Below are 56433 nucleotides of genomic sequence, written 5' to 3' on the forward strand. Positions count from 1 at the left end.
CACCATGGCCTCGACCATCCGATCCACCTCGGCGCCGCCGGTTTCGCTTCTCCGGGTCATCGCATCGTCGTGCTCGACGAGCAGAACAACGAACTGGGCGTCGGTCAGCCGGGCATTCTGGCCATTGACCGCACCCAGTCGCCGATGTGCTGGTTCGCCGGTTACGCAGGTGCGCCGACCAAAGCCTTCGTCGGCCACTATTACCTGAGCGGCGATACCGTAGAGTGGAACCCGGACGGCAGCATCAGCTTCGTCGGCCGCAGCGATGACGTGATCACCACTTCCGGCTACCGGGTCGGTCCGTTCGACGTGGAAAGTGCACTGATCGAACACCCGGCGGTGGTCGAAGCCGCCGTGGTCGGCAAGCCTGATCCGGAGCGCACCGAGCTGGTCAAGGCGTTCGTCGTGCTCAACCCGCAATACCGCGCCGAACCGGCGCTGGCCGAAGAGCTGCGCCAGCATGTGCGCAAGCGGCTGGCCGCGCATTCGTACCCCCGTGAAATCGAATTTGTCAGCGAATTGCCCAAGACCCCGAGCGGCAAATTGCAGCGCTTTATCTTGCGCAACCAGGAAATCGCCAAGGCTCAAGAGGCCGCGGCGCACAACGTTTCAGCTTGAATCCAAGGAAACAGTCATGCAGATCGAGAACAAGGTTTTTATCGTCACCGGCGGCGCGTCCGGCCTGGGTGCGGCCACCGCTGAATTGCTGGTGAAAGCCGGCGGCAAAGTGATGCTGGTGGACATGAACGCCGAGGCCGTCGCCGCCCAGGCCCAGCGCCTCGGCGCGCAGAGCGTGGTGGCGGACATCAGCAACGAGGCTGCCGCCGAAGCGGCGGTGCAGGCGACGGTCAAGGCCTTCGGCAGCGTCAATGGCCTGGTCAACTGCGCCGGCATCGTGCGCGGCGAGAAGATCCTCGGCAAGAACGGCCCCCATGCGCTGGCGAGTTTCAGCCAGGTGATCAACGTCAACCTGATCGGCAGCTTCAACATGCTGCGTCTGGCAGCGGCGGCAATTGCCGAAGCCGAAGCCAATGCCGACGGCGAGCGCGGCGTCATCATCAACACCGCTTCGGTGGCGGCGTTCGATGGCCAGATCGGCCAGGCGGCGTATTCGGCCTCCAAAGGCGCGATTGCCAGCCTGACCTTGCCCGCCGCCCGTGAACTGGCGCGTTTCGGCATCCGCGTGATGACCATCGCCCCAGGCATTTTCGAAACGCCGATGATGGCCGGCATGACCCCGGAAGTGCGCGACTCCCTGGCGGCCGGCGTGCCGTTCCCGCCGCGCCTGGGCAAACCAGCCGAGTACGCCGCGCTGGTCGGGTATATCATTGAAAACAGCATGCTCAACGGCGAGGTGATCCGTCTCGACGGTGCCTTGCGTATGGCCGCCAAGTAAGGAGGATTTCCCATGACCATTGCCAACGATCCGATTGTCATCGTCAGCGCCGTCCGCACCCCGATGGGCGGCTTCCAGGGTGAATTGAAAAGCCTGACCGCACCGCAACTCGGTGCCGCTGCGATCAAGGCTGCGGTTGAACGCGCCGGTGTCGCCGCCGACAAGGTCGACGAAGTGCTGTTCGGTTGCGTACTGCCCGCCGGCCTCGGCCAGGCGCCTGCGCGCCAGGCTGCATTGGGTGCCGGGCTGGACAAGTCGACCCGTTGCACCACCGTCAACAAGATGTGCGGTTCCGGGATGGAAACCACCATCCTCGCCCACGACATGCTGCTCGCCGGCAGCGCTGACGTGGTGATCTCCGGCGGCATGGAAAGCATGTCCAACGCGCCGTACCTGCTGGACCGCGCCCGCAGCGGTTACCGCATGGGCCACGGCCGGGTGCTGGATTCGATGTTCCTCGACGGCCTCGAAGATGCCTACGACAAGGGTCGCCTGATGGGCACCTTTGCCGAGGATTGCGCCGAAACCAACGGTTTCAGCCGCGAGGATCAGGATGCCTTTGCCATCGCCTCGACCACCCGCGCCCAGCAGGCGATCAAGGACGGCAGTTTCAAGGACGAGATCGTCCCGCTGACCGTGACGGTCGGCAAGGAACAGGTGCTGATCAGCAATGACGAACAACCGCCGAAAGCCAAACTGGACAAGATCGCTTCGCTGAAACCCGCGTTCCGCGAGGGCGGCACGGTGACCGCCGCCAACTCCAGCTCGATTTCCGACGGCGCGGCGGCGCTGGTGCTGATGCGTCGCTCCCAGGCGCAGCAACAGGGGCTGAAACCGCTGGCGGTGATCCACGGTCACGCGGCGTTTGCCGACACCCCGGGCCTGTTCCCGGTGGCGCCGATCGGTGCGATCAAGAAGCTGCTGAAAAAGACCGACTGGTCGCTGGATTCGGTCGATCTGTTCGAAGTCAACGAAGCCTTCGCCGTGGTCGGCATGGCCGCCATGAAACACCTGGAAATCCCCCACGATAAGCTCAACGTGCATGGCGGCGCCTGTGCGCTGGGCCACCCGATCGGCGCGTCCGGTGCGCGGATTCTGGTGACCTTGCTCGCGACCCTGCGCCAGAAGAACCTCAAACGCGGCGTGGCGGCGATCTGCATCGGTGGCGGCGAAGCAACGGCGATGGCCGTGGAATGCCTCTATTGATGTTGACTTCCTCTGTGGGAGCGGGCTTGTCCGCTCCCACAGGGTTTTGTGCTGTACCCCGGATTTAAGGACTCACCATGATTCCCAACGAAGACCAACAACAGATCCGCGACATGGCCCGGCAGTTCGCCGAGGAACGGTTGAAGCCGTTCGCCGCCGAGTGGGATCGCGAACATCGCTTCCCCAAGGAAGCCATTGGTGAAATGGCCGGGCTGGGCTTCTTCGGCATGCTGGTGCCGGAACAATGGGGCGGCTGCGACACCGGCTACCTGGCCTACGCCATGGCCCTGGAAGAAATCGCCGCTGGCGACGGTGCCTGCTCGACCATCATGAGCGTGCATAACTCGGTGGGTTGCGTGCCGATCCTCAAGTTCGGCAATGACGATCAGCGCGAGCGCTTCCTCAAGCCGCTGGCCAGCGGCGCGATGCTCGGCGCGTTCGCCCTGACCGAACCGCAGGCCGGTTCCGATGCCAGCAGCCTGAAAACCCGCGCGCGGCTGGAAGGCGATCACTACATCCTCAACGGCAGCAAACAGTTCATCACTTCCGGGCAGAACGCCGGGATCGTGATCGTGTTTGCGGTGACCGACCCGAGCGCCGGCAAGCGCGGGATCAGTGCGTTCATCGTGCCGACCGATTCGCCGGGCTACACAGTCGCGCGGGTCGAGGACAAGCTCGGCCAGCATGCGTCCGACACCTGCCAGATTCTGTTCGAAGACGTGAAGGTGCCGGTCGCCAACCGTCTGGGCGAGGAGGGCGAGGGCTACAAGATCGCGCTCGCCAACCTTGAAGGCGGGCGCGTCGGCATTGCGTCGCAATCGGTGGGCATGGCCCGCGCCGCGTTCGAAGCGGCGCGTGATTACGCCCGTGAACGGGACACCTTCGGCAAGCCGATCATCGAGCACCAGGCCGTGGCCTTCCGCCTGGCGGACATGGCCACGCAGATCGCCGTGGCGCGGCAAATGGTGCATTATGCCGCCGCCCTGCGTGACAACGGTCAGCCAGCGTTGGTCGAAGCGTCGATGGCCAAACTGTTCGCCTCGGAAATGGCCGAGAAGGTCTGTTCCATGGCGTTGCAGACCCTGGGCGGTTACGGTTATCTCAACGACTTCCCGCTGGAGCGCATCTACCGCGACGTGCGGGTCTGCCAGATCTACGAAGGCACCAGCGACATTCAGCGCATGGTCATTTCGCGCAATCTTTAACCAAGGATTCTGCTCATGAATTACGAAACGATTTTGTTGGAAACCCACGGTCGCGTTGGCCTGATCACTCTCAACCGTCCGCAGGCGCTGAACGCCCTGAATGCGCAACTGGTCAGCGAAGTGAACCAGGCCCTCGACGGGTTCGAGGCCGACGCGAACATCGGTTGCATCGTCATCACCGGTTCGAAAAAAGCCTTCGCCGCCGGTGCCGACATCAAGGAAATGGCCGAGCTGACCTACCCGCAGATTTACCTCGACGATCTGTTCAGCGACAGCGACCGCGTTGCCAACCGCCGCAAGCCGATCATCGCGGCGGTCAATGGTTTCGCCCTGGGTGGCGGTTGTGAACTGGCATTGATGTGCGACTTCATCCTGGCCGGTGACAACGCGAAATTCGGCCAGCCGGAAATCAACCTCGGCGTGCTGCCGGGCATGGGCGGCACCCAGCGCCTGACCCGCGCCGTGGGCAAAGCCAAGGCCATGGAAATGTGCCTGAGCGGGCGCCTGATCGGTGCCGAAGAAGCCGAGCGTTGCGGCATCGTGGCGCGGATCGTGCCGAGTGATGAATTGCTTGATGAAGCGCTGAAGGTCGCGGCGGTGATCGCCAGCAAGTCGCTGCCGATTGCGATGATGGTCAAGGAAAGCGTCAACCGTGCTTTTGAAGTCAACCTGACTGAAGGCGTGCGTTTTGAACGCCGGGTGTTCCATGCGGCGTTTGCCACGCAGGATCAGAAGGAAGGGATGGCGGCGTTCATTGCCAAGCGGCCTGCCGAGTTCCAAGGCAAATAACGCGGCAAAATCAAGAGCCCCCTCACCTTGAGGGAGAGGGGGCTGACTGAGTTGCTTTCGAGAGTTGCACCGACCTGAACTACCGAGTCGAACTCAGGTTATGAAAAACATGTAGTCCGCGATCCATAATCGACTCGGTCTTTCAGGTCGACGTATTTCGTGCGATCACCTCGGTCGGCTCCCTCTCCTGGGGGAGAGGGCTGGGGGGAAGGCGTTACGGGTTACAATTGATAGTTCTTCAACTCCCGCGCAATCACCATCCGCTGAATCTCGCTCGACCCTTCATAAATCTGGGTAATCCGCGCATCGCGGTAGTACTTCTCGACCGGATAATCCTCCAGATACCCATACCCGCCGTGAATCTGGATTGCCGAAGAACACACCTTCTCGGCCATTTCCGAAGCAAACAGCTTGGCTTGCGAAGCCTCCGACAGACAGGGTTTGCCCGCCGTGCGCAGGCGTGCCGCGTGCAGGATCATCAAGCGTGCGGCGTTGAGTTGCATGTGCATGTCCGCCAGCAGGTTGGCGATGCTCTGGTGTTCGATGATCGGTTTGTCGAACTGCACCCGCTCCCTGGCGTAAGTCAGCGCCGCTTCGAATGCCGCGCGGGCGATGCCCAGGGCCTGGGCGGCGATGCCGATGCGTCCGCCTTCGAGGTTGGACAGGGCAATGGCCAGGCCCTTGCCGCGTTCACCCAGCAGATTGGCTTCGGGGATGCTGCAATTGTTCAGGGTCACGGCGCAGGTGTCGGAGGCGCGGATGCCCATCTTGTGTTCGGTGCGATCGACAATGAAGCCCGGGGTGTCGGTCGGCACCAGAAACGCGGAAATACCGCGCTTGCCAAGGTCGGGATCTGTGACGGCAAACACGATTGCCAGTTTGGCGCGCTTGCCGTTGCTGACGAACTGCTTGGCGCCGTTGATTACCCACTGGCCGTCACGCAATTCGGCGCGGGTGCGCAGGTTGTGCGCTTCGGAGCCGGCCTGGGGTTCGGTCAGGCAGAAGCAGCCGATCACCTGACCGCTGGCCAGATCCGCCAGCCAGGTCTGTTTCTGTTCTTCGCTGCCGTAGTTGAGCACCGGGCCGCAACCCACCGAGTTGTGAATGCTCATGAAGGCACCGGTGGCGCCGTCGCCGGCGGAAATCTCTTCCACCGCCAGGGCGTAGGCCACGTAGTCGAGATAGGTGCCACCCCATTCCTCGGGCACGACCATGCCCAGCAGGCCCAGCTCTCCCATCTTCGCCACCAGACCGTCATCGATCCAGCCGGCCTTTTCCCAGGCCTGGGCGTGGGGGGCGATTTCGCCACGGGCGAAGTCCCGGGCCATGTCGCGGATCATTACTTGTTCTTCAGTCAATTCGAGATCGTGCATGGCTCAGCTCCCGCTCTCAGCGAAACCGTGAAAGAAACTCGCGACATGCTCGGCGTCCAGCGCAGCGAGGGTCGGCGGGTTCCAGTGGGGTGATTTGTCTTTATCGATCAGCAAGGCGCGCACGCCTTCGATCAGGTCGCCGTGTTCGAACCACTGGCGATCCAGATGCAGTTCGAGGGCGAAGCAGTGTTCCAGGCTCAGGTGCCGGCCGCGCCGCAGCATTTCCAGGGTCACGCCCATCGCCAGCGGCGAACGGGTTTGCAGCAGATCGGCGGTGGCAGTCGCCCATTCATGGCTGTCGGCGACGGTCACCGCGCGCAGTTGCTCGACCATGCTCGGCACATCCGGCAAAGCGAAGAAGTGGTCGATGGCCGGACGCAAGGTCGCGAGCGGTGCGTCCGCGAGGGTTTGTACGCCAAGGCCGGCGAGCAGGTTTTGCAGATCCTTGAGCGGCGTGTCGTGCCACACCAGATGATCGAGTTGTTCATCGAGCTGGCCGAGTTTGCTGCTGTCGACAAACCAGTCGGCCAGCCCGCAATACAAGGCATCTGCCGCGCGAATCTGCACGCCGCTGACGCCCAGGTAAATGCCCAGCTCGCCGGGAATCCGGGACAGGAAGTAACTGCCGCCGACATCCGGGAAGTACCCGATCGCCACTTCCGGCATCGCCAGACGGCTTTTCTCGGTGACCACCCGCAGATCAGCGCCTTGCACCAGGCCCATGCCGCCGCCGAGGACAAAACCGTCCATCAGCGCCAGCACCGGTTTGCGGTAGTGGTGAATGGTCAGGTCGAGGGCGTATTCCTCGACGAAGAAATCTTCGTGCAGCGTGTCGCCGCTCTTGAAGCTGTCGTAGAGCGAACGGATGTCGCCACCGGCACAAAAGGCCTTTTCGCCGGCACCGCGCAAGACCACCGCGTGTACCTGGGCATCGCTTGCCCAGGCATCCAGATGCCGTTGCAGTTGGCGAACCATGTCCAGAGTGAGGGCATTGAGACCGGCGGGGCGGTTGAGGGTCAGGTGACCGATGTGATTGCGAACCTCGGCCAGCACGTCGTGTGGCGTGGCATCCATGGACGAAGTCCGCGGGGATGAAGCCTGAGCAGTCATCTCTAACTCCCTGCTTTTATTGTCTTTATTCGAGAAGCTCGCGCGCGAGCGTTGCTGGATCGTACCAGTGCAAATTTGTCGGGTACAACCGGGATATATGCAGGGGCAGCGTGCATTTTTGCAAGGTCATGGATCGACGCGGCCTGTGCAAATCCCGTTCGCAGGTGCTCACGACAGAATCGGCTGTGCGAACCACCTTATCAGCACAATAGGGGGGCGGGCATCCGCCCATACGACACCTGCCCCCAGGCGTGGGTTGGCATTCTGGCTGCCGGGTTTGAAGCCAGCCAGGTCAAGGGTTTCAGGCCCGAGGTCGGTAATTGCCCGACGCATTCTGTGCAAAACAATAAGAACGCTGCTGCGGTGAGAGCCGCATCAATCTCTGTTCCTGCCCATAAAAAGCGGCGCGCTGTGCAGCCGCGATAATTCCAAACAAATCGGGACTCAAGAAGATGAAAACAAGATGGCTGAGCGTGTCCGTACTGGCGCTGCTGTGCTCCACCGGTGCTGTCGCCAAGGAGTGGAAAGAGCTGCGATTCGGCGTCAACCCCAGTTACCCGCCGTTTGAGTCCACCACCGCCGATGGCGGGGTACAGGGATTCGGCGTGGATCTGGGCAATGCGATCTGTGCCGAGCTGAAACTGACCTGCGTGTGGGTCAGCAACGATTTCGACGGCCTGATCCCGGCGCTCAAGGCCGGCAAGTTCGACGCCATCGAATCCTCAATGACCGTCACCGACGCCCGCAAGAAGCAGATCGATTTCACCGATCGCCTGTACGCCGGCCCGACCGCCATCGTCACCCGCAAGGACTCCGGCCTGGCGCCGACCGCCGAATCGTTGCAGGGCAAGACCATCGGCTACATGCAGGGCACCATTCAGGAAACCTACGCCAAGGCCAAACTCGCTCCTGGCGGTGTGAAGCTGCGCGCCTACCAGAATCAGGATCAGGTCTATGCCGATCTGGTTTACGGACGTCTGGATGCTTCGATCCAGGACAAACTGCAAGCACAGATGAGCTTCCTGACTTCGCCACAAGGGGCGCCATTCCAGAACAGTGAAGGCATCAGCGACCCGCTGGTGCCCTCGGACATCGCCATTGGTGTTCGCAAGGGCAACGACGAACTCAAAGACATGCTCAATGCCGCCATCAAGGCTCTTCACGAGAAGGGCATCTACGCACAGATCCAGCGCAAGCATTTCGGCGATCTGGATCTCTACAACAACTGATTCACGCGCCCGGAGCCGCGTTCCGTGACGGAGCGTGGCGCCTGATCCCGGGCGCCTGACAGACAGGTGACTGGCGTGAACTCTTTCCTGACTCTGATTGGGCTCGATCTGTCGAGCCTGCAAGGCTACGGTCCATTGCTGCTGCACGGCACCTGGATCACCCTCAAACTCTCGGCCCTCTCGCTGCTGGTGAGCATGGCGCTGGGCCTGCTCGGCGCGGCGGCCAAGCTATCACCGCTCAGGTTGTTGAACCTGCCGGCGACGTTTTACACCACGCTGATTCGCGGCGTACCGGATCTGGTCCTGATGCTGCTGATCTTCTACAGCCTGCAAGGCTGGCTGAGCAGCCTGACCGAGTGGATGGGCTGGCCCTACATGGAAATCGACCCGTTCGTGGCCGGCATCGTCACCCTCGGTTTTATCTACGGCGCGTATTTCACCGAAACCTTTCGCGGCGCGATTCTCAGTGTGCCGCGCGGCCAGCAGGAGGCCGCTGCCTGTTTTGGCCTGAACCGCTGGCAGCGTTTTCGTTTCGTGGTGTTCCCGCAAATGATGCGCTTCGCGCTGCCCAGCCTGGGCAACAACTGGCTGGTGTTGCTCAAGGCGACGGCGCTGGTGTCGATCATCGGGTTGTCGGACTTGGTCAAGGTGGCCCAGGAGGCGGGCAAAAGCACGTTCAACATGCTCGATTTCCTGCTCCTGGCGGCCGCTTTGTACCTGCTGATCACCAGCGCGTCGAACTACGTGTTGCGCTGGCTTGAGCGTCGTTACAACCAGGGCGTGCGGGGGATGGCGCGATGATCGAGTTGATTTCTGAATACTGGAAAGCCTTTCTGTTCAGCGACGGTTACAACCTGACCGGTCTGGCCATGACCTTGTGGCTGCTGGTGGCGAGCATCGGCATGGGCTTCGTGCTGTCCCTGCCGTTGGCGATCCTGCGCGTCTCGCGCTGGAGTCTGCTGCGCTGGCCGGTGCAATTGTTCACCTATGTGTTTCGCGGTACGCCGCTGTATATCCAGTTGCTGATTTGCTACAGCGGTCTCTACGGCATTGCCGTGGTGCGCTCGCAACCGCTGCTTGAGGCGTTTTTTCGTGATGCGATGAATTGCACCTTGCTCGCGTTCACCCTCAACACCTGCGCTTACACCGTGGAAATTTTCGCAGGTGCGATCCGCAGCATTCCCTATGGCGAAATCGAGGCAGCCCATGCCTATGGCTTGAGTGGCTGGCGGTTGTACCTGCGGCTGATCCTGCCGTCGGCGCTGCGTCGGGCGCTGCCGTACTACAGCAATGAAGTGATTCTGATGCTGCACGCCACCTCGGTGGCCTTCACCGCGACCATTCCTGACATCCTCAAGATCGCCAGGGATGCCAACGCCGCGACCTTCCTGACGTTCCAGGCGTTCGGCATTGCCGGCCTGTTGTACCTCGTCCTGTCGTTTGCTCTGGTCGGTGCCTTTCGGTTGGCGGAGAAGCGCTGGTTGAGCTTCCAAGGCCCTGCGCACTAATTTCAATTTCATCCAGAGCGTTGCCGCCGATGACGACGCTTGGGGAGACGCATGCATGTACAAATTGACGGTTGAACATCTATTCAAGCGCTTTGGTGACAACGAGGTGCTCAAAGGCGTCTCGTTGAACGCGCAGGCCGGCGACGTGGTAAGCATGATCGGCGCCAGTGGTTCTGGAAAAAGCACCATGCTGCGCTGCATCAATTTTCTGGAGCGGGCGGACGAGGGTGCCATTATGCTCGACGGCGAACGCATCATCACCCGCCCGGGCGCCGGTGGTATGCGGGTGGCGAATCCGGCACAGCTGCAGCGCTTGCGCACGCGCCTGGCGATGGTGTTCCAGCATTTCAATCTGTGGAGCCATCTGACTGTGCTGGAAAACATCGTGCTGGCGCCTTGCCGGGTTCTGGGCGTGAGTCGCAAGGTCGCCGAAGAGAGTGCCCGGGCGTATCTGGACAAGGTCGGTCTGCCGCAACGGGTGGCGGCTCAGTATCCGGCGTTTCTTTCCGGCGGCCAGCAACAGCGGGTGGCCATCGCCAGGGCGCTGGCGGTGGAGCCGGAGATCCTGCTGTTCGACGAGCCGACCTCGGCGCTCGATCCCGAACTGGTGGGCGAAGTGCTCAAGGTCATTCAGGCCTTGGCTGAAGAGGGCCGGACCATGTTGATGGTGACCCACGAAATGGGGTTCGCCCGGCAGGTGTCGAGCCAGGTGTTGTTCTTGCACCAGGGACGTGTGGAGGAGCAGGGTGATGCGACCATCCTCGACCGACCGGCGTCGGAACGGTTGCAGCAATTTCTATCGGGTCGTTTGAAGTGAAGGAAGACTTACATGGCGGATATCCGCGATCTGTCGATCGTGCTTGATCGTATCGATCAGGCCATCATCGAGGTTCTGCGCCACGAAGGGCGAATCACCTATCAAAAGCTCTCCGAGCGCGTGCATCTCACCCCCAGACCGTGTCTGGAACGGGTGCGCAAACTCGAACAGCTCGGGGTGATCCGGGGCTATGGCGCGATTCTCGATGAAAAAAAGCTGACGCCGGGGCTGTCCTTGCTGGTGCTGGTCGCGTTGTCGAACCAGAGCGGTCGCGCCGCGCAAAAAGCCTTCGAGGCCAAGGTCCGCGCCTGTCCGCAGGTGCTGGAATGTCGCTTGATCAGCGGTGCCTTCGATTACAGCCTGCGCATGCGCTGTCGGGACATGGAGCACTATCGGGTGCTGACCGAAGTCTGGTTCGACGACCCGGATCTGCACATCGACAAACTGGTCAGCCATCCAGAACTGGCGATGGTCAAGACCACGATGGAGTAACTCGCCAACCCATGAAAAATCGCAGCCAGGTGCTGCGATTTTTTATGCCCGTCACTTCGCCGATTCGGCTGGCCGGACAGCAAATTTCAGCCGTTTCCCACACGGCGCACGCGCTTCTCAGCCGGGTTTTTCCCGTCCCGGAACAGACAATGAGTGCCTCTCAACCCTTATTGAATCTGTGCCCATGCAAACCACCAATACCGTTTTGATGATTCGCCCGACACGCTTTTCGTTCAATCAGGACACAGCGGCGAATAACAGCTTCCAGCGTCCGGCGTGCGTTAGTGAAGACGTCCAGCTCAAGGCTTTGCAAGAGTTCGACGGTTACGTCGCGGACTTGCGCCGGCATGGCGTCGAAGTGCTGGTTCACAACGACCGTGAAGCGCCGCACACCCCTGATTCGATTTTCCCCAACAACTGGTGGAGCAGCCATCCCGACGGCACGCTGGTGTTGTACCCGATGCAGGGCCACAACCGACGGCTGGAGCGCGACAAAGGCGTGCTCGACTGGCTGCGCGAGCAATACCGGGTCGAAGAGACGCTGGACCTGTCAGGTTTCGAGCACCACGAGGTCTTTCTCGAAGGCACTGGCAGCATGGTGCTGGATCGCGAACAACGGATTTGCTACGCCGGATTTTCCACCCGCACCCATGCCCAGGCTCTGGATCAACTGGTCAATCACTTTGGCTATGAACTGTGTGCCTTCAATGCGGTGGATCGCCAGGGCGTGGCGATTTATCACACCAACGTGATGATGAGTGTGGGCACCCGGCTGGCGATCGCCTGCCTGGACAGCGTACCCCATATCCAGGAGCGCGAGAGCCTGCGTCTGCGTCTGGAAGACAGCGGCAAACAGCTCATCGCCCTTGACTGGGCGCAGCTCGAATCCTTCGCCGGGAACATGCTGGAAGTCCACGGCGCGGCGGGTGAACCGCTGCTGGTGATGTCGCGCACTGCGTGGCAATCGCTCGATGCCGGACAACGGCGCCTGATTGAAACCCACGCCACACCGCTACCGGTAAACATCGACACTATCGAGCGCATCGGCGGCGGCAGCGCCCGCTGCATGTTGGCCGAGGTGTTTTTGCCCAAGCGTCAGCCAATCCAGGAGTCCGCACGATGATCGTTCGTCCCGCCACACTCGCAGACCTCCCGGCCTTGCTGGCCCTGGCCCACAGCGCCGGCACCGGTTTGACCACGTTGCCGGCCGATGCCGCGCGTTTGCGCCAGCGCCTTGAATGGGCGGTGAAAACCTTTGCCGGCGACGCGCAGCGCGCCGATGCCGACTACCTGTTTGTGCTGGAAAACGCTCAGGGCGAGGCCATTGGTATCTGCGCGCTGGCTGGCGCGGTCGGCATGCGTGAACCCTGGTACAACTATCGACTCGGGCTGTTTGTGGCGGCCTCGAAAAATCTCGGTATCAATCAGCAACTGCCGACGCTGTTTCTGGGCAACGACATGACCGGACATTCCGAACTCTGCTCGTTGTTCCTCCACGCCGATCATCGCAGCGGCCTCAATGGCCGCCTGCTGTCCAAGGCGCGCTTTCTGTTTCTGGCGGAGTTCCGTGAGCAGTTCGGCGACAAGGTCATTGCGGAAATGCGCGGCTATTCGGACGAGGACGGCGTATCGCCGTTTTGGGAAGGTCTGGGCCGGCACTTTTTCAAAATGGATTTTGCCGATGCCGATTACCTCACCGGGCTGGGCAACAAGACGTTCATTGCCGAATTGATGCCCAAGTTTCCTTTGCCGACCTGCCTGTTGCCCGAGACGGCGAGAGCGGTTATCGGGCGTGTTCATCCGAACACTGAGCCGGCACTGGGCATGCTCAAGGCTGAAGGGTTCGAGCACCGCGATTACATTGATATCTTCGACGGTGGCCCGTTGATCGAATGCGCCACCGGCGAGATCCGCGCCGTGCGTGACAGTCAGGTGTTGCAACTGAGCATCGGCACGCCGGGGGATTCGGCGGAAACCTGGCTGATCCATAACCGCCAGTTTGCCGACTGCCGGATTACCGCAGCCCCTGCACGCGTGGCCGCCGGCACCTTGATCGTCGAGGCACACACTGCCTGTGCGCTGGGGCTGAGTGTCGGCGCATCGGTGCGCGCGGTCAGCCTGGCGGTTCCCGTGTCACAGCGGGTGGCGGCTTGACCCGTGGTCAGACCCGGCCGCTGAGCACTTCCCCAATGCTGCGTCGCTTGGCGTGCCGCTCACTGGCCTGAATCAACTGCTCCAGATCTTCCGGCGTGACGTCGTAGAACGCTTCCATATCCGCCAGGGCCAGTTTCAGATCCTGGGCGGTGATGGATTGGCTGTCGGTCGGCGGATGATCGGCGGGAATCGATGGCACTGGCTCGACCGGGCCTTTCGGGTAGCGAATGCGGGTCAGGTTGTTGTAGGCCAGTGCGCAGACCACCAGGCTCACCGCACTGAGCATTACCGGGCCCAGCGCTGCCCAGTCCATGCCGATGGTTACCGGATCGGCCAGGACCATGGTCAGCGCCACGGCGCCGGCCGGAGGATGCAGGCAACGCAGCCAGCACATCAAAATCAGCGCCATGCCCGCCGCGAGGCAGGCGCTGCCGAGGGTGCGGCCGAGCACGTGAGCCACCAGCAAGCCCATCACGCTGGCGCACAGGTAGCCGCCGACAATCGACCACGGCTGGGCGAGAGCCCCGGACGAAACGGCGAACAGCAGCACCGCCGACGCGCCGAGCGGCCCCATTACGTGATAGGCGGCCTGGATGCCGAACACCTGACTGCATGCCCAGACGCTGACCAGGGTGCCCAACGCCATGCCAATGGCGGCGCGGCTCCATTCAGTGGGGCGGGTGTTGATGGCGGCGGGGAACCAGCGAGCGAGCATGAAAAACCGATCCTCTTGAAGGCATTCCGGAAAACTCCGGGCAAAAAAAAGGACTTGTCCGGCTACCCGGAAAGCCCTCGAAGCGTTCCAACTATTGGGGGAGGAACGCGCACAGTGTGCCGATGAAACTGGATGCTGACAAATTCATATAAATGCACTTTCAATGCATTATTTTTGATCCATTGCCACGCGACGCCCGCTCATGAAGCAAAGGAACCCGCCCATCGCCGTGAGCGTGCCCAAGGCGTAGAACATGGTCGGCGCCGGGGTGTGCATCAGCAGGAAGCCGCAGATCACCGGACTCAGTGCGCCACCCAGGGCCGCCAGGTTCTGCGCGCCGTAGTAGCTGCCGCGCAGTTCTTCCGGGGCCAGAGTGTCGACGAACAGAAACTCCGAGGGGTAAATGATCATTTCGCCGAGGGTGAAGATGAACATCGCGACGCACCAGCTCAGCAGGCTGTCGGCCAGGCTGAACCCGATCAGGCCGAGGATGAACAGGCTGGTGCCGGCGGCAATCCAGTAGCGCAATTTCTCGCGGCTGAGGAAGCGACCGATCTGGTATTGCAGCAGGATCACCGTGATGGCGTTGCAGGCGAGCAGGGCGGCCATGGTTTGCAGGGCGCGTTTCGAATCTTCGACCACCAGCAGGTATTGCGACAGGTACAGGGTGAAGCGGCCATGTACCACGGTGCTGAGCAGGCAGCCGCAGGTGAACATGATCAGTGTGCGGTCGTTTTTCAACGTGACCAGGGTTTTCAGAAAACTCTGCGGCTGACCGACGGGGGTGACCGGGTTGGTGTCCTTCGGTATCCCGCTCATCAAAAAAATGCTGCCGAAGGCAATGGCTGCGGCAATCAGAAACGGCGCGATCGGGTAGACCCCGGCAATCACCACGCCGAGCATGGGGCCGGTGGCGTAGCCGATGTTGGTCAAGGTGTAGCGCAGGGAAAACGCCTTGGCCCGTTGGCTCATGGGCAGGTTTTCGCTGAGGATCGCCTTCGAACCGATCAGGAACAACGCCGATGCGGTTTCAGTGATGACCAGGGTCGCGGTGGTCAGGTAGAGGTTTTGCGCAAACGTCAGCAGTACGAAACCGACGGCGCTGGAGAGCATCGCCAGGATCAGCAGACGGCGCTTCTCCAGGCGGTCGATGATGTAGCCGCCGTACAACGCCAGCAGCGTGGCGATGAACACCGCGATGCCCAGCAACAGGCCGACGTCCTGCTGGTTGAGGCCGAGTTTGTTGCTCAGGAACAGGGTGAGCAAGGGACTGGTGATCGCACGGCTGACGACGATGGTCAGCGAGACGATCATCAGACGGCGGATGACGAGCGAGTAAGTGGCCACGGTGGTGCGAATGTCCTTATTTCAATGCATGTTCACTAAAAGTCTGTAGCGGTGTTTCAAGCACCGCGACCGATTCCAGCTGTTCCAGTCGCCACAGATTTTCCAGCAGCGTCTCGGCGCGCTCTCGCGAAATCGCCCGCAGCGCCAGGCTGAAAAACTTTTCCTCCAGCGCCGCATCGCTCAGCGGATTGCCGGGAGCGCCCAGGGGCACCTCGACACACAGGCGCGCCTCGCGCCCATCCACGGTTCGCACGCGGACCCACGGCTCGCCATCCTCGGACAGTTGCCCGTCCACTTCAAGGTGAATGCGCGCCAGCCATTCGGCGATACGCGGGTCTTGCCGCTGCCCTTGGTCGTAGGCCTCCAGCCGGCAATGCCCATGTACAAGGCGGGCGGCGAGGGCGTAGGGCAGGCTCATTTGCGCTGCCGCCAGACTGCCGATGTCACGGCCGCCACACATGTCCTGGAGAAATCCGCACAGGCTCACCTGAACGTCTTCAACCTGATCGGCCTCGACCTGCAACTGCTCCAGCAGCAAGCCGAGTGCATCGATTGCCGAATGCGTGCCGCGACAGGCGGCATAGGGCTTGATCGAGCATCGCGCAAGTTTCCACACATGCCCCAGATCGGCGTCCAGCGCTTCAGGGTGCGCGCTGTCGGGGGCCAGGGTCTTGAGAAACCCTCCCCACACATCTTCGAACAGCATCGACGGCCCGCTGACGCCTTCGCGGGCGAAACTGGCGGCGAGCAAGCCACCCTCGGCGGCCCGACCGCTGTGCAGTTTTTTGCTCAGCGAGCCGTCATGGATAAAGGCCCAGACACCACCGCTGAAACTGCCGGCGATGCCCAGTGCCGAGACAGTTTGCGGCACGCTCAGCCCGAGTATCCGCGCGCAGCCCGCAGCGGCGCCGAACACACCGCAGGTGGCGGTGGAGTGCCAGCCGGCGCCGTTGTGCGCCGAGTAGCTGCCGCAGGCTTCCAGCACCCGCCGACCGATTTCGTAGCCGATCACCACGGCGGTGATGAACTCGCGACCGCTGACCGGCCTGTCGACCATCGACAGCGCGGCCATCACCGCCGGCAACACCACCGCGCCGGAATGATCGCAGCCGCCGGTGTCGTCGAGCTCCAGCGCATGCGCGGCGATGCCGTTGAGCATGGCGGCATGGCCGGGATTGGCGCGCAGTCCCGTGCCCCAGATCAGCGCGGATCCCGAGCCGACAGCCAACACCTGACGCGCCTGCACCGCCACCGAACTCTCGGCCCCGGCCAGCGCCGCGCCGAACGTATCGAGAATGTGCCGCTTGGCTTGATTCACCAGCGCCGGAGGCAAATCCTCAAAACCTGTCTCGACGCAAAACCGCGCCAACCGCTGCATGCGTTCTGTCATACCAGATAGTCTCGGTAATGGCGTTCATACACCGACGCCGGATGATCCGCCGTCACCGGTTGTGCGGTTTGCGTCCACCACTGCGCCACTTCGGCGCCGGTGGCGATCCACACGTCGTCATGCTGTTGAATGCCTTGCAGCAACTCGCGCAGCACACCGATGCGTCCGGGTGTGGCGATGATTTCCGGGTGCAGGCGCAGCACGTAACACAGACCGAAGCGGTGGAACCCGGCGAAGTCCATCTGCAAGTTGCCCAGGGTGTGGCTGTAGGAAGCGATCCGCGATTGCGCCGGGGGCACCGCCGGACTGAGGTTGAAGGCGAAGTAGGGCTCGTCTTCCAGTTCGTAGTGCAGCGGCACCTCGATCACTTTGGCAGCGGTCGGATGGATGAAGGGCAGGTCATCGCCGCGCCACGAGGACGACCACTGAATGCCGTGGTCCTGCAAGGCTTCGATAAACCCCGGCGCGCCATTGCCGGCGGGAATGCGAAAGCCGCCGGGGCGCTTGCCGGTAAGCGCTTGCAATGCGGTGCAACCCTTTTCGACCTCGGCACTCTGCGCCGCCAGATCGAGCAGGTCGTAATCCTGGTGGCGGTAACCGGCGCAGGCAATCTCATGGCCGCCGGCCTGGATCGCGGCGATGTGCTGCGGGTTTTCTTCGGCGACGATGCCGGGGACGAACCAACTGCTGGTCACCCCGAGCTCCTTGAACAGAGCGAGCAAACGCTCGACCCCGCGCTGCGTGCCGTAGCGCCACACCGACAGGGTCTTGTCGCGCCCGGCAACTTCCGGGGCCTGGGTGAGGATGCCGTGGATGTCGTTGTAATCGACGGTCAGCACCACCGCGCAGCGCTTGCCATCCGGCCAGACCTGATTTGGCGAGTGTTTGGAGTCAACCATGGTGATGCTCCTTCAGCCACCAGCGGGCGACGTCGCGGCAGGTGGCGAACCACACGCCATCGCGCTGGCGCATGTGTTCGAAGAGTTGTTCCAGCAACAGGATGCGCCCCGGCTTGCCGGTGATTTTCGGGTGGAACAGGGTGGTCAGGCACAGGCCTTCGTCCATCGCGCCGTCGTATTCGCGCTTCCAGTTGTCGAGGGTCAGCGCGTAGCTGGCGGTGCGGTCGAGACCGGAAGGGAAGTTTGGCGCGCGGGTGTAGGCGAGGGAGGCATAGTCGTCCATCTCCCAGCGCCCGGGGATTTCCACCAGCGGTGTGCTGTGGCCGGGGACGCTGACCAGGTACGGGCGGTCGTCGCCGCGCATGCTGCTGGAATAGATGACGCCGGCGTCGGCGAGCATTGCCGGGGTTTCCGCGCGCCAGTCACCGGACGGCGTGCGAAAGCCCTCGGCGCGGATGTGCAGGTGTTGCCAGAACACCGCTCTGGATTTGTGCATCACGGCCTGCTGCTGTTCCAGCGTCAGGGCGTAGAAGGATTCGTGTTTGTAGCCGTGATAGGCCACTTCATGGCCGCGCTCGACGATGGCCTGGCATTGTTTCGGCCAGTTTTCGACGACCCAGGCCGGGACGAAGAATGTGGTCGGAATGCTGAAGGCGTCGAGCAGGTCGAGCAGGCGGGGCAAGGCGCGATAGGGGCCATAGCCGCCGAAACCGAAATACTCCGGTTTGCGCCAGATCGAGCCGTTGAGCATGGCGTCGCCGGTCGGGCCGTCGAGGTCGAAGGCCAGGGCGAGGCAGGCTTTGTGCCGGTCGGGCCAGCTGGGTTGGGGGGAGGACATGGGTGCGGCGCTCCGGTGGTGGGTCGGTGGGATCTTCTGCGCGGCGGGATCGAACCCTCACCCCAACCCTCTCCCGGAGGGAAAGGGAGCAGATCCTGGTGTTCTTCCGACCTGCGTCTGCCTGAAAAACCGAGCCGAACACAGACCTTGAACAGCATGAAGATCAGCTCCCTTTCCCCCCGCTTCCTGGGGGGAGAGGGTTGGGGGAAGCGATCTCGAGCCTTACTTCCCGGCGTTGATCGTCACTTCCTTGATCGCCCCCAGTTCCAGATCCCACTTCTTCAGGATCGCGCCGTAGCTGCCGTCATCGACCATGCTCTGCAACGCCACTTTCAGCGCCTCACTCAGCTCAGGCTTTTTATTGCTCACGCCCAGACCGCTGAACTGCACGGAAATCGGTTGGCCGACGGTCTTGTACATGTCCTTTTCCTGAGTCTTCAGGTAGGACAGGGTTTCGCTGCCCTGCATCGCCGCGTCGATCCGGCCCTGACGCAGTTGCGCGCGGGCGTCTGCCGAGCCTTCGGTGCCGATCACGCTGATCGCCGGTTTGCCCGCCGCTTCACAGTGGGCCTTGCTCCACTCGGCGATTTCCGCCGGGAAAGTGGTGCGGCGGCTGGTGCCGACTTTCTTGCCACAGAGGTCGGTGATTTCGTTGGTCGCCGCGTTTTTCTGCAAGGTGTAGAACTGCGGGCCGCTGGTGAAGTAGTCGACGAAGGTCACGCTCTTCTGGCGTTCGGCGGTGTCGGTCATGCCTGACAGCACGGCGTCCACACGGTCGGTCACCAGCGCGTTGATCATTTGCTCGAAGCCGGTTTCCTGCCACTTGATCTTCACCCCCAGACGCTCGGCCAGGGCGTTGCCCAGGTCGTAGTCCAGGCCGGTGAGGGTGTTGGTGGCCGGGTCCTTGAAGTCCATCGGCGGGTAGTTGGGCATGATCGCGACGACGATCTCGCCCTTGTCCTTGATGCTGGCCGGCAATTCGGCGGCCACGGTGAAGCCGCAAGACAGGAGGGAAGCGAGTGCTGCTGGAATAACGAAGTTCTTCATGGTCGTTCTCTTATGAGTGTTGTGGCGCCAGCCGGCGCTTAGGTTCGAACGGCAGAAATGAAGCTTTGGGTGCGTGGGTTTTGTGGGCTTATTAGTATCTCTTCGGGGCTTCCAGCCTCCACGATCTGGCCGCCGTCCATGAACACCATGCGGTTGGAAACCTCCCGGGCGAAGCCCAGTTCATGGGTGACGACGATCATGGTCATGCCGGTCTGCGCCAGATCGCGCATCACCGACAGCACCTCACCGACCAGTTCCGGGTCGAGTGCCGAAGTGGGTTCATCGAACAGCATCAGTTTGGGTCGCATCGCCAGCGCACGGGCGATCGCCACACGTTGCTGCTGACCGCCCGATAACTCGATCGGGTAGCTGTTGCACTTGTCGGCCAGGCCGACCCGGGCCAGCAGTTCCATGGCTTCTTCGTGCGCCTCCTTGGGCGAGCGCTTGAGCACCTGGCACGGGCCTTCGATGATGTTTTGCAGCACGGTCATGTGCGGAAACAGGTTGAAGCGCTGGAACACCATGCCGGTGGCCAGGCGCTGACGGGCGATCTGCGATTCCGTCAGCTCGTGCAGTTTGTTGCCGACGACGCGATAGCCCACCAGTTCGCCATCGACCCACAAACCGCCCTTGTCGATCTTCTCCAGTTGATTGACGCAGCGCAGCAGGGTGCTCTTGCCCGAGCCCGACGGGCCGATGATGCACAGCACTTCGCCTTGCTCGACTTCGATGTTGACGTCCTTGAGCGCGTGGTACTGGTCGTAATATTTGTTCAGGGCCACAGCCTTGACGATGCTTCTCATGTGCGATTCTCCTGCGCGGCTTACGAGCGCTTGCCGGCGCCGCGAGCGAAACGACGCTCCAGACGGCTTTGACCAAAGGACAGGACGGTGACGGTGGCCAGATACCAGATGCCGGCGACGATCAGCAGCTCCATCACCCGGGCGTTGGCGTAGTAGATGTTCTGGGCGTTGTAGAGCAGTTCCGAGTACTGGATCACGCTCGCCAGCGAGGTCATTTTCACCATGCCGATGAATTCGTTGCCGACCGGCGGAATGATGATCCGCATGGCCTGGGGCAGGATGATCCGGCGCAGCGCTTGCAGGCGTGGCATGCCGATCGACTTGGCGGCTTCGTACTGGCCGGTGTCCACCGACAAGAGGCCGGCGCGCACCACTTCGGCGGTATAGGCGCCTTGGTTGATGCTCAAGCCGAGCAGTGCAGCCACGAAGGGCGTCATCAGGCTGACGGTGTCGAGTTCGAACAGACCGGGAATGCCGATGGTGGGGAAAATCAGTGCCAGGTTGAACCACAGCAGCAGCTGCAGAATCAGCGGCGTACCACGGAACAGCCAGGTGTAGGTCAGCGCCACGTAGCGCAGGATCGGGTTGGCCGACATGCGCATGATCGCCGTGATCACCCCGAACACGATGCCCAGCGCCATGGCCAGCACGGCCATGATGATGGTGTTGAACAGGCCCCACATGATCGCTTGCGAGGTGAGGAACTGGCCGATGTACGACCATTCGATCTTGCCTTCGGCGAAGGCCCGTACCAGACCAAGGATCGCGATGACGATCACTGTGGCGAAGAAAATCCGCCCGTAATAACGCCGGGGGACGTGCTGGTACTGGGTGATGTCGAACTGGTTTTCGGCCAGTTTGCGCTCCGCCTGGAGTCGTTCTGCCTGAGTCTGGCTCATGGTGTTTCTCCGTACACTGTTCTTACAAATCAACCACTGCCTGGGGGAGCGGGCAGGCCCGGTTCCCACAGGTGTTGTGGTGTGCCTTACAGGCGGAAGCCCTGATAGTTCTCGGTCCACTGTTGCTGCGCCGCGAGGGCGGTTTTCAGGCGGCCGATCTGCTCGCGAACCTGTTGCGGCGCAGTGCCGCCCCAGCCATTGCGGGCGGCGATGGCGGCTTCCAGGGTCAGGCTGTCGCGCACATCGTCGGTCAGGCGCGGGTCGATCTCGGCCAGCAGTGCCGGCGAGGCTTCCCACAATTCGATCCCGTGTCTTTCGCAGGCCTGGACCAGCGCGCCGGTGATTTCGTGAGCCTCCTTGAACGGCACGCCGCGCACCGCCAGCCAGTCGGCCACTTCGGTGGCAAGGGTGAAACCCAGCGGGGCCTGACGCCGCAGTTCGTCGACGTTGACGGTCATGGTCGCGACCATCCCGGCCATGGCCGGCAGCACCAGCAGCAGGGTGTCGACGCTGTCGAGCACGCCGTGCTTGTCCTCACTGAGGTCGCGGTTGTACGACAGCGGCAGCGACTTGAGGGTGGAGAGCAGGCCGGTCAGGTTGCCGATCAGGCGTCCGGCCTTGCCCCGCGCGAGTTCGGCGATGTCGGGGTTTTTCTTCTGCGGCATGATCGAACTGCCGGTGGCGTAGGCGTCATCCAGATCGACCCAGCGGAACTGGCGCGACGACCACAGGCAGAACTCTTCGGCCAGGCGCGAGATGTTGATCCCGAGCATGCTGGCGATGAACAGGAATTCGGCGACGTGATCGCGGCTGGCAACGGCGTCGATGGAGTTTTCGCAGACCCCGGCGTAGCCCATTTCCTTTGCCGACGCTTGGGGCTGACGGGCGATCGCGGAACCGGCCATGGCGGCGGCACCCAGCGGCGACAGCGACGTGCGGGCGTCCCAGTCCACCAGACGTTGCACGTCACGCAGCATCGATTGCGCGTGGGCCAGCAAGTGGTGGGCGAACACGATCGGTTGCGCCTGCTGCAAGTGAGTGAAGCCGGGGCAGATGCTTTCGACGTGCCGTTCGGCCTGGCCGACCAGCGCTTGTTGCAGGGCCAGCACTTCCACCGCCAGGGTGCGGACGTGGTCACGCAGGAACAGGCGCAGGTCGTTGGCCGTCTGGTCATTGCGCGAACGGCCGGCACGCAGCTTGCCACCCAGCGCGCCGAGGCGTTCGGTCAGCAGGCGTTCGATGAAGGTGTGGACGTCTTCGTCGTCCAGCGTCGGGGCGATGCGCCCGGCACTGAAGTCGGCACCGATGCCATCCAGGGCTTCGAGCATGGTGCGGGTTTCCTGCTCGTTCAGAAGACCGGCGCGCTGCAGCTCTCCGGCGTGGGCCTTGGAGCCGGCCAGATCGTACGGCGTCAGGCGGAAATAACGCTCCGGGCAACGGGACAGGGCCGCCAGGGCTGCGGAAGGGCCGCTTTTGAAACGGGCGCCCCAGAGACGGTCGGTGGTTTGAGACATTTGTTGTTTTCCTCGTCGGTAACGCGAACTGAAATCGGATGCATGACCCCGGAATTTGCGTTGGAAAAACCAGTGGGCGAATTCAGGTCAAAGCAGTTTTCAAGAGGGCAGTTGCAATGTGGCGAGAGCTGATCGAAGTGTCAGCTTTTGATGTTTCGAGATCAGTGTTATGGCACTGATGTGCTGGATTTTTTGGCGGTTGCCAAGCCTTGTTTTCTGTGTTCATTATTATTGGTCGGCGATGTTTTTGTTGTTGGACACAGATTGTTGAACATTGCGCCAGAGGTAAATCAGCATTATGGAAACCCCACTTTCCAATTCCGGAAACCCGCCGATCAAGACGGCTCATCGAGCACCGCTGGCCCTGAGCGGACTGGACTTCAAACTGCTCAAGGTGTTCAAGGCCGTGGTCGAGGCTGGCGGCTTCAGCGCCGCGCAAAACGAGCTGAACGTGGGCCTTGCGGCCATCAGCAAGCAGATTTCCGACCTGGAAATCCGCATCGGCATGCGCCTGTGCACCCGGGGCCGGGAAGGGTTTCACCTGACCGAGGAAGGGCGCCTGGTGTACCAGGCGTCGATTGATCTGTTTGCGTCGGTCGACAACTTTCGTGATCGGCTTAGTTCGGCGCAGAACGAACTTATCGGCGATCTCGGGGTGGGCGTGATTGACAATACGATCAGCGATCCTAATTCGCCGTTAGTTGCTGCGCTTAAACGGATGAATGAAGAATCTCCGAAAGTAAGATTTCAACTTCAGGCCGCACAGCTGGATGAGATTGAAAGAGGCGTGGTAGAGGGACGGTTAGTTGCCGGGATAGTTCCGGTTTATCAACGTCGCGAAGAGTTCGATTATTACCCGCTGTATGAAGAACGCTCGCACGTCTACTGTGCGGTCGGCCATCCGTTGTTCGACATGCCCGAGACACAAATGGACGGCGACGTGCTGCAGCAATACGAGTGCATCAACCACCGCTACGCGATCCATCGCGACAAGCTGAACTACACGCGCTATGACAGTTTTTCCGCGTCGGCGACCCAGGTCGAAGCGGTGGCGTTGCTGATCAAGACCGGGCGTTTCGTGGGCTTTTTGCCGCAGCATTACGCGGCCACGCTGGTGGTGGCGGGCCAGTTTCGCGCGGTGCTGCCGGAGCGGATCAACATCGTCACGCCGTTCAACCTGATCCTGCGTCACAACACCGTGCGTAGTCCGCTGGTGAAAGCCTTCGCTCAGGCGATGGGTGTCGATTTAAAGGCATCAGCCTGAAGCGTCAGGCGCATGGCGCAGCGGCGTTCGGCGGGCAATCCATGGACGCTTTCGTTATTCAACACGCCGGTTAAATACGCACCGGTTTGTTCAACGCTCAATAGCATGAAACCCAGACGTTGATAGAACGGTGCATTCCACGGCAGATCGCGGAAGGTGGTCAACGTCACGGCCTGAAGTTGTTGCCAGTGTGCATGTTCAATCGCCATCAACAGCAACTTGCGACCGATGCCCCGCCCCTGGAAGTGTTGGCTGACGGACAATTCCTCGACATGCAGTTGGTTGTCGACTTGCACCGCCCTTAGAAACCCTGAAAGTTGCCCCTGCGAATCCTCCGCCACCCATACCCGGGCCTGCTGGATCGCCTGCAAATGCTGCTGTGCATCAGGCACTTCGGCATCGGCCAGCCAGGCCAGTTGCGGGTCAAGACGAAACAGCCCGGCGGCAGAACGTTCGATGGCGGGGAGGGCAGGGGCGTCGGCGGGAAGTGCGGGCCGGATGGAAACAGTCATATCTTGATTTGGCCTTATCGATCCTCGCGGGTATGCCACACGCGCAGCAGATAAATAATGGTGGCTTGGATTTCGTAACGCAGTTCGTAGTGGCCGACAATAATTCGGCGCACGTCACGAGGCTCAAATTCTTCCAGGCGCTCACCAATTCGAGGATTACCCAGCAAGAGGTTGGGAGCAGCCACAAGCTGTTGAACCGTATGCGCGGCGGCTGGTTGATTGACTGCAGCCAGAAATTCGTAGAGCCGGGAAACGTCGGAAAGCGCCTTGCTTGTCCACTTCAATTCCATCAGCGCGGTACCGGTAATGGAGCGTCGGTGCTCAGGCTGTCAGCCCATGCCTGGACAGCCTGGTGGTCAATCACGCTACCTGCGTCAACATCGGCCAACGCCTCGCGGGTCAGGCGACTGCGTTCTTCTTCCTGGTCTATCCATGCGGACAGAGCCTGCTTGACGATCCAGTTCTTGGAGCGTTCCAGACGCTCGGCCATTAAATCGACCTTCTCTGCCAGTTGCACAGGGACATGAGCCGTGACGGATCGAGTCTTGGCAGTCGTAGCCATGATCATTACTCCAATGCTGGGAAATACTGCTTGCATGCAGTTGGCGTCAACCGGGCGTAGCGTTCGCGAGCGTCATAGAGGCTGAATAACCAGAAATTAATCATAGTTAATAAGATTGAATCGTCAAGTCACGCGCCACCTTGGGTCTTTCTAAAAAGACCCAAGGCGCAGTAAGACGTAATCGTTCTTGTCAAAGCGTCCGCTCAACACCGGCTGCAATGAACCCAAAGGCGTGTCCTTCAGGGCCTTGAAGTCATTGAGATCCATCATCAGCCACGCCGGGCCGTGCAGCGCTTCGAGCTCCTGAATGGATTCGCTGAACTGCGGTTGCAGGTCCTGGCCGATATTGACCATGAACTTGATCGCCTTGGCGTCTTTGCCCATGCCATGCAGCACCAGCGGCGCGGGGTTGCGCTGAACTTCGGCGAACGCCGCCTGGCTGAACGCCTGTGTGTCGTACAGGCGCCGTTCCACCGGTTCGAACACCAGCACATACATCGACCAGACCGCCAGCACCGCGCTCAGCGCCAGGACTTCGGCACGCCAGCGCGGCATGAACAGCCGCGACAACGCCAGCACTTGCAAGGCGTTGAGCACCACCAGCACCAGGGTCAGATCAGCCAGCGCCTCGGGAAAACGTTGCCGTGCCACCAACAGCCCGACCGCCAACAATCCCGGAGTCACCAGCCATAGACTCTGAATCCCCACGCGCAACCAGCCGAACAACCGGCCGTGCAGCACCTGAAACGGATACGCCGCGATGATAGCCGCCATGGGCAGCATCGGCAGCAGATAGCGGGCCTTTTTTGCCTGCGGGATCGACAGGCCGACCATCACGATCAACCCGGCCGCCGCGCAATATTGCACCAGACGCAGGGCTGGGCCGCGCTGGCGGGGTTTGCTCAGCCACGCCGTCGCCAGGGCCAGCAGGGCCAACGGATATGCCAGCGCGTAGTTGCCCAGGGAACTGGTGAAGTAATACAGCGAACCGCTGACGCCTTCGCTGCCGTCCATGCGTCCCATGAACTGCATGCGAATCACGTCCGCGCGAAAGGCCGGACCGCCGCTGAGGTCCGCCAGCCACAACAGCAGGCCGACGCACGCCGCCAGCAGCACCGCTGCCAACGCGCCAAAGGTCCAGAACCGCGACCACTGGCGATCCAGCAGGTAATAGCTGCACAGCATGCCGGTCGGCACGACGAGACCGATGGGGCCGCGAATGCCGAAGCCCAGCAGCAACAGAACGAAGACCAGCGGCCAGCGCCGGCCGGCGCCGAAGTGATCGTGGGCGTAACCGAGGTAGAACACCGCAAACGCCACGGCGGCCAGCATCAGGTCCTGAGACACCGCTCGCACTTCGGTGATGAAGGTGATCGAGAGCGTCAGCATCGCGATGCTGAGCCATGCCCAGCGTTGCGAATGGGGTGCCAGCAAGCGATACATCAACGTCACGATCAGCGCCCCGGCGAGCGCACTGGGTAGCCACGCCGCCAGGCTGTTGACTGCGCCGAACGGCAACGACAACAGCCAGACAAACAGCGTCGACAGCGCCGAATAATCGGCATACGGCTGACCGTAGGTGGTGGGGAAAACCGTCGGCCCGTGCCGCAGCATCTCCTGGGCGAACAGCACGAAGCGCGAATCGAAACCGATCGGCGCCTGTGCGTAGACCCCGGCGATGAACAGCAGCAACGCCAACAGCCCTGCGATCAGCGACTGCCGGCGAATCGCCGGTGACAGGCCGCCGTTCAAGCGACGTCAGACGTGTGAGGCCACTGATTGAGTGGAATCGGCAGCGTGCGCGACTCCCCGCGACCCATCGGGAAATACTTGAAGCCGTTGCGCGCCAGACGCTCGGCGTCGTACAGGTTGCGGCCGTCGAAGATCACCGGGGCATTGAGGCGTTGCTGGATCAGGTTGAAGTCCGGTGCCTTGAACTGCTGCCATTCGGTGCAGATGATCAGCGCATCGGCGCCCGGCAATACCGATTCCGGGGTGCCCATCAGCATCAGCTTGGGTTCGTCGGGGTACAGATGCTGGGTTTCCTGCATCGCTTCCGGGTCGAACGCACGCACGCTGGCGCCGGCGGCGAACAGCGCTTCGAGCAGTACGCGGCTTGGCGCATCGCGCATGTCGTCGGTGTTCGGCTTGAACGCCAGGCCCCACAGGGCAAAGGTTTTGCCGCGCAGATCGCCCTTGTAGAACGCGTTGATCCGCTCGAACAGCTTGTGTTTCTGCCGCTGGTTGATCGCTTCGACCGCTTGCAGCAAGTCGCTGGAGCAATGGGCTTCCTCGGCGCTGTGGATCAGCGCGCGCATGTCTTTGGGGAAGCATGAGCCGCCGTAGCCGCAGCCGGGGTAGATGAAGTGGTAGCCGATGCGCGAGTCAGCGCCGATGCCCTGGCGTACCGATTCGATGTCGGCGCCCAGGTGTTCGGCCAGCTCGGCGATCTGGTTGATGAAGCTGATCTTGGTCGCGAGCATGCAGTTGGCGGCGTACTTGGTCAGCTCGGCGCTGCGCAGGTCCATGAACATGATGCGATCGTGGTTGCGGTTGAAGGGCGAGTACAGGTCGCGCATCACATCGCGGACTTCCTCGCGTTCGCAGCCGATAACGATGCGGTCCGGACGGCGGCAATCGGAAACCGCCGAACCTTCCTTGAGAAATTCCGGGTTGGAGACGATATCGAACTGCAGCAGGCGGCCGGCCTTGACCAGAGCCTTTTCGATATGGGTGCGCAAGGTGTCACCGGTGCCCACGGGCACGGTGGATTTCTCCACCAGAATCAGCGGCGCTTCACGATGCCGGGCCACGGCGTCGCCGACCGACAGCACGTAGCGCAGGTCGGCGGAACCGTCCTCGCGGGACGGCGTGCCGACGGCGATGAACGCCACCTGACCATGCTGTACGGCGAGTTTTTCATCGGCGGTGAATTGCAGGCGCTTGCCGTCCAGGCCCTCGCGGACCAGGCTGGCGAGCCCCGGTTCGAAGATGCTGACGTGGCCCTGGCGGAGCAGCTCGATTTTCTTTTCATCGACGTCCATGCACACCACGTCATGGCCGACTTCGGCCAGCACGGCTGCCTGGACAAGACCGACATAACCGCTACCAAATACTGTGATTTTCATGGCGAACTCCTGAGTTCAGGCGCACTTACGGGACGCGAATTGATCGTGATGACACCGAGCATGACCAACGCCACGCCCAGCGATCTGGAAAGACTGAAGGTTTCGTGAAACAGCGGCAGGCTGGCCGCCAACAGGTACACCAGCGCATAGCTGATGCTCAGCAGCGAATAGGCCCGGCCCAGCGGCAGGTCGCGCAACGCCGCCAGCCAGCACAGCATCGACAGCGCATAGGCGACGATCGCCGTGAACACCACGGCCAGCGCGGCCACGTCGATATGGCTGAGGCTCAGCCATTGCTCCGGTGGCGGCAGGCGCGTCATGCTCCAGCGCATGCCCAGTTGCGCAGCGCTGACCAGCCCGACGCTGGCGAGGGCAAAAAAGATTCCGCGACGAGTGCTCATGCGTGCTGCCCCAACAACGCCACGCCGCCGAGTACCAGCGCCACACCGAACCAGTGCCGACGGTCGATGTGCTCGCGGAACACGAAGCGGGCGATCAGGGTGATGATCACGAAGTTGAGGCTGAGCATCGGATAGGCGATGCCGACGTCCAGGCGTTGCAACACCAGCAGCCACACCAGCAGGCCGGCGCCCAGTGCACACAAGGCCACCCACAGCCAGGGCGTGCGCAGTTTGTCCGCCCAGGACGAGTCGGCACCGCGCCAACTCTCCACGGCATATTTCTGCGCGACCTGGCCCAGGCACGTCAGCAGGCAAGCGATCAGCAGCAATAACAGGCTCATGACGGATCCTTGGGCAGGATCATCATCACCAGATTGCCCTGTTCGTAACGGATGCCATCCTTGGGCAGCTTGTCGAGCTCGTCCAGTTCGTCCTGCCCCTTGACCCGCATGATCACGCCGACCGAGCCGCTGCGGCGCGCTTCGCGCATCCACTGCTGCACTTGATCGGTATCGACCCGCTGTTGAATGCCGTCAGGATAGGCAAGGCCATATTTCAGTTCGCCTATCGTGTTGTACAACGCGACTTGCGGGCGTTTCAGACGCCAGGCCAGGGCTGACGCCGCGCCCAGGTCGTTGCTCAGTAGGTGCGAGGTCGCAGCCAGTTCGGCCACATGCGGGCGGATGAACTGATCGGGGGTCTTGTTGGACACCACCGATTGGGGCAGGGCGGCCGGCAGCAGCGCCACCAGCAGCAGACTGCCTACGGCCGGCGCCGCCCAGCATTGCAACGGGCGGAACGCTTGCAGCAGGTTGCTGATGATCCAGCCCACCAGCGCAATGAACACCAACACCAGGCTGTGCAGTTCGTGGTCGTAGAGCGGACGCTTGATCTGCACATAGACCAGCGCAATCAGCACCACCACGCCCAGCACCAGGTTCAGCAGGCCATTGATGCCCAGCGCCCGTTCTTGTTCCAGGCGCAGGCGATCGGCCAAGGCATGACCCAGCAGCAAAGCTACAGGCAACAGGCACGGCAGGATGTAGGTCGGCAGCTTGCCGTTGCTCAGGCTGAAAAACACCAGCGGCATCAGCACCCACAGGCCAAGGAACGCGATGCTCGCTTCACGCCGGGTCTGCCACGCCTGTTTCAACGCCACCGGCAACATGCCGACCCACGGCATGCTGAACGCCACCAGCAGCGGCAGGTAGAACCACCAAGGCGCATCGTGCTGGGCATCGTCACCGGCGAAACGGCGGATGTGCTCATGCCAGAAGAAGAACCGCCAGTAGTCCGGTTCCTGGGCGTGTACCGTCAAGACCCACGGCAGGCTGATGAGAATCGCCACGACCACCGCCACCGGGCCGAACAACAGCAGCTCGCGCCAGCGTTTCTGCCAGATCATCCACGGTAGTGCGATCAGCACCGGCAGCAGCCAGGCGAGAAAACCCTTGGTCATGAACCCCATGCCGCATGCCAGCCCCAGCACCGCCCAGGCGGCGAGGCGCTGACGATGGCTGCGGCTGTCGAGGGCAAACCACAATGCAACCAGGCTCAAATTGACCCAGAAGGTGAACTGCGGATCGAGGTTGGCATACCCACCCTGGCCAGCCACCACCGTGAAGCTCATGTAGAGCAGGGCGCAGACGAAGCTCTTGCGCGGGTCGTTCCAAAGGCGCCGGGCGATCAGGAGGCACAACAGCACGCTCAGCCCGGTGGCCAGCACCGAGGCAAAGCGCACGCCGAACAGGTTCTGCCCGAACAACGCCTGGCCGATCGCAATCATCCAGTAGCCGGCGACCGGTTTTTCGAAGTAACGCAGGCCCATGAAATGCGGCGACGCCCAGTGGCCGCTCAGCAGCATTTCCTGGCTGATCTGCGCATAACGGGTTTCATCGGGAATCCACAAGCCATGGCTGCCCAGCGGCAGCAGATAGGCCACCAGGAAAATCCCCAGCAGCAACGGCAATGCCCAGCGTTTGCTCATGCGCCTTGCACTCCCAGCCAACCTTCACGGCCTTCGAGGGCGCCACGTTGCACACGGCCGACCGGCAGTGTGTTGAGGAACTCGGGCAGCAGATTGCCCAAGGGTTGGAAATCAATCTCGCGTTGTCGCGCGTCGATCAATAACCGTCGAAAATCTTCAGCCATCAGAATCCCTTCTACTTCAGCGTGAATCGTGTAGACGTTCAGTTGCTGCGGGCGGAACCGATCAAGGATGAAGGCGTTGAAATCCTTCGCCGCGACATCGGGGCCGACCACTTCATCAAAGGTAGGCAGATCCACCGGGATCTGCGGTGTACCCGCCGAGCCATCGGCCAGTTGCGGACGAAACAGGCGCTGCCCACGGCAATCGCTGTTGTAGCGAAAGCCGAAGGTCTGCTTGGCTTCGATCACGCGTTCGTCCGCGCGCCAGCCGGCAGCGGCCGAGCACTGGATCTTCTCGCCGAGAATGTCGCTCAGGGTGTCGACACCCCGGCGAATCTGCTCGATCAACTGCGCATCGCTCCAGCGCCCGGCATTGGCCTGCCAGCCATGGTGATCCCAGGCGTGCAGGCCGACTTCATGACCGGCGTCCCGGGCCTGACGCATCAGGTGCCCGAGATCGCGACCGATCGGTTTGCCCGGCCAGGCGGTGCCGGCCAGCAGAATGTCCCAGCCATACAGGCCGGCAGCGTTGGAACGCAGCATTTTCCAGAGGAACTGCGGACGGATCAGGCGCCACAGATGCCGGCCCATGTTGTCCGGGCCGACACTGAAGAAAAACGTTGCCTTGATCTGCGCCTCATCGAGCATTTCCAGCAGTCGCGGCACGCCTTCACGGGTGCCGCGATAGGTGTCGACGTCAATGCGTAGACCGGCCTGCATCAGCGCTTGTCCGCGATTTCAAGCATGGCCTCACGCAGGAAGAAGTCGAGCGTGTTGCCGATGGTTTCGCGCATTTCCACGGTCGGCTCCCAGTTCAGCAGGCGCTTGGCGTTGGCGATGCTTGGCTTGCGGTGTTCCACGTCTTGATAACCGGCACCGTAGAACGCCTTGCTTTCCACGTCGCGGAAACCGGCGAACGGAGGGAAGTTGTGGCGCAGCGGGTGAGCTTCGAACTGACGCAGCAGCTCTTCGCCCAACTGGCGGATGCTGGCTTCGTTGTCCGGGTTGCCGATGTTGATGATCTGGCCGTTGCAGACGTCGTTGTCGTTATCGATGATCCGCGCCAGTGCCTCGACGCCGTCAGCGATGTCGGTGAAGCAACGCTTCTGCTCGCCGCCGTCGAACAGACGGATCGGGGTGCCTTCCACCAGGTTGAGGATCAACTGGGTGATGGCGCGGGAGCTGCCGATACGCGCCGAATCCAGACGGTCCAGACGCGGCCCCATCCAGTTGAAAGGGCGGAACAGGGTGAAGTTCAGGCCTTTGGCGCCGTACGCCCAGATCACGCGGTCAAGCAGTTGCTTGGACACCGAGTAGATCCAGCGCTGCTTGTTGATCGGGCCGACGATCAGGTTGGAGCTGTCTTCGTCGAAGTTCTTGTCCTGGCACATGCCATAGACTTCCGAGGTCGACGGGAAGATCACGCGCTTGTTGTATTTGACGCAGTAGCGCACCAGCTTCAGGTTTTCCTCGAAGTCCAGTTCGAATACGCGCAGCGGGTTGCGGGTGTACTCGATCGGGGTGGCGATGGCCACCAGTGGCAGCACCACGTCGCACTTCTTGATGTGGTACTCGATCCACTCGGAGTGAATGCTGATGTCGCCTTCGACGAAGTGGAAACGCGGATGGTCGCGCAGACGGTCGATGGCGTCGGAACCGATGTCCAGGCCATAGACTTCGTAGCGATCGTCACGCAGCAGGCGCTCGGACAAGTGGTTGCCGATGAAGCCGTTGACGCCGAGGATCAGTACGCGGGTGCGACGCGGCGCACGGCCGGATTCGGCGCCGCGCAGCAGCGAGCCGTCGACCAGACCCAATTCGTTGGCCAGTTGCGGGCCGCTGAGATACAGGCCGTTGTCGTTGCGCTGACCGGCGGTGATCACCAGCGAATCTTCGCCACAGGCAATGCGCAGCGGATCGACGCTGATCACACGGCCCGGTGCCTGGCCTTCGTTGCCCTTGACGACTTCAGCGCTCCAGACAATCAGCTTGTGCTCGCCCACGGCGCAGAACGCGCCCGGATAAGGCCGGGTCACGGCACGCACGAGGTTGAACAGTTGCTCGGCCGGTTGTTTCCAGACCAGTTTGCCGTCCGCCGGGGTACGACGACCGAAAACCGTGGCCTTGGACTCGTCCTGCGGGGTTTCGGTGATCTTGCCTTGCAGCATGTTCGGCAGGGTGTCGCGCAGCAGGTCGCTGGCGGCGGTACGCAATTTGGCGTGCAGGCTCAGACCGGTGTCGCTGCGCTCGATGGCCACGCGTTGCTGGGCAACGATAGCGCCGGCATCGGCGCGCTTGACCATGCGGTGCAGGGTGACGCCGGTTTCGGTTTCACCGTTGACCAGCACCCAGTTGGCCGGAGCGCGGCCACGGTAACGTGGCAGCAGGGAGCCGTGCAGGTTGAACGCGCCTTTTTTACCGAGCGCCAGCAGTGGCTCGCTCAGCAGGTTGCGGTAGTAGAAGGAGAACAGGTAGTCCGGATTGAGCTTGCTGATGCGCTCGATCCACAGCGGGTGATTGACGTCTTCCGGCGCGTGAACCGGGATGCCTTTCTGCGCGCACAGTTGGGCGACCGAGGCGTAGAACGCGTTTTCTTGCGGATCATCGGCGTGGGTGAACACCGCTGCGATGTCATAACCGCTGTCGAGCAGGGCTTGAATGCCGGCGCAGCCAATATCGTGGTAGGCGAAGACAACAGTTTTTGCACTCATGAGAGAACCTGATCGGACGAAGTGGAAGAAGACAGACCGTCAACAGTGACGGCAGGTGCTGGTGCGGCAGGGTGGCTACGCAGCACTTTTTCAATGAAGAATCGTGGGCGGGCGCGCACGTCGCTGTACATGCGGCCCAGGTATTCGCCAAGCAGGCCCATGCCGATGAACTGGCCACCGGTGAACACGAACAGCACGGCGAACAGCACGAACATGCCGTCACCGGCCCAACCTGCGCCGAACGCCAGGCGCAACACGATCAACGCAACCGCGAACAGCACGCCGAGGCCGGCCATGGCGAAGCCGACGATGCTCAGCAGGCGCAGCGGTGTGGTGGTCATGCAGGTGATCAGGTCGAACATCAGATTGATCAGGCGCATCGGGCTGTATTTCGAGTCGCCATGCTCGCGCTCGGCGTGAGCCACGACGATTTCGCTGGTGTGGCGGGCAAAGCTGTTGGCCAGAATCGGGATGAACGTGCTGCGTTCACGGCAGGCGAGCATCGCGTCGATGATCGTGCGGCGATAGGCGCGCAGCATGCAGCCGTAGTCGCTCATGGCGACGCCGGTGGAGCGTTGCACGGCGAGATTGATCAGCTTCGACGGCCAGCGACGCAGGGCCGAGTCCTGACGGTTGCCACGCACGGTGCCGACCACGTCGAAACCTTTTTCGGCCTCGGCCACCAGCCGTGGAATTTCTTCCGGCGGGTTCTGCAGGTCGGCGTCGAGGGTGATGACCACGTCGCCCTTGCATTGCTCGAAACCGGCCATGATCGCGGCGTGCTGGCCGTAGTTGCGGTTGAGAATGACCGCCACGAACGGGCTGTTCTCGGCCGAGGCGGCGTCTTCGAGCATCTGCGCGGAGTTATCGCGGCTGCCGTCGTCCACCAGCACGATTTCGTATTCATGATTCAGTTGCGCGCAGGCCGCTGCGGTACGACGCAGCAACTCCGGCAGGCTGTCTTCTTCGTTGTAGACCGGGATAACGATCGACACGCATTTAATCGGATAAGGTCTCAAGGGCGTTTTTCCATAAGCTGTTCAATGGCACCGACTACGCGGTCCAGATCCTGGTTGGTCATATCGGGAAACAAAGGGATCGAGCACAGCCGTGCAGAGTTCCATTCGGTGTTGGGCAAGTACAAATCCGGGTCACGCTGGCGATACCAGGTGTGCAGGTGAGTGGCGATGAAATGGATGCCGGTGCCGATGCCTTGCTCCTGCAAGCCCTTCATGAAGGCTTCGCGATCCAGGCCGCAGCGTTCGCTGTCGATGCGCAGGATGAACAGGTGCCAGGCGTGCTGTTGCGGATAGTCCGGCACTGTCAGCGGTTGCACCGGCAGGCCTTCCAGGCGCTGATGGTAGAGACCGGCCAGTTCAGTACGACGCGCGTTGATCGCGTCCAGCCGCTCCAGTTGCACCAGGGCGATGGCGGCGTTGATATCGGCCAGGTTGTATTTGAAGCCGGGTTCCATGACCTGGGCCTGTGGCTTGCGGCCGTGGGTCAGGCGGTCGTAGGCGTCGACGCCCAGACCGTGGAACTTGAGCATGCGCACGCGATTGGCCAGCGCCTCGTCATCGGTGACGAACATCGCGCCTTCGGCGCAGGTCATGTTCTTGATCGCGTGGAACGAAAAGATCGCTGTGCCTTGGGAACCGACATGGCGACCCTTGTAACGGGTGCCGGCGGCATGGGCGGCGTCTTCGATGACGGCAATACCGTGCTTGTCGGCCAGGGCGTAGAGCGGGTCGAGATCGAACGCGGCACCGGCGTAATGCACCGGGATGATCGCTTTGGTGCGCGGGGTGATCGCCGCTTCAATGCGCGCGGCGTCGGTCATCAGCGTGTCGCGGTCAACGTCGACGAACACTGGTTTGGCGCCGAGCAGGGAAATCATGTTGGCGGTCGACACCCAGGTCTGCGACGGCGTGATGACTTCATCGCCAGGGCCGATCCCCAAAGCCAACAGCGTAATGTGCATACCGCCGGTGGCGGACGACAATGCCACGGCATGTCGGCAACCGACGTACTGTGCGAATTGTTCTTCAAGTGCCTGGTTTTTCGGCCCGGTGGTGATCCAGCCCGAGCGTAATACCTGCTCTACGGCCGCAATTTCTTCATCGCCAATACTTGGGCGGGAAAAGGGGAGAAACGCCTGACTCATGAACACCTCAATACCCGGAAACAGAAAATGAACCCAGTCGCAGGCTGGATCCAATCACAGCATAGACGCGAAAAAAACATCTGCATCAATAAGTTGGCTAAACGACACACCGTCGGGTTCGGTTGACTTTTCAGGCGATGCCCGGCAGGTTGAGCGTCGCCGGCAAGGAGCTGTATGACGTGAAGGTTATGCTCGTTTTTGTGAAAGGAACATGAAAAACCGGTCGGCGATTCATTTATCTGAAGCCCATACAGCCACTGTTCAGACTTCTACCGTTTATCGCGCTACTTGTCGGAAAAGTCCTGCGCTAGTGTCCTTTTACTTTAAGAAAATTGCAGTTGTTAGTTGCCGTTTTGAACTGTTTTTACTCAAGGCCTTACGTTTGATTGACTTACCCGTTGCACCGTCCGAACCCCTCAAACCCAACCCGATGAGCCTTTATCTGGCGCGCCTGGCCCCCTCCAGCCAGTTGACCATGCGCTACATATTGCAAGACGCGGCCGATCGCCTCGGTTTCGAGGAAGTGAACATCGAGGACATTCCCTGGCACGGCTTGCAGCCGGAAGATGTGGTGGCCCTGGTCGCGGCATTGCGCGCGGACAACTACGCGCCCAACACGTCTTCGCTGTATGTAAACGCCGTGCGCGGGGTCATGAATGAAGCGTGGAGAATGAGCCTGATCAGTCAGGAACATCTGTTGAAGATGCGCTCGGTCAAAGGCATCGCCGGCACGCGCCTGTCCCAAGGGCGCAACCTGAAACGCACATTGATTCACGAACTGATGGAAGTCTGCGCCGCCGATCCGCGGCCACAGGGCCTGCGCGACGCGGCGGTGATTGCGTTGTTATACGGCACCGGCATGCGCAAGTCGGAATCGGTGGATCTGGACCTGGCTCAGGTCGATTTCACCGAGCGCAGCCTGTGTGTCACCGCCAAGGGCAATAAACAACTGATCAAGTATGCGCCGGCCTGGGCGTTCGCCAAGCTCGATGCGTGGCTGGAGTTCCGCCGTTCACAGCTCAAGGAAGGCGAGAGCGACGACGCCTTTCTGTTCAATCGCATCCGCCGGGGCAGCCACATCACCCGCGAGCGCATCACCAAGCACGCGATCTATTACATCGCCCGTCAGCGCGGTACTCAGGTCGGGGTGAAGATCATGCCCCACGATTTTCGCCGTTCGTTCATCACACGGGTCATCGAAGAACACGACCTGTCGATCGCGCAGAAACTGGCGCACCACAGCAATATCCAGACGACCGCCAACTACGATGTACGCGACGACAACGAGCGGCGGCGGGCGGTGGATCGCTTCGACCTGTAGTCATTGCGCCTCGAAGACGTGGGCCGGGCCAACAATCGACAGTTGAACCGTGCTGCCGGCCGGCGGCGCGTGCATCCCGGAACTGCGCACCAGCAGCGAGCGTCCGGCCGCCGGTTCGCTCAGCTCCACGGTCAGGGTGCAGGTGTTACCGGCGAAGTCGCAATCGGTGACCACCGCAGGGCACCCCTGCGTATCGGCCGGGGTGCTGGACACTTGCAGTTGCTCGGGGCGCAGCATGATCTGCGCCGCGCCGCTGAACCCGTTGCTGTTGACCTGCACGCGACCCAGCTCGCAATGCGCCCATCCGGCGTCGATCTGCGCCGGCATGACCACCGCCTCGCCGAGAAACCGGGCGGTCTGCTCGTCTTGCGGGTAGCGATAGAGATCCATCGGATGCCCTGACTGCACCAACCGACCTTCGCGCATCACCGCCAACTGGTCGGCGAACGACAGCGCTTCGCCCTGATCGTGGGTCACCAGGATAGTGGTCACGCCCGCACCCTCCAGCAGCCGCGCGACCATTTTGCGCATGGCGCCGCGCAGGCCGGTGTCGAGGGCGGAAAAGGGTTCATCGAGCAACATCAGGCGCGGTTGCTGGGCCAGCGCCCGGGCCAGCGACACCCGTTGCTGCTGACCACCGGACAGCTCATGGGGCCAGCGCGTGGCCATGTTGGCGTTGAGGGCCACGCTGTCCATCAATTCCAGAATCCGCGCGGACCGGGCGGCGCCGGTATCACTGAGGCCGAAGCCGATATTGTCGGCCACGCTCAGGTGCGGAAACAGCGCGCCGTCCTGCGGCACATAGCCGATCTGGCGTTGGTAGGCCGGTACGGCGTGGGCGCTGTCGACCAGCGTCTGGCCGTTGAGCGTCAGGCTGCCGGCGTCCGGAAATTCGAAGCCGGCGATCATGCGCAAAAGCGTGGTCTTGCCGGAGCCGGACGGGCCGACGATAACCGTGCGGCTGCCGGTGGGCACCGACAGGCAGATGTTGTCCAGCGCGGTTTGCGTGCCGAAGGATTTGCTGAGGGCGTTGATTTCGAGGGCGTTCATCGGCCGGCACTGCGCCTTGATTGGTGATAGAGAATGGCCGTCAGCGGCAACGACAGCAATACCATCAGCAACGCGTAGGGCGCTGCGGCGGCGTAGTCGATTTCGCTGGTCATGGCCCAGAAACCGGTGGCCAGGGTGCGCGTGCCGTTCGGCGCGAGCAACAGGGTCGCGGTCAGTTCATTGGTGATCGCCAGAAACACCAGCGCAGCACCGGCCGCCGCACCGGGTGCGGCCAGGCGCAGGGTAATCAGCCACAACGCGCGGACCGGCGAGCGGCCGAGGCTCTGCGCGATGTTCTCCAGTTCTACCGGGGCCTGGGCGAACCCGGCGCGCAGGCTGACCAGCGCGCGGGGCAGGAACATCAGCAGGTAGGCGAGCAGCACGGTGATCGTGGTCTGGTAGATCGGCCGGGCGAAATGGATGGTCACGGTCACCAGAGCCAGTGCCACGACAATCCCGGGCAATGCACTGGTGATGTAGTTGCAGCCTTCGAGCAGGCGCTGCAACTTGCCCGGCGCACGGATCGACAGCCAGGCAATCGGAATCGCCGCGAGGCTGGTCAGCAGCGCGCCGGCCACGCCGAATGACAGGGTCTGAAGCAACGCCGGCAACAGCTCGCCACCTTGCCAGACCTCCATGCCACCCGCGATCAGCCATTGGCTCAGGGTCAACAGCGGTACGCCCAGGGCCAACAGACAGGTCAGCAGCTGCAAGCCGAGGCCCAGCGCCGAGGTAGCGGGTTGCAGCTTCACGGTTCGTTGTTCGCGGGCGCTGCCGGAGCCGACGCGGGCATAACGCGCTTTGCCACGGGCGGCGGATTCAGCGGTCAGCATCGCCAGACAGCACAGCGCCAGGACACTGGCGAGCATGTTGGCGGCCGGGCCGTTGAAGGTCGATTTGAACTGGTCGAAAATCGCCGTGGTAAAGGTGTCGAAGCGAATCATCGCGTACAGGCCGTATTCCGCCAGCAAATGCAGGCCAACCAGCAACGCACCGCCACAGATCGCCAGGCGCAATTGCGGCAACACCACCCGGAAAAACACCGCCCACGGCTTGAGGCCAAGGGATTCGGCGACGTCTTCAATGGCTGGATCGAGACGCCGCAGCGTCGCGGAAATCGGCAGGTAGAGAAACGGGAAATAAGCGATCACCGACACCAGCACGCCGGCCGGCAAACCATGGATAGAAGGAACCAGACTGACCCACGCATAGCTGTGCACGAACGCCGGGACCGCCAGTGGCGCGACCGCCAGTACTGACCAGAGGCGCCGCCCCGGCAGGTTACTGCGCTCGGTCAGCCAGGCCAGCGTGGTGCCGAGGACGATGCAGATCGGCAGTGTAATCAGCACCAGCAACACGGTGTTGATCAGCAATTCGGCAACCCGGGGGCGAAAGATCATGGCCTCGATGGTGGCCCAGCCGGTGTACCACGACACGCCGATCACAAAGCCGATCGGCAGCAGCGACAACAGCGAAACCAGCACCGCCAGCACGACCACCCACGAGCTCCCGCGACCGTCGAGGACGCGGATTCTGCGTGACAGTTTGGCGGGGCGCGTCGTTGCGAGCCCCGCCGGTAGTGGTTCAGGCAACAATTACAGCAGTCCTGCCTGGGTCATCAGTTCGACGGCTTTCTTGCTGTCGAGCTTCGAGGCATCGACTTTCGGCGCGTCGAGGTCTTTGAGCGGCACCAGTTTCGGGTTGGAAGCGGCGTCTTTGCCGACGGCGTACTCGAAGGATTTGCCGGTGCGCAGAACTTCCTGGCCCTGTTTGCCGGTCACGTATTTGAGGAACGCCTGCGCCTCGTCCTGGTGTTTGCTCGACTTCAGCACGCCACCACCGGAGATGCTCACGAAGGCACCCGGGTCCTGGTGCTTGAAGTAGTGCAGGCTGGTGTTCTTGCTGTTTTCACCGGTTTTGGCCTGATCGACGAAGGCGTAATAGTGGTAGATCACGCCGCTGTCGACCTGCCCGGCATTGACGGCCTTGAGTACGGAGCTGTTGCCACGGTAAGCAGTGAAGTTGTCTTTCATGCCCTTGAGCCATGCCAGGGTCGCGGCTTCGCCTTTCTGTTGCAGCACGGCGGCGACGATGGCCTGGAAGTCGGCACCGGCCGGGGAAGCGGCCCAGCGACCTTTCCAGGCCGGACCGGCCAGATCCATCAGGGATTTGGGCAGGTCTTTTTCTGTCAGTTTGCTCGGGTTGTAGACGAACACCGTCGAACGCGCGGCGATCCCGACCCATTGGCCGTGGGCCGGGCGATAAGCCGAATCCACTTGCTCGAGGGTGGCTGGCGCGACCGGGGCGAACAGCTTGGCGTTATCCACCAGCACCATGGCCGGGGAGTTTTCGGTCAGGAACACATCCGCCGGCGAGGCCGCGCCTTCCTGGACGAGCTGGTTGCCCATCTCGGTGTCATCGCCATTGCGCACCGTCACGGGGATGCCGGTTTCCTCGGTGAACCCGGCGACCCATTCCTTGGTCAGGCTTTCGTGCTGCGCGTTGTAGACCACAATACCAACGCTGTCGGCGGCAAACGCCTGACCGGCAACGAGCAATGCCGAGGCCAGCAAGGCTTGCTTCATAAACGACGGAAGGGGTGAATTCATGACCGGAACGCTCCTGCTTTTTTAGACGTTGTGTGAAGGCACTCGCGGCTACGTCAATGCGAATGATTTGCATATTTCGAGCCGCAGGCAATGTAGAGAGGCAAATGAGAAAAAAACGTTAAAAAAACGTTAATACATGTCATTGCCATTCAGGTTAGCAGTGACTCGCCACTCGCACGCTTGCCGTGCGTCACACAAACGTCGTTATTCAGGAAAAACCTCAGTCAACTCGCAGGTCGCGGCAAATACGCCACGCTTTGATCCTCCCGGCCGTGAAAGGCCCGTTCGCCACGGGTCGGTGTGGTGGTGATGACCTGATGGTCAGCGCTCAGGTAGTTGAGCGGCAGTGTGTCGCCGCTGCGGTACTGGGCGACGATGATCGTGCGTTGCGGATCCCAATGCTGGCCGCTGGTGCGATCCAGCCAGGCCATCATCGCAGCCGTGTCGCCGGTGCGCGGGAAATCCTCTGTTTCCGGCACGTAGTAGAAGGGCGCGCCGCCGGTTTGCAGGTACATCGGCACTTTGTTGTCCACTTCCACCATGACCATGCGCCACTGCTCGAGCGGGGCTTGCCGGCTGGCCTGTTCGCGTACGGTTTCACCGAAACGGATGACGCCGCCGTCGCTGTTGGTCCATGGGTACAACACACCGAGCACACCCACCAACACCACGCTGGCGACCGCGAAGCCGATCCGCAGTCCGCGTCCCTGGAGATTGCGCGCTGCCATGCGCCGGGTGATCCACCACGCGCCGAGCAACTGCGCGAACGGCACGAGCGGCAGCACGTAGTAACTGCGCCGGCTGCCGCTGGCGGTGAAGAACAGCAACAACAGGCCCAGGCCCTGGACCAGCAGGCGGGTGTCGGGCTCGATCTGCCGCCAGTTTCGTGCCGCCACCCACAGCGCGATGATCCAGCAAGGCGCCCACGGCAAGGTGTAGACCGGCAGATACACCAGATAGGTGTAGATCGGGCCGATGTTGTCGAACGGCTGGAAGAACCGCACCACGTTTTCCCGCAGCACCAGGCCCAGGCCGCTTTCACCGTAGTTCGGCGCGCCGTACAGGTGCGAGAGCAGGAACGGCGTCATGTAGAACGCCCCGGCGATCAGCAGCGCCGCCAGCAATCGCAGGTTCAGGTGGCGTTTCCAGCGTCCCTCCCGCAACAGGTGTGGCAACAGCACCAGCCCCGGCAGGATGAAGCCGATCAGGCCCTTGAACAGCGAAGTCAGGGCCAGCAGTCCGAAGAACCCGACATAGCGCCAGAACCGCGTATCGTCCAGCCCGCGCCAATACCACCAGACCGCTGCCAGCACACCGCACACGGTCAGGATGTCAGCGGTGGCGACCCGCGCCCAGAACACGAAATAGAAAGTGGTCGCGAGCATCCACCCGGCAATCAGCCCGGTGCCTTTGCGAAACAACTGCTCGCCGATCAAGTACACCAGCCACACGCTCAGCCACGCCGCAATGACCGAAGACAAGCGCAGCGACCACGGGCCAAGGCCCCCGGTCAGCCAGGCCGTGGCGGTAATCAGCCAATAGGACAGCAGCGGCTTGTCGTAATACGGGCCACCCTTGAGATAAGGGTCGAAGTAGTCACCGCTTTGCAGCATCTGCAAGGCGATGTTGGCCCAACGGGTTTCCGCGCCCCACAGTTCGCGACTGCCCAGGCCGCACATCAGCATCACGGCCGTGGCGGCCAGCAGGAGCAGCAATGCCCGCCGGTCTTGCGTTGTCGGGATCATGGCTGGCTCTGGGCAAAGATGAAGATTTCCAGATTGCCCTTGCGATAATGCTTGCCGTCCACCGGCAGCAACTCGATTTCCTGGGCTTCCTGCACGCTGTTGACCCGCATCACCACACCCACCGAGCCTTTCTTGCGTGCTTCGGTCATCCATTGGCCGACATCATCGAGCCCGACCTTGCGCGAAGCCATGGCCGGGTCATCGAGGCCGTACTTGAGCTCGCCGATGGTGTTGAACAGATCCACCTGTGGCCGGCCCAGTCGCCACGACAACGCCGAGGCGGCACCGAGGTCGTTGCTCAGCAGCGAACGGGTTTCGCTCAACGCTTGCTGATGCTCGGCGATGAACTGGTCGGGCATCTTGCTGTTGACGATTCGCGCGGGCATTGCCGCCGGCAGCAGGGCGATCAACAAACCGATGCCCAGCGCCGGCATCGCCCACAGTTTCAGCGGTCGCAGGATTTGCAGGGCGTTGGCGATTATCCAGCCGACCAGCACAATGTAGGCCAGCGACAGGCTGAACATCTCGGTGTTTTCGTAGATTTCCCGGCTGGCCTGTACGTAGAGCAGGCCGACCAGTGCGGCGCTTGCCAGCAGGGTATTGATCGCGCCGTTGAGGCGCAGGATGCGCGTGTCGGCGCGCTCCAGCCAGTTGACCAGGGTGTGGGCCATCAACAGGGCGATCGGCAGCAGGCACGGCATGATGTAGGTCGGCAACTTGCCGCTGCTGACGCTGAAGAACACCAGCGGCAGCAGGAACCACAGTGCCAGGAACGCGGTTTTCGGTTCGCGTTTTTCGCGCCAGGTGCGGATCAGGGTTGAAGGCAACAACACCGCCCAGGGCAGGGTGGAAGCTAACAGCAGCGGCAGGTAGAACCACCACGGCCGCGCATGCTGGGCATCGTCACCCGCGGCAAAGCGGCGGATGTGTTCATGCCAGAAGAAGAATCGCCAGAAGTCCGGTTCCCGGTAATGCACCGCCAGTACCCACGGCAGGCTGACCGCCGCGGCCACCAGCACCGCCACCGGGCCATAGCGCAACAGTTCGCCAAACCGGCGCTGCCAGATCATGTAGGGCAGGGCGATCAGCACGGGCAGAAGCAGGGCAAGAAAGCCTTTGGTCATCAGCCCCATGCCACACGCCGCGCCCAGCAACGCCCAACCGGACAACCGGGCGCGTGGGGTATGGCTGTCGATGGCAAACCACACCGCCACCAGACTCAGGTTGACCCAAAGGGTGAACTGCGGATCGAGGTTGGCGTAACCGGCCTGGCCGGCGATCAGACCAAAACTCATGTAGAGCAGGGCAGCGGCGGCACTGATTCGCGGGTTGTTCCACAGACGGCGCGCAATCAGATACGTCAGCCAGATGCTCGCGCCGGTGCTCAGGGCCGAGGCGATGCGCACGCCAAACAGGTTTTCCCCGAAGATCGCCTGGCCGATGGCGATCATCCAGTACCCGGCAATCGGTTTTTCAAAGTAGCGAATGCCCATGAAGTGCGGGGCGACCCAATTGCCGCTCAAGAGCATTTCCTGGCTGATCTGGCCGTAACGGGTTTCATCGGGAATCCACAAGCCGTGGGTCATCAGCGGCAGCAGGTAAAACAGCACAAACGCCAGCACCAGGCCGGGGACCGCCAGACGTTCGACCATTGAGCGTTGATCGACGAGATGCAACGGACGGGCAGCGTGGCGCAGCGGATTGTTTTCGGACGTCATGACTGGACCTTGGTACAGAGCAGATTACGTATTTCAGTGAGGCGCCCGCGCAATCCGATGCGAGGGTGTCACTGGGTTGGAAAATGCAGGCGCGTGACGTCGACGGACGTTTCCCGCATTTAAGGAACTAGCGTGCTTCCAGCTCGAAGTTCTTTCTGAAAGCCAAGCTCGAAAACAGAAAAAGTCCAGGCATTGAAAGCGCGTGGTTTGTTACAGAGTGTTTGCAGCCAACTAAGTAGAGGGCGCGCGGCAGCGCAGGTTTATATTTCATTCGTACTGTTTGTTTATTGATTTTTTATTTGCGACCAAGCGACTGGGTTGATGATGCCGAGCACTTTCAATTGGCCGTGTGCATCAACACGTAACAACAATGCGCTGCCATATTCGGCGGTGACCGCATGGGGGTAGCCGGTCTGCTTTTCGAAGTCGCTGATACAGCCACTGTGGGTGACCAGCACCAAATTGTGTCCGGCGCTCTTGTGCGCCACGACGTCATCGCGCAGGGCCGAGCCACAGGTTGCCAGCCAGTCCTGAGTGACCGCATCGCTGCCGAACATGTAATGCGCGGTTTGCACGGTACGGGTCAGCGGGCTGCTCAGCACCTCGGCCTGCTGCATGCCCAACTGCATGAAGCCACGGCCGACGGCGGCTGCCGCCTCGCTGCCCACTTGGGTGATGCCGTCGGCCGGCCCCAGGCACGGGTTGCTCGAACGGTCGCAGCGTTCGGTGTGACGCACCAACGCAACAATTTCTCCAGCCTGCCAGGCGCTCAGCCATTGCGAAGTGGCCGCACGGCCGGCATGGCCGAGATCGGTCGGTGAACGTGGCCACCAGACAAATCCGCTCACCAGGCCCATCAGTAAAACGGTGCCAACCACGGCAATTAACACGCGCAGACGAGATACACGCCATCGCCTGGATGGCGTCTTTAGTTGTAATTGTGCAAGCACGATATTGCCCCTGTGGATCCAGAAAACTTGATTCGGCGCAATTCAAGACTGATGGGTAGCGCAACTTTACCGCGCTCAACTTGAATGGATGCTGAATGCTAGGTTCAGGGGCGTGTGAACCCGGTGAAGAACATGTGAAAAATTTGCGAGTGACCCGGCGCCGCAACTAAAACGGCTATTTGATAAATAAACTCAAATGCTCGTTTTGTTTGCCTGGGGCTTAACAAATGCCGATGGTCGAGGCGAAGCTGCAATTTTCAATCAGGCGGAGTCAGTGAGACGGATGGACCTCAAGCAGAACCTCACGAGACGGATCGTGGTCGTATTCGCCCTGATGAGCACGCTGGTCGCCGGTATATTCGCCCTGGGCATTCTGGCTTCCGTGCATGTGGTGGAACACAAACTGACCCTGACCACCCTCAGTGCCGAATTGCGTGGTTTGCTGGCCACGGACGACATCAGCCGCTGGAGCCACGTTCCGGAAAAGAACGAGCTGTTCTTTTACGAGGGCGGGCAAGGAGATATGGCCCTGACCAGGCAACTGGCGGCGCTGGCACCGGGCTTCCAGGAAATACGCCTCGACGACGATGACTTTTATGCCATGGTCGAGGCGGTCGGCGGACGCAAGTACGTGTTGTTGCTGGATCAGGAAAGCTTGTTGCAGCGTGAGCATTTGCTGTTCATCGTGGTAATCGTCGGTTTTGTTCTCAGCGTGGTGCTGGCCATCGTGCTGGGCCGCTTGCTGGCGCGCCGGGTCATGGCGCCGGTGATCCGTCTGGCGCGGCAGGTGCGCCATCGCGATCAACTGATCGAGATGGCGCCGCCATTGCGTCCCGAATATGCCGCCGACGAAGTCGGCGAGCTGGCACTGGCTTTCGACCAGACGCTGGGCCGACTGAGACAAACCCTGAGTCGGGAAAAACTCTTCACCAGTGATGTCAGCCACGAGTTGCGCACGCCGTTGATGGTTCTTGCCACGTCCTGCGAGCTGCTGCTGGCCAATCCGTCGCTGGATGCCCGGTCCACCGCGCAAGTCAATCGCATCGCCCGGGCCAGCCATGAAATGCAGCAACTGGTCGAAACCTTTTTGATGCTGGCGCGCAAACCGCAGGATGACGTGGGTGCCGGTTCCGTTTGCACACTCCGGCAAGTGGCCGATGCCCAGGTAGAAATCTGGGCGCGGTTGATCCGCGAGAAAGGTCTTGAATTCATCTACGACGCGCGACCGGCCGGTACGACGCGCTACAACCTGACGTTTCTGCAATCGGTGATGGGCAACCTGCTGCGCAACGCCTGGCACTACACCGATCATGGATTTGTCCGCCTGACCCTGCTCGAAGACAGCTTTATCGTCGAAGACAGCGGCATCGGCATTCCGCTAGAGAAACAAAACGCGATGTTCCAGCCGTTTGTGCGCGGTGACGAGCAGCGCGGGGAAGGGCTCGGCCTGGGGCTGTCGCTGGTGCAGCGTATCTGCAACCGGCAGCAATGGCAGGTACAACTCAGTACCCGCGAGCCCAATGGTTGCTGTTTCACCGTGACGTTGACGCCGACGACTCAGGAGGCCGAAGGGCAACCCCGTGGGCTGCCCGCCGCCTGACTGATCAACGCAGCCAGGCGTTTGACGTTGTTTTGCTGGGCAGCCACCAACTCGTCGATGCTCGGCCCGGACGGGGTTTGCAGGGTCGAGCGACAGGTGAGCGGAGTGGCGTCGCTGGCACCCACCGTGCGCAGGCGCCATTTGACGTCGATCAGGCCGTATTGTCCGGGGATCGAATCGAAGCGCTGCACATCGATGCGTACCGATACCTTGCTGCCGCCGGTATTGCTCAGTTGATCCTCCAGCGCGCTGCGCAACTCGTCCGCCAGGCTCGCGCCCCACCATTGGGTTTCCAGAATCGCCAGACCGTTGGTGCCCTGACGAATGACGATTTGCGGGCGGTCGACCTGGGGCGGCACGGTGATCCCTTCAATCGGGATTTCCGCTCCGGCGCGAGTGCCGCCGGGTTGCACCGGAGTCAGGGTGTGAAAGCTGATCGGGTCGCTGCGGCAGGCCCCGAGCAGCAAGCAAGTGGCGAGCAGCGTGATTTTCAGCGGTGAGGCCATGGAACAGCTCCTGTGCTCAATTGCGTGGCGGCGCTTTCAGATCCAGCGGTGCGGCGTTGTCGGGACGGCCACGGATCAGCGATTCCGGATGCCGACCCAGATAGTCCGAGAGTTCACGCAGGGAGCGCGACATGCGCCCCAGTTCGTCGAGGGTCTGCGTCAGTTGTTCACGTTGCGGCGAATCTTCGGCGAGTGTCGAGGTGGCCGATTGCAGGGTTTTGCTGACGTCGGCGAGGGTGGTCGACACCCCCGGCAGGGTCTTGGCGTTGAACTGGGTCAGGCCCTTGCGCAGCTCGACCAGATTGCTGTCGAGGTTGCCGGCAATCCGTTCCACCGGCAGCTTGTTGATCTTGTCGACCATGGCCTGCAGTTTTTCCTGCAATTGTTCGAGGCTGCCCGGAATGGTCGGAATGCTCGGTGGCCGCGCCGTCGGGTCGAACACGACCTTCTCGGCTTTCGGGTAGAAATCCAGCGAGATGTACAACTGACCGGTCAGCAGGTTGCCGTTACGCGCCTGGGCACGCAGGCCGTTGTCGATGAAGGTGCCGATCAGGCGCACGGCAGCGGCTTCGTCGTCGGGATTGTGGTTGAGCACCTTGAGCATCTTCACATGGGCCTGGCCGAGGCGCTGCGGGTAGATCAGGATGCCGACGTTCACCGGGAAGCTGCGTTTCTTCTCGTCGTAATCGAGGTTGATGCCGACCACTCTGCCGAATTCGATGCCCAGAAATTCCACCGGAGCGCCGACCTTGAGCCCGCGCAGCGCCTGATCGAAACGCAGGACCAGGTATTGCGCCTTGCCGGCGGGTGGGGCGAGGGCGGTTTGCTGGTCGTCGAACAGGTCGAACCGGGTTTCTTCCGCCGCCGCGACGTCATTGGGACTGTACTCGGGCGCGCGGAAGGCGATGCCGCCGACCAGCAGCGTCGACAACGATTCGGTCTTCACCGCAAAACCGTTGGCGCCGACATTGACGTCCACGCCGCTGGCGTTCCAGAACCGGGTGTTCTGGGTGACGTAGGCATCGTTTGGCGCATGGATGAACACTTCGATATTCACCCCTTTGCCATCGGCATCCAGCGCGTAGGCGACTACCTGGCCGACCGGAATCTTGCGGTAATAGACCGGGGAGCCGATGTCCAGCGAGCCGAGGTCGTCGGTGTGCAGGTTGAAGCGCTTGCCCGGTTCGCCGTAGGTGATCGGCGGTGGATTCTCCAGGCCCTTGAAGTGTCTGGAGCGGCTGTTGGACTGGCCGATATCGGCGCCGATGTAGTCGCCGGAGAGCAGAGTATCGATGCCCGACACGCCACCGGCGCCGATGCGTGGGCGCACCACCCAGAATTGCGAGTCTTCGCGGGTGAAGGTTTCGGCCTGTTTGGCCAGTTTGATGGTGGCGATGACGCTCTTCTGGTCGCCGCTCAACTCGACGTCGGTAACCTCGCCGATCACCACGTTGCGGTATTTGACTTCAGTCTTGTTGGCGGTGAGGCCGCTGCCGGTCTTGAAGGTGATCGTGATGCTCGGGCCTTCCTGCATCAGGTTGTGCACCACCAGCGAAATCCCCACCAGCACCGCGACGATCGGCACGATCCACACCAGCGACACGCTGAAGCGTCGGGTCTTGATCGGCGCCTGGCCCGGTGCGGGGGATTTGTCGGTGGCTGACGGCTGCATCCATGACCTCCTGGGTGGTTCGGCCATGCGCGTCAGGAACGCAAAAGCACTTCATCAATATAGAAGTGCTTTGCGACTTTGCATCGGAACCTGCCCGATTGATCGGTAACGCGAACGGATCAGCCGAGCATTTCCCGCAGCCGATACCAGAACATGCCCAATGCCAGCAATGGCGAACGCAACGCCGGGCCGCCGGGGAAGGTCATGTGCGGCACGCCGCTGAACACGTCCATACCCTGACTGTGCCCGGCGTGAATCGCCTCGCCGAGCAGCTTGGCGCACCAGTGCGTGACGTTCAGGCCATGGCCGGAATAGCCCTGGGCGTAGAACACATTCGGATGCTGCTTGAGCCGTCCGACCTGCGGGAAGCGGTTGGCGGTGATGCCGATCTTGCCGCCCCATTGATAATCGACGCGCACCTGCGCCAGTTGCGGGAACACCTTGAGCATCTTGGGTCGCATGTACGCGGCGATGTCCGCCGGGTCGCGGCCCGAGTAATGGCAGGCACCGCCGAACAGCAGGCGTCGGTCCGCCGAGAGCCGGTAATAGTCGAGGCCGACTTTCTGGTCGCACAACGCCAGGTTTTGCGGGATCAGTTCAGCGGCAACGTCTGCCGACAACGGCTCGGTGGCAATGATGTAGCTGCCGGCGGGCAGGACTTTGCCGCTCAGGCGTTGCTCGAGTTCGTCCAGATGGGCGTTGCAGCCCAGCACCAGGCTGCCGGCGCGCACCGTGCCGTTGGCGCAACGCACCTGCACGGTCGGGCCATGCATGATTTCCAGCGCCGGGCTGTACTCGAAGATCCGCACGCCGAGAGACGCGGCCAGACGCGCTTCACCCTGCACCAGATCCAGCGGATGCAGGTGCCCCGAGCCCATGTCGATCAGGCCACCGGCGTAGATGTCGGTGTTAACTACGTGCTGACGAATCTGATCGGGGCCGACCAATCGGGTTTGATGGACGTAGCCCAGTTCGGCGAGGTCGGCCTGTTCGTCGATGAACGCGGCAAACTGCGCCGGGGTATTCGCCAGTTCGCAAAAGCCCCAGCGCAAGTCGCATTCGATGCCGTGCTCGCCGATGCGCTGGCGCACCAGCTCCACCGAATCGATTCCGGCCCGCTGCAGGTAGCGCACGCCTTCGGAGCCGACGTAGCGCGAGAAGCCCTCGACGGCGTGACCGATGCCGCGAATCAACTGGCCGCCGTTGCGACCGCTCGCGCCCCAGCCGATCCGCCGGCTTTCGAGCAACACCACCGACAAACCGCGTTGAGCCAGTTCGATGGCGGTGTTGACGCCGGTAAAGCCGCCGCCGATCACGCAGACGTCGGCGCTCAGATCACCTTCCAGCTCAGGATAAGCGGTGGTGGCCCGAGCCGAGGCGGCGTAATAGGAGCGGGCATGTTCCTGGGTGTACTGGTTCATTTGTTCGACTTCACTTTGCTCCAGGAACGGGTCATCAGACGCATGATCGACTGGGGCGGGGTAGAGGAGATGTAGAGCTTGTCGAGGACTTCCTGGGACGGGTAAACCTCAGGATTGCTGACCAGATCCGGGTCCATGAACTGTTTGGCCGCCGGGTTCGGATTGGCGTAGCCGACCGAGGCGCTGACCTTGGCGATCACTTGCGGGTCGAGCAGGTAATTGATGAAGGCGTGGGCTTCCCGGCTGTTGCCGGCATCGGCGGGAATCGCCAGCAGGTCGAACCACAGGTTGGCGCCTTCCTTGGGAATCGCATAGGCGATGTTCACGCCGTTCTTGGCTTCCTTGGCACGATTGGCGGCCTGGAATACGTCGCCGGAGTAACCGAAGGCCACGCAGATATCGCCGTTGGCCAGGTCCGAGACGTATTTCGAGGAATGGAAATAGGTGATGTACGGACGGATGCTCAGCAGTTTGGCTTCGGCCTTCTTGTAGTCCTCGGCATTTTCGCTGCGCGGGTCCATGCCCATGTAGTTGAGGACCGCCGGGAACACTTCGTCGGCCGAGTCCATCATCGACACGCCACACTGGGTCAGCTTCTTCAGGTTTTCCGGCTCGAACAGCACGGCCCAGGAATCGATGTGATCGATGCCCAGCACTTGCTTGACCTTGTCGACGTTGTAGCCGATGCCGTTGGTGCCCCACAGGTACGGCACGGAATGCGCGTTACCCGGATCGTTTTTCTCCAGCAGGGCCAGCAGTTTCGGGTCGAGGTTCTTCCAGTTCGGCAGTTGCGAGCGGTCCAGCTTGAGGAACGCACCGGCCTTCACCTGACGGGCGAGGAAGTGGTTGGACGGCACCACCACGTCGTAGCCGGTACGACCGGCGAGCAACTTGCCTTCCAGGGTTTCGTTGGAGTCGAAGACGTCGTAGATCACCTTGATTCCGGATTGCGCCTGGAAATCGGCGAGGGTGGTTTCGCCGATGTAGTCGGTCCAGTTGTAGACGCTGACCTGGGGCTGGGCGTGTGCCCCGACACTGCACAACAGGGCCAGCGCGGCGGGAACCATGGTTTTCAACAGACGCATATCGACACCTCTTGGAATTATTGGTTTTCAGGTTGTGGGAGCGGGCGAGCCCGCTCCCACAGAAGCGTGGGCTGTGGGTCAGACGCTCAGCAGCAGGAACTCGCGCTCCCAGGAACTGATCACGCGTTTGAAGTTTTCATGCTCGGCGCGTTTGACCGCCACGTAGCCGCGCACGAATTTGCTGCCCAGGTAGTGCGCGACGGTGTCGCACTCTTCCATTTGCGTCAGCGCTTCTTCGATGGTGATCGGCAGGCGCAGGTTGCGCCGTTCATAGGCGCGGCCCTCGACAGCGGCACTCGGCTCAATGCCTTCGACCATGCCGATGTAGCCGCAGAGCAGGCTCGCGGCAATCGCCAGATACGGGTTGGCATCGGCACCCGGCAGGCGGTTTTCCACGCGCATGGCTTCCGGTCCGGAAGTCGGCACCCGCAGGCCGACGGTGCGGTTTTCTTCGCCCCATTCGACGTTCACCGGCGCCGAGGTGTCTGGCAGGAAACGACGGAACGAGTTCACGTTCGGTGCGAACATCGGCAGCACTTTCGGGATGTACTTCTGCAAACCGCCGATGTGCTGGCGGAACAGATCGCTCATCGAGCCGTCGGCATTGGCGAAGATCGGTTTGCCGGTGGTGATCTCGACCACGCTCTGGTGCAGGTGCATGGCGCTGCCGGGTTCGTCGCCGATCGGCTTGGCCATGAACGTCGCGGTGACGTTGTGCTTGAGCGCCGCTTCGCGCAGGGTGCGTTTGAACACGGTGATCTGGTCGGCCAGGTCCAGCGCGTCGCCGTGGCGGAAGTTGATTTCCATCTGCGCCGGGCCGTCTTCGTGGATCAGCGTGTCCAGGTCCAGGCCTTGCAGTTCGCACCAGTCGTAGACGTCTTCGAACAGCGGATCGAATTCGTTGGCCGCGTCGATGGAGAACGACTGACGACCGCTTTCCGCGCGCCCGGAACGGCCCAGCGGCGCCTTGAGCGGCAAGTCCGGGTCTTCGCAGCGCTGGGTCAGGTAGAACTCCATTTCCGGCGCGACGATCGGCTTCCAGCCCTTGTCGGTGTAGAGCTGCAGGACTTTCTTCAGCACGTTGCGCGGCGACAGTTCGATCGGGTTGCCGAACTTGTCGAAGGTGTCGTGGATGACGATGGCCGTCGGCTCGATGGCCCAGGGCACCACGTACACCGCGTCGCTCACTGGCTTGCAGACCATGTCGATGTCGGCAGGGTCGAGCAGGTCGTAGTAGATGTCGTCGTCGACAAAATCCCCGGTTACCGTTTGCAGCAGCACACTTTCCGGCAGGCGCATGCCTCGCTCATGCAGGAACTTGTTGGTCGGTGCGATCTTGCCGCGGGCAATGCCGGTCAGGTCGCTGACCACGCATTCGACTTCGGTAATCTTGTGATCTTTCAGCCACGTGAACAGCTGATCGAAAGGGGCATTCATAAAGACCTCGTTCTTGGTTTCATAGACGCCGGAGAGTGCGGTTTCATCTTCCGCAGGCTTCCCCTGTGGCGCGTTGACGACTATCTTGGGCGAGCCTTGCAGTTCCATCTATCCACTTTAAGCAGCACCAAAGCGCACCAAAAGAGTGCGCAAGGTCACCCCATGACGACGTGCAATCCGCTACAGGTTCAAGCTTTCAACACCGCCGATGTGGCCGAGCAAATCCGCGCCACACCGGGCTGGGTCCAGCATTACCAACAGATGTCGCCGGGGCATTTCGCCGGGCAGATCCGCTATCTGGACCTCAGCGGGGTGGAGGTCTACGAGGAACAGATGAACACCCGGGTCGAGCAGAATTTCAGCGCGCCGGAAGGGGCGCTGGCGTTCTGTTTCGATCGCAGTGACAACGCGCTGTATCTGTTGAACGAAGAGAGCCGCAACATCTGGATCACCCCGGAGAACTATCAGGAAATCGCCGTGGTGTTCGGTCCGGAGTTCGTCCGTCAGCAGGGGGTGGACGTGGCGCGACTGGAAGGGTTGTTCATGGCACCGCTCAATGGCGGGCAGAACGTGCTGTTCACCCGTTGGCTGAGTTCAACCCTGACGCGCCTGGCGCAGACCTTCGATCCACCGAGCCGTGAAGCGCTGACCCAGCAGCTGCTAGAAGACTGTCTGTTCATTCTCGATAACGCCTGCGTATGCCTGGATCGCGGCAGTCTGCAACGGCGCAGTGAAGAACGGGCGATCATGAAACGAATCGGCGAATGGACAGCGGACGCGCCGGAAGAAACCCTCAATCTGCTGGAACTGGCGCGGGTGGCGGGAGTGCCGTTGCGCCAGTTGCAGCACGCGTTCAAGGCTTACACCGGGATGACGCCGAGTCACTGGCTGCGCCTGCGCCGCCTCAACAGCGCCCATCGCGAATTGCTCAGGCGCAAGCCCACCGAAACCACCGTGGCCGAAGTGGCAATGCACTGGTCGTTCTGGCACCTGGGACGGTTTTCCAGCAGCTACCGCGCGTTGTTCAACGAACTGCCGAGCGAAACCCTGAAGCGCTCGTGGCGCTGACCGCTCCAGTGAAGCGGTTGGCAGTGCCGGCCTCTTCGTGGGCAAGCCCACTCCCACCTTGAAGGGATGTGCCCGTCAGTTGCGCGGCGGGCCTTTCATGTCGATGGGGGCGACGCCTTCGGGGCGGCCGCGAATCAGTGATTCCGGGTGTCGGCCCAGGTAGTCCGAGAGTTCACGCAGCGAGCGTGACATCCGGCCGAGTTCGTCGAGGGTCTGGGTCAGTTGTTCCCGTTGCGGCGAGTCTTCGGCCAGGGTCGAACTGGCCGATTGCAGGGTTTTGCTCACGTCGAGCAAGGTGCTTTGCACGCCGGGCAGCGTCTTGCTGTTGAACTGGGTCAGGCCCTTGCGCAGTTCGACGAGGTTGCCATCCAGATTGCTCGCAATCCGCTCGACCGGCAGTTTGTTGATCTTCTCGACCATCGCCTGCAACTGCTCCTGCAGCAGTTCGAGGCTGCCCGGAATCGTTGGCAGTACAATCGGCCGGGCGCTGGCGTCGAAAGCCACTTTGGGCACTTTCGGGAAGAAGTCCAGGGCGATGTAGAGTTGCCCGGTCAGCAGGTTGCCGCTGCGCGCCTGGGCGCGAAAACCATTGTCGACAAAGGTACTGAGAATCTGCGCCGCGCCGTTCTCATCCTCGGTGGTGTGATTGAGCGCCTTGAGCAGATTGGTGTGTGCCCGACCCAGCCGTTGCGGGTAGATGACGATACCGACGTTGACCGGGAAACTGCGTTTTTCTGCATCGAAATCCAGATTGACCGACACCACCTTGCCAATCTCCACGCCACGAAACTCGACCGGCGCATCGACCTTGAGCCCGCGCATGGCCTGATCGAACCGCAACACCATGTACTGCGCCTGGCCGGCGGGCGGGGCGAGGGCGGTTTGCTGATCGGCGAACAGATCGAAAGTCTTGTCTTCAGCGGCGGCAGTGTCGTTGGGGTTGTAATCCGGGGCACGGAAGGCGATCCCGCCCACCAGCAAGGTCGAAAGCGATTCGGTCTTCACCGAAAAACCGTTGGCGCCAATGTCGAGATCGATGCCGCTGGCATTCCAGAACCGCGTGTTATCGGTGACAAAGGCATCGTTCGGCGCATTGATGAACACTTCGATATTCACGCCCTTGCCATCGGCATCCAGCGCATACGCCACCACCTGGCCGACCGGAATCTTGCGGTAATAGACCGGGGAACCGATGTCCAGCGAACCGAGGTCCTGAGTGTGCAGCGTGAAGCGCTTGCCCGGCTCGCCGTAGGTGATCGGTGGCGGGTTTTCCAGTCCGGTGAAATGTTTGGCGCGGGCGTTGGATTCGCCGATGTCGGCGCCGATGTAATCGCCGGAAAGCAGGGTGTCGATGCCTGAAACGCCGCCCGCACCGATACGTGGGCGCACCACCCAGAACTTCGAATCCTCACGGGTAAAACCTTCGGCCTGTTTGCTCAGTTTGACTGTGGCGTTGACGTTCTTCTGATCGTTGCTCAACGCCACGTCGGTGACATGGCCGATCACCACATTGCGGTATTTGACTTCGGTTTTATTGGCGGTGAGGCCGCTGCCGGTCTTGAAGTTGAGGACGATGGTCGGGCCTTCCTGCATCTTGCTGTGGATGACCAGGGAAATCCCCACCAGCACCGCGACAATCGGCACGATCCACACCAGCGAGACGCCGAAGCGGCGGCGCTTGACCGGGGCACTGCCGGTTTCATCATGACTGGATGGGTTCATCCATGACCTCTTCGTCGACGGCTTCTTGATGGGCTGAATGATCCCAGATCAGCCGGGGATCAAAACTCATGGCCGAGAGCATGGTGAACACCACCACCAGGCCGAAAAACAGAATGCCCGGTCGCGGCTCGATATCGCCCAGGGCCTGAAACTTCACCAGCGCCGCCACCAGGGCGACCACCAGCACATCGAGCATCGACCAGTAACCGATCAACTCGACGAAACGAAACAGCTTCGAACGCTCCTTGCGCGCCCAGAGGCTGTCGCGCTGCACGGTGATCAGCAGCAGCGACAAGGCAACAAACTTCACGCCCGGCACGGCGATACTGGCGATGAAAATGATCAGCGCGATGTCCCAGGCGCCGTGTTCCCAGAATTCCAGCACGCCGCTCATGATCGTGCTGTCGGAACCGCTGCCGAGCATCGTGGTGTTCATCACCGGCAGCAGATTGGCCGGCACATAAAACGCCAGGGCGGCGAACATGTAGGCCCAGGTGCGGGCCAGGGAATTGGTCTTGCGCCGGTGCAGCGGCGCATCGCAGCGTGGGCACTGATGCGGCTCGTCGGTCATGTCGCACGCCAGCCCGCAACTGTGGCACAGGCACAGATTGAGCTCGGTGGCTGTCGGCGGGCGCCTCACAGGACATCCCACAAGTCGCGCACATCGCGACCGGCCACGCGGATCAGCAACAGGCTCAATACAGCGAGAGCAAACAGTCCGATGCCGGGCAACACATCCAGCATCCCCGCCAGTTTGAACACCGCTACCATCGCCCCCAACAAGCACACCTCCAGCATGCTCCACGGCCGCAGAGCCTCCAGCCAGCGCATGCACAGCTTGAACGCCGGGGAACGACGCGAGGTGAGGGCGAACCCCAGCACCCAGATCAGCAACACCAACTGAAACG

53 protein-coding genes (2 of these 53 cut by a window edge) are annotated in these 56433 nt (G+C 61.8%); 16 read left to right on the plus strand and 37 right to left on the minus strand.

The genetic code is table 11. From position 1 onward, the window contains the following. The 5 genes from N8H74_RS05250 to N8H74_RS05270 form a co-directional block, all read left to right on the plus strand. On the plus strand, positions 1–618 hold the end of the coding sequence (locus N8H74_RS05250; protein WP_262146486.1) for an AMP-binding protein. It extends 1047 nt beyond the left edge of the window; the window shows 618 of its 1665 coding nt (coding positions 1048–1665); the start codon falls outside the window, past its left edge; its stop codon occupies positions 616–618. 16 nt (positions 619–634) lie between these two features. Further along, positions 635–1396, plus strand: coding sequence for an SDR family NAD(P)-dependent oxidoreductase (locus N8H74_RS05255; protein ID WP_262146487.1), 762 nt, complete (start codon positions 635–637; stop codon positions 1394–1396). Between the two features lie 12 nt (positions 1397–1408). Next, complete coding sequence (locus N8H74_RS05260) at positions 1409–2602, plus strand: acetyl-CoA C-acyltransferase (RefSeq protein WP_217829874.1); 1194 nt, start codon at positions 1409–1411, stop codon at positions 2600–2602. A gap of 77 nt (positions 2603–2679) precedes the next feature. Next, positions 2680–3807: an acyl-CoA dehydrogenase gene (locus N8H74_RS05265; protein WP_217829875.1), complete on the plus strand. Its 1128-nt coding sequence runs from the start codon at positions 2680–2682 to the stop codon at positions 3805–3807. 15 nt (positions 3808–3822) lie between these two features. Continuing rightward, the gene (locus N8H74_RS05270) at positions 3823–4596 is read left to right on the plus strand and encodes an enoyl-CoA hydratase (protein WP_217829876.1); all 774 of its coding nucleotides are present in this window, start codon (positions 3823–3825) and stop codon (positions 4594–4596) included. Between the two features lie 221 nt (positions 4597–4817). On the opposite strand, the gene N8H74_RS05275 is transcribed toward N8H74_RS05270, so the two are convergent. Then, on the minus strand, positions 4818–5969 hold the full coding sequence (locus tag N8H74_RS05275; protein WP_217829877.1) for an acyl-CoA dehydrogenase family protein: 1152 nt from the start codon (positions 5967–5969) through the stop codon (positions 4818–4820). Between the two features lie 3 nt (positions 5970–5972). Then, complete coding sequence (locus N8H74_RS05280) at positions 5973–7079, minus strand: enoyl-CoA hydratase/isomerase family protein (RefSeq protein ID WP_217829878.1); 1107 nt, start codon at positions 7077–7079, stop codon at positions 5973–5975. A 452-nt stretch (positions 7080–7531) separates the two neighbouring features. On the opposite strand from N8H74_RS05280, the gene N8H74_RS05285 reads away from it, so the two are divergent. The 7 genes from N8H74_RS05285 (at position 7532) to astA (ending at position 13279) form a co-directional block, all read left to right on the plus strand. Beyond that, the gene (locus N8H74_RS05285) at positions 7532–8308 is read left to right on the plus strand and encodes a transporter substrate-binding domain-containing protein (protein WP_217829879.1); all 777 of its coding nucleotides are present in this window, start codon (positions 7532–7534) and stop codon (positions 8306–8308) included. A gap of 75 nt (positions 8309–8383) precedes the next feature. Then, entirely contained in the window at positions 8384–9109 is a 726-nt protein-coding gene (locus tag N8H74_RS05290) for an ABC transporter permease (RefSeq protein WP_217829880.1), read from the plus strand. Further along, entirely contained in the window at positions 9106–9816 is a 711-nt protein-coding gene (locus N8H74_RS05295; RefSeq protein WP_217829881.1) for an ABC transporter permease, read from the plus strand. Before N8H74_RS05290 ends, N8H74_RS05295 begins: the two co-directional genes overlap by 4 nt. Before the next feature lie 55 nt (positions 9817–9871). Beyond that, positions 9872–10633, plus strand: coding sequence for an ATP-binding cassette domain-containing protein (locus N8H74_RS05300; protein ID WP_217829882.1), 762 nt, complete (start codon positions 9872–9874; stop codon positions 10631–10633). A 12-nt stretch (positions 10634–10645) separates the two neighbouring features. Continuing rightward, the gene (locus N8H74_RS05305; RefSeq protein WP_007974731.1) at positions 10646–11125 is read left to right on the plus strand and encodes an Lrp/AsnC family transcriptional regulator; all 480 of its coding nucleotides are present in this window, start codon (positions 10646–10648) and stop codon (positions 11123–11125) included. A gap of 184 nt (positions 11126–11309) precedes the next feature. Beyond that, complete coding sequence (locus N8H74_RS05310; RefSeq protein ID WP_217829883.1) at positions 11310–12248, plus strand: arginine deiminase-related protein; 939 nt, start codon at positions 11310–11312, stop codon at positions 12246–12248. Next, entirely contained in the window at positions 12245–13279 is a 1035-nt protein-coding gene (gene astA, locus N8H74_RS05315; RefSeq protein ID WP_217829884.1) for an arginine N-succinyltransferase, read from the plus strand. The genes N8H74_RS05310 and astA overlap by 4 nt, the downstream gene beginning before the upstream one ends. 7 nt (positions 13280–13286) lie before the next feature. Here astA and N8H74_RS05320 read toward each other — a convergent pair whose 3' ends face one another. The 9 genes from N8H74_RS05320 to argH form a co-directional block, all read right to left on the minus strand. Continuing rightward, the gene (locus tag N8H74_RS05320; protein ID WP_217829885.1) at positions 13287–13994 is read right to left on the minus strand and encodes an HPP family protein; all 708 of its coding nucleotides are present in this window, start codon (positions 13992–13994) and stop codon (positions 13287–13289) included. Between the two features lie 168 nt (positions 13995–14162). Next, the gene (locus N8H74_RS05325) at positions 14163–15341 is read right to left on the minus strand and encodes an MFS transporter (protein WP_217829886.1); all 1179 of its coding nucleotides are present in this window, start codon (positions 15339–15341) and stop codon (positions 14163–14165) included. A 16-nt stretch (positions 15342–15357) separates the two neighbouring features. After that, the gene (locus N8H74_RS05330) at positions 15358–16731 is read right to left on the minus strand and encodes an MmgE/PrpD family protein (RefSeq protein ID WP_217829887.1); all 1374 of its coding nucleotides are present in this window, start codon (positions 16729–16731) and stop codon (positions 15358–15360) included. After that, positions 16728–17630: a polysaccharide deacetylase gene (locus N8H74_RS05335; protein ID WP_217829888.1), complete on the minus strand. Its 903-nt coding sequence runs from the start codon at positions 17628–17630 to the stop codon at positions 16728–16730. Before N8H74_RS05335 ends, N8H74_RS05330 begins: the two co-directional genes overlap by 4 nt. Further along, positions 17623–18468 carry a polysaccharide deacetylase gene (locus N8H74_RS05340; protein WP_217829889.1) on the minus strand — a complete coding sequence of 282 codons (846 nt, stop codon included), beginning with the start codon at positions 18466–18468 and terminating at the stop codon, positions 17623–17625. Before N8H74_RS05340 ends, N8H74_RS05335 begins: the two co-directional genes overlap by 8 nt. Positions 18469–18690: 222 nt before the next feature. Next, positions 18691–19515 carry an ABC transporter substrate-binding protein gene (locus tag N8H74_RS05345; protein ID WP_217829890.1) on the minus strand — a complete coding sequence of 275 codons (825 nt, stop codon included), beginning with the start codon at positions 19513–19515 and terminating at the stop codon, positions 18691–18693. Positions 19516–19553: 38 nt separating this feature from the next. Then, positions 19554–20318 (minus strand): amino acid ABC transporter ATP-binding protein, encoded by a 765-nt coding sequence (locus tag N8H74_RS05350; RefSeq protein ID WP_217829891.1) that lies wholly within the window; start codon positions 20316–20318, stop codon positions 19554–19556. Between the two features lie 20 nt (positions 20319–20338). After that, positions 20339–21217 carry an amino acid ABC transporter permease gene (locus tag N8H74_RS05355; RefSeq protein ID WP_217829892.1) on the minus strand — a complete coding sequence of 293 codons (879 nt, stop codon included), beginning with the start codon at positions 21215–21217 and terminating at the stop codon, positions 20339–20341. Positions 21218–21303: 86 nt separating this feature from the next. Then, the gene (gene argH / locus N8H74_RS05360; protein WP_217829893.1) at positions 21304–22731 is read right to left on the minus strand and encodes an argininosuccinate lyase; all 1428 of its coding nucleotides are present in this window, start codon (positions 22729–22731) and stop codon (positions 21304–21306) included. A gap of 298 nt (positions 22732–23029) precedes the next feature. Here argH and N8H74_RS05365 point away from each other — a divergent pair, with 298 nt between their 5' ends. Then, positions 23030–23995 carry a LysR family transcriptional regulator gene (locus N8H74_RS05365; RefSeq protein ID WP_217829894.1) on the plus strand — a complete coding sequence of 322 codons (966 nt, stop codon included), beginning with the start codon at positions 23030–23032 and terminating at the stop codon, positions 23993–23995. Here the strand turns inward: N8H74_RS05365 and N8H74_RS05370 are convergent. From N8H74_RS05370 to arnB, 12 genes are all read right to left on the minus strand, one after another. Further along, a complete protein-coding gene (locus tag N8H74_RS05370; RefSeq protein ID WP_262146490.1) occupies positions 23959–24507 on the minus strand; it encodes a GNAT family N-acetyltransferase in 549 nt (182 codons plus the stop codon). The two genes, N8H74_RS05365 and N8H74_RS05370, sit on opposite strands and share 37 nt — an antisense overlap. Before the next feature lie 14 nt (positions 24508–24521). Beyond that, a complete protein-coding gene (locus N8H74_RS05375) occupies positions 24522–24797 on the minus strand; it encodes a type II toxin-antitoxin system RelE/ParE family toxin (protein WP_262146491.1) in 276 nt (91 codons plus the stop codon). Then, the gene (locus tag N8H74_RS05380) at positions 24797–25069 is read right to left on the minus strand and encodes a ribbon-helix-helix domain-containing protein (RefSeq protein WP_217829897.1); all 273 of its coding nucleotides are present in this window, start codon (positions 25067–25069) and stop codon (positions 24797–24799) included. The genes N8H74_RS05375 and N8H74_RS05380 overlap by 1 nt, the downstream gene beginning before the upstream one ends. 150 nt (positions 25070–25219) lie before the next feature. After that, positions 25220–26821 (minus strand): glycosyltransferase family 39 protein, encoded by a 1602-nt coding sequence (locus tag N8H74_RS05385; protein WP_225929863.1) that lies wholly within the window; start codon positions 26819–26821, stop codon positions 25220–25222. Next, complete coding sequence (locus tag N8H74_RS05390) at positions 26818–28197, minus strand: UDP-glucose/GDP-mannose dehydrogenase family protein (protein ID WP_217829898.1); 1380 nt, start codon at positions 28195–28197, stop codon at positions 26818–26820. Before N8H74_RS05390 ends, N8H74_RS05385 begins: the two co-directional genes overlap by 4 nt. After that, positions 28194–28598, minus strand: coding sequence for a 4-amino-4-deoxy-L-arabinose-phosphoundecaprenol flippase subunit ArnF (arnF, locus tag N8H74_RS05395; protein WP_217829899.1), 405 nt, complete (start codon positions 28596–28598; stop codon positions 28194–28196). The genes N8H74_RS05390 and arnF overlap by 4 nt, the downstream gene beginning before the upstream one ends. After that, positions 28595–28939, minus strand: a complete 345-nt coding sequence (gene arnE, locus N8H74_RS05400; protein WP_217829900.1) for a 4-amino-4-deoxy-L-arabinose-phosphoundecaprenol flippase subunit ArnE — start codon at positions 28937–28939, stop codon at positions 28595–28597. The genes arnF and arnE overlap by 4 nt, the downstream gene beginning before the upstream one ends. Beyond that, positions 28936–30585 (minus strand): lipid IV(A) 4-amino-4-deoxy-L-arabinosyltransferase, encoded by a 1650-nt coding sequence (gene arnT / locus N8H74_RS05405; protein WP_262146494.1) that lies wholly within the window; start codon positions 30583–30585, stop codon positions 28936–28938. Before arnT (N8H74_RS05405) ends, arnE begins: the two co-directional genes overlap by 4 nt. After that, complete coding sequence (gene arnD, locus N8H74_RS05410; protein WP_217829902.1) at positions 30582–31466, minus strand: 4-deoxy-4-formamido-L-arabinose-phosphoundecaprenol deformylase; 885 nt, start codon at positions 31464–31466, stop codon at positions 30582–30584. Before arnD ends, arnT (N8H74_RS05405) begins: the two co-directional genes overlap by 4 nt. Continuing rightward, positions 31466–33457 (minus strand): bifunctional UDP-4-amino-4-deoxy-L-arabinose formyltransferase/UDP-glucuronic acid oxidase ArnA, encoded by a 1992-nt coding sequence (gene arnA, locus N8H74_RS05415; protein ID WP_217829903.1) that lies wholly within the window; start codon positions 33455–33457, stop codon positions 31466–31468. The genes arnD and arnA overlap by 1 nt, the downstream gene beginning before the upstream one ends. Continuing rightward, on the minus strand, positions 33454–34476 hold the full coding sequence (gene arnC, locus N8H74_RS05420; protein WP_217829904.1) for an undecaprenyl-phosphate 4-deoxy-4-formamido-L-arabinose transferase: 1023 nt from the start codon (positions 34474–34476) through the stop codon (positions 33454–33456). The genes arnA and arnC overlap by 4 nt, the downstream gene beginning before the upstream one ends. Continuing rightward, positions 34473–35621, minus strand: coding sequence for a UDP-4-amino-4-deoxy-L-arabinose aminotransferase (gene arnB / locus N8H74_RS05425; RefSeq protein WP_217829905.1), 1149 nt, complete (start codon positions 35619–35621; stop codon positions 34473–34475). The genes arnC and arnB overlap by 4 nt, the downstream gene beginning before the upstream one ends. A 430-nt stretch (positions 35622–36051) precedes the next feature. Between arnB and N8H74_RS05430 the strand changes: the two genes are divergently transcribed. Next, positions 36052–36942, plus strand: coding sequence for a tyrosine-type recombinase/integrase (locus N8H74_RS05430; protein WP_217829993.1), 891 nt, complete (start codon positions 36052–36054; stop codon positions 36940–36942). Here N8H74_RS05430 and N8H74_RS05435 read toward each other — a convergent pair whose 3' ends face one another. The 6 genes from N8H74_RS05435 to N8H74_RS05460 form a co-directional block, all read right to left on the minus strand. Continuing rightward, positions 36943–37992: an ABC transporter ATP-binding protein gene (locus tag N8H74_RS05435; protein WP_217829906.1), complete on the minus strand. Its 1050-nt coding sequence runs from the start codon at positions 37990–37992 to the stop codon at positions 36943–36945. After that, complete coding sequence (locus N8H74_RS05440; RefSeq protein ID WP_225929878.1) at positions 37989–39536, minus strand: iron ABC transporter permease; 1548 nt, start codon at positions 39534–39536, stop codon at positions 37989–37991. The genes N8H74_RS05435 and N8H74_RS05440 overlap by 4 nt, the downstream gene beginning before the upstream one ends. A gap of 51 nt (positions 39537–39587) precedes the next feature. Further along, positions 39588–40601, minus strand: coding sequence for an iron ABC transporter substrate-binding protein (locus N8H74_RS05445; protein ID WP_217829908.1), 1014 nt, complete (start codon positions 40599–40601; stop codon positions 39588–39590). Between the two features lie 224 nt (positions 40602–40825). Beyond that, complete coding sequence (locus N8H74_RS05450; RefSeq protein WP_217829909.1) at positions 40826–42346, minus strand: glycosyltransferase family 39 protein; 1521 nt, start codon at positions 42344–42346, stop codon at positions 40826–40828. Continuing rightward, a complete protein-coding gene (arnT, locus tag N8H74_RS05455; RefSeq protein WP_262146497.1) occupies positions 42343–44064 on the minus strand; it encodes a lipid IV(A) 4-amino-4-deoxy-L-arabinosyltransferase in 1722 nt (573 codons plus the stop codon). Before arnT (N8H74_RS05455) ends, N8H74_RS05450 begins: the two co-directional genes overlap by 4 nt. A 284-nt stretch (positions 44065–44348) precedes the next feature. Next, positions 44349–44921 carry a histidine phosphatase family protein gene (locus N8H74_RS05460; protein ID WP_262146707.1) on the minus strand — a complete coding sequence of 191 codons (573 nt, stop codon included), beginning with the start codon at positions 44919–44921 and terminating at the stop codon, positions 44349–44351. A gap of 376 nt (positions 44922–45297) precedes the next feature. On the opposite strand from N8H74_RS05460, the gene N8H74_RS05465 reads away from it, so the two are divergent. Further along, entirely contained in the window at positions 45298–46614 is a 1317-nt protein-coding gene (locus tag N8H74_RS05465) for a HAMP domain-containing sensor histidine kinase (protein ID WP_262146708.1), read from the plus strand. Here N8H74_RS05465 and N8H74_RS05470 read toward each other — a convergent pair. The 5 genes from N8H74_RS05470 to N8H74_RS05490 form a co-directional block, all read right to left on the minus strand. Beyond that, complete coding sequence (locus tag N8H74_RS05470; RefSeq protein ID WP_262146498.1) at positions 46572–47120, minus strand: PqiC family protein; 549 nt, start codon at positions 47118–47120, stop codon at positions 46572–46574. The two genes, N8H74_RS05465 and N8H74_RS05470, sit on opposite strands and share 43 nt — an antisense overlap. A 16-nt stretch (positions 47121–47136) precedes the next feature. Next, positions 47137–48792, minus strand: a complete 1656-nt coding sequence (locus N8H74_RS05475; RefSeq protein WP_262146499.1) for an MlaD family protein — start codon at positions 48790–48792, stop codon at positions 47137–47139. A 119-nt stretch (positions 48793–48911) separates the two neighbouring features. Beyond that, positions 48912–50213: an FAD-binding oxidoreductase gene (locus tag N8H74_RS05480; RefSeq protein WP_262146500.1), complete on the minus strand. Its 1302-nt coding sequence runs from the start codon at positions 50211–50213 to the stop codon at positions 48912–48914. Further along, on the minus strand, positions 50210–51298 hold the full coding sequence (locus tag N8H74_RS05485) for a polyamine ABC transporter substrate-binding protein (protein ID WP_262146501.1): 1089 nt from the start codon (positions 51296–51298) through the stop codon (positions 50210–50212). The genes N8H74_RS05480 and N8H74_RS05485 overlap by 4 nt, the downstream gene beginning before the upstream one ends. A gap of 78 nt (positions 51299–51376) precedes the next feature. Continuing rightward, positions 51377–52735 (minus strand): glutamine synthetase family protein, encoded by a 1359-nt coding sequence (locus tag N8H74_RS05490; RefSeq protein WP_262146502.1) that lies wholly within the window; start codon positions 52733–52735, stop codon positions 51377–51379. A gap of 162 nt (positions 52736–52897) precedes the next feature. Between N8H74_RS05490 and N8H74_RS05495 the strand changes: the two genes are divergently transcribed. Then, complete coding sequence (locus N8H74_RS05495; protein WP_262146503.1) at positions 52898–53803, plus strand: helix-turn-helix domain-containing protein; 906 nt, start codon at positions 52898–52900, stop codon at positions 53801–53803. Positions 53804–53878: 75 nt separating this feature from the next. Here N8H74_RS05495 and N8H74_RS05500 read toward each other — a convergent pair whose 3' ends face one another. The 3 genes in view from N8H74_RS05500 to N8H74_RS05510 are tightly spaced (each overlapping or abutting the next) and all read right to left on the minus strand, a layout consistent with a single transcriptional unit that may run on beyond the window. After that, positions 53879–55525, minus strand: coding sequence for an MlaD family protein (locus N8H74_RS05500; protein WP_262146504.1), 1647 nt, complete (start codon positions 55523–55525; stop codon positions 53879–53881). Beyond that, complete coding sequence (locus N8H74_RS05505) at positions 55506–56165, minus strand: paraquat-inducible protein A (protein WP_262146505.1); 660 nt, start codon at positions 56163–56165, stop codon at positions 55506–55508. The genes N8H74_RS05500 and N8H74_RS05505 overlap by 20 nt, the downstream gene beginning before the upstream one ends. After that, positions 56162–56433: the 3' portion of a paraquat-inducible protein A gene (locus N8H74_RS05510; protein ID WP_217829919.1), read on the minus strand. The gene runs 325 nt beyond the window's last position; only the last 272 of its 597 coding nucleotides appear in the window; its start codon lies off the right edge, out of view; the stop codon is at positions 56162–56164. The genes N8H74_RS05505 and N8H74_RS05510 overlap by 4 nt, the downstream gene beginning before the upstream one ends.

The organism is Pseudomonas sp. B2M1-30 (genome assembly GCF_025447575.1).
GTDB classification, from domain to species: Bacteria; Pseudomonadota; Gammaproteobacteria; order Pseudomonadales; family Pseudomonadaceae; genus Aquipseudomonas; species Aquipseudomonas botevensis.

What these genes read in the sequence shown, in the direction of transcription:
- N8H74_RS05380 (WP_217829897.1), bottom strand. Translation starts at nt 25,069, where the DNA reads ATGGCTACGACTGCCAAGACTCGATCCGTCACGGCTCATGTCCCTGTG.
- arnT (WP_262146497.1), bottom strand. Translation starts at nt 44,064, where the DNA reads ATGACGTCCGAAAACAATCCGCTGCGCCACGCTGCCCGTCCGTTGCAT.
- arnD (WP_217829902.1), bottom strand. Translation starts at nt 31,466, where the DNA reads ATGCAGGCCGGTCTACGCATTGACGTCGACACCTATCGCGGCACCCGT.
- N8H74_RS05255 (WP_262146487.1), top strand. Translation starts at nt 635, where the DNA reads ATGCAGATCGAGAACAAGGTTTTTATCGTCACCGGCGGCGCGTCCGGC.
- N8H74_RS05390 (WP_217829898.1), bottom strand. Translation starts at nt 28,197, where the DNA reads ATGAAAATCACAGTATTTGGTAGCGGTTATGTCGGTCTTGTCCAGGCA.
- arnT (WP_262146494.1), bottom strand. Translation starts at nt 30,585, where the DNA reads ATGAGCAAACGCTGGGCATTGCCGTTGCTGCTGGGGATTTTCCTGGTG.
- N8H74_RS05330 (WP_217829887.1), bottom strand. Translation starts at nt 16,731, where the DNA reads ATGACAGAACGCATGCAGCGGTTGGCGCGGTTTTGCGTCGAGACAGGT.
- arnE (WP_217829900.1), bottom strand. Translation starts at nt 28,939, where the DNA reads ATGAGCCTGTTATTGCTGCTGATCGCTTGCCTGCTGACGTGCCTGGGC.
- N8H74_RS05490 (WP_262146502.1), bottom strand. Translation starts at nt 52,735, where the DNA reads ATGAATGCCCCTTTCGATCAGCTGTTCACGTGGCTGAAAGATCACAAG.
- N8H74_RS05280 (WP_217829878.1), bottom strand. Translation starts at nt 7,079, where the DNA reads ATGACTGCTCAGGCTTCATCCCCGCGGACTTCGTCCATGGATGCCACG.
- N8H74_RS05285 (WP_217829879.1), top strand. Translation starts at nt 7,532, where the DNA reads ATGAAAACAAGATGGCTGAGCGTGTCCGTACTGGCGCTGCTGTGCTCC.
- N8H74_RS05275 (WP_217829877.1), bottom strand. Translation starts at nt 5,969, where the DNA reads ATGCACGATCTCGAATTGACTGAAGAACAAGTAATGATCCGCGACATG.
- N8H74_RS05355 (WP_217829892.1), bottom strand. Translation starts at nt 21,217, where the DNA reads ATGAGCCAGACTCAGGCAGAACGACTCCAGGCGGAGCGCAAACTGGCC.
- N8H74_RS05435 (WP_217829906.1), bottom strand. Translation starts at nt 37,992, where the DNA reads ATGAACGCCCTCGAAATCAACGCCCTCAGCAAATCCTTCGGCACGCAA.
- N8H74_RS05350 (WP_217829891.1), bottom strand. Translation starts at nt 20,318, where the DNA reads ATGAGAAGCATCGTCAAGGCTGTGGCCCTGAACAAATATTACGACCAG.
- arnA (WP_217829903.1), bottom strand. Translation starts at nt 33,457, where the DNA reads ATGAGTGCAAAAACTGTTGTCTTCGCCTACCACGATATTGGCTGCGCC.
- argH (WP_217829893.1), bottom strand. Translation starts at nt 22,731, where the DNA reads ATGTCTCAAACCACCGACCGTCTCTGGGGCGCCCGTTTCAAAAGCGGC.
- N8H74_RS05295 (WP_217829881.1), top strand. Translation starts at nt 9,106, where the DNA reads ATGATCGAGTTGATTTCTGAATACTGGAAAGCCTTTCTGTTCAGCGAC.
- N8H74_RS05270 (WP_217829876.1), top strand. Translation starts at nt 3,823, where the DNA reads ATGAATTACGAAACGATTTTGTTGGAAACCCACGGTCGCGTTGGCCTG.
- N8H74_RS05430 (WP_217829993.1), top strand. Translation starts at nt 36,052, where the DNA reads ATGAGCCTTTATCTGGCGCGCCTGGCCCCCTCCAGCCAGTTGACCATG.
- astA (WP_217829884.1), top strand. Translation starts at nt 12,245, where the DNA reads ATGATCGTTCGTCCCGCCACACTCGCAGACCTCCCGGCCTTGCTGGCC.
- N8H74_RS05475 (WP_262146499.1), bottom strand. Translation starts at nt 48,792, where the DNA reads ATGCAGCCGTCAGCCACCGACAAATCCCCCGCACCGGGCCAGGCGCCG.
- N8H74_RS05375 (WP_262146491.1), bottom strand. Translation starts at nt 24,797, where the DNA reads ATGGAATTGAAGTGGACAAGCAAGGCGCTTTCCGACGTTTCCCGGCTC.
- N8H74_RS05305 (WP_007974731.1), top strand. Translation starts at nt 10,646, where the DNA reads ATGGCGGATATCCGCGATCTGTCGATCGTGCTTGATCGTATCGATCAG.
- arnF (WP_217829899.1), bottom strand. Translation starts at nt 28,598, where the DNA reads ATGAGCACTCGTCGCGGAATCTTTTTTGCCCTCGCCAGCGTCGGGCTG.
- N8H74_RS05465 (WP_262146708.1), top strand. Translation starts at nt 45,298, where the DNA reads ATGGACCTCAAGCAGAACCTCACGAGACGGATCGTGGTCGTATTCGCC.
- arnB (WP_217829905.1), bottom strand. Translation starts at nt 35,621, where the DNA reads ATGAGTCAGGCGTTTCTCCCCTTTTCCCGCCCAAGTATTGGCGATGAA.
- N8H74_RS05265 (WP_217829875.1), top strand. Translation starts at nt 2,680, where the DNA reads ATGATTCCCAACGAAGACCAACAACAGATCCGCGACATGGCCCGGCAG.
- N8H74_RS05470 (WP_262146498.1), bottom strand. Translation starts at nt 47,120, where the DNA reads ATGGCCTCACCGCTGAAAATCACGCTGCTCGCCACTTGCTTGCTGCTC.
- N8H74_RS05500 (WP_262146504.1), bottom strand. Translation starts at nt 55,525, where the DNA reads ATGAACCCATCCAGTCATGATGAAACCGGCAGTGCCCCGGTCAAGCGC.
- N8H74_RS05310 (WP_217829883.1), top strand. Translation starts at nt 11,310, where the DNA reads ATGCAAACCACCAATACCGTTTTGATGATTCGCCCGACACGCTTTTCG.
- N8H74_RS05485 (WP_262146501.1), bottom strand. Translation starts at nt 51,298, where the DNA reads ATGCGTCTGTTGAAAACCATGGTTCCCGCCGCGCTGGCCCTGTTGTGC.
- N8H74_RS05480 (WP_262146500.1), bottom strand. Translation starts at nt 50,213, where the DNA reads ATGAACCAGTACACCCAGGAACATGCCCGCTCCTATTACGCCGCCTCG.
- N8H74_RS05495 (WP_262146503.1), top strand. Translation starts at nt 52,898, where the DNA reads ATGACGACGTGCAATCCGCTACAGGTTCAAGCTTTCAACACCGCCGAT.
- N8H74_RS05445 (WP_217829908.1), bottom strand. Translation starts at nt 40,601, where the DNA reads ATGAATTCACCCCTTCCGTCGTTTATGAAGCAAGCCTTGCTGGCCTCG.
- N8H74_RS05365 (WP_217829894.1), top strand. Translation starts at nt 23,030, where the DNA reads ATGGAAACCCCACTTTCCAATTCCGGAAACCCGCCGATCAAGACGGCT.
- N8H74_RS05335 (WP_217829888.1), bottom strand. Translation starts at nt 17,630, where the DNA reads ATGGTTGACTCCAAACACTCGCCAAATCAGGTCTGGCCGGATGGCAAG.
- N8H74_RS05370 (WP_262146490.1), bottom strand. Translation starts at nt 24,507, where the DNA reads ATGACTGTTTCCATCCGGCCCGCACTTCCCGCCGACGCCCCTGCCCTC.
- N8H74_RS05345 (WP_217829890.1), bottom strand. Translation starts at nt 19,515, where the DNA reads ATGAAGAACTTCGTTATTCCAGCAGCACTCGCTTCCCTCCTGTCTTGC.
- N8H74_RS05320 (WP_217829885.1), bottom strand. Translation starts at nt 13,994, where the DNA reads ATGCTCGCTCGCTGGTTCCCCGCCGCCATCAACACCCGCCCCACTGAA.
- N8H74_RS05340 (WP_217829889.1), bottom strand. Translation starts at nt 18,468, where the DNA reads ATGTCCTCCCCCCAACCCAGCTGGCCCGACCGGCACAAAGCCTGCCTC.
- N8H74_RS05450 (WP_217829909.1), bottom strand. Translation starts at nt 42,346, where the DNA reads ATGATCCCGACAACGCAAGACCGGCGGGCATTGCTGCTCCTGCTGGCC.
- N8H74_RS05260 (WP_217829874.1), top strand. Translation starts at nt 1,409, where the DNA reads ATGACCATTGCCAACGATCCGATTGTCATCGTCAGCGCCGTCCGCACC.
- N8H74_RS05300 (WP_217829882.1), top strand. Translation starts at nt 9,872, where the DNA reads ATGTACAAATTGACGGTTGAACATCTATTCAAGCGCTTTGGTGACAAC.
- N8H74_RS05460 (WP_262146707.1), bottom strand. Translation starts at nt 44,921, where the DNA reads ATGGGCCTGGTGAGCGGATTTGTCTGGTGGCCACGTTCACCGACCGAT.